The organism is Brevundimonas sp., assembly GCF_030704825.1.
GTDB lineage: Bacteria > Pseudomonadota > Alphaproteobacteria > Caulobacterales > Caulobacteraceae > Brevundimonas.
In genome coordinates this window covers 1-54685 of the sequence record NZ_JAUYNX010000033.1, presented here as the reverse complement: position 1 = coordinate 54685, position 54685 = coordinate 1, and the positions used below count along the sequence as shown (strand labels likewise).

Genomic DNA, 54685 nt, shown 5'->3' with positions numbered 1-54685 from the left:
ACGGTCCTCCAGCGTCTTCTTGCCGAAGTCGGTCAGCAGGTCGTCGCGGGTCCGGTCGAGCTGGAGGGAGCGCACCACGGAGAGATGGGGACGCTGTGACGCATCGCCGCCCGCAACCGGCTGGAATTCCACTGTCTTCAACGCTTCGCCGCCGGCCATAATGCTGTCGCCCTGAACTGGATCGATGCGGAGCCCCACGTCCTGAACCACATCATCTTGTGGCCGGGACGTTCCCCACGCCCACATATGGGGCGCAGATGGCTAACCAACCGTCAACGGGGTTGACGATCACTTTCTGCCCGAATCGCGATCAAGGCGGGGGATGAGCCTGTGGACAGGCCGCGACGCGGGCGTGACAGGAGACTCTCTCCAGGCATCACGAACGCGTGAGCGGAACGTCCCGCAAGCGGGACCGTTGGGGGGCGATGACCGTGAACCAGATCGTCGTCTTTCTTCGCCGCGCGTCGCGCATCGCGCGGTCCGAACTGGCGGCGATCGGCGCCTTGCTGGTGGCGACCGCGGGCGTGATGACCTTCGTCGAGGTCGCCGACGACATGACCGAGGCGGACGGCCGCGCCTTCGACCAGGCGGTGCTGCTGGCCCTGCGACCGAGCGGTTCGGCCGACGGCTGGGGCCCGCCCTGGCTGGAGACGGCGGCGCTGGATCTGACCGCCCTGGGCGGCATCGCCGTGCTGGGACTGTTCGCCATCGTCGTGGTGCTGTTCCTGGTCCTGCAGCGCAAGCATCTGTCGGCCCTGCTGCTGACCCTGGGTCTCGCGGGCGGCGTGGCCCTGAGCGAGGGGTTGAAGGCCGTGTTCGGGCGCGACCGGCCGCCGGCCGCCTTCCAGGCCGTGGAGACGATCAACGCCAGCTTCCCCTCGGGCCACGCCCTGCTGTCGGCGGTCTTTTATCTGAGCATCGGCGTCATGCTGACCCGGGCGTTTCCGAGGCGGCGGTTCAAGGCCTATGTGCTCGGGGTGGCCGTGGCCCTGACCCTGATCGTGGGCCTGACCCGGGTCTATCTGGCGGCGCACTGGGCCACCGACGTGCTGGCCGGCTGGAGCGTCGGCGCGGCCTGGGCCATGGCGTTGTGGCTGGTGGCCTATGCGGCCCAGCGACGTCAGGCCGTGCACCAGGCCGGCCCGCACGACGAGACCTTGCCCGACGGCCCTGTCGGCGATAAAGACCCGTCCGTCATCGGGGAGTAGCCGCCCGCATCTCTCAGCGGGGTTCGCGTCAACATACTTCCTCTCGCCCGGAGAGGATGGCGCGGAAAGTTCTCGGGGCCTCAAGCAGCGAGCGACCGCGTCGCGAGCGTTAGGCCCCGCTAACATGGCAAGACCGCTGGCTTCGCAGGGCGCTTCCACGCGGGGGCCGGCTGCGGATGCCAATGGTCTGTCCGCCGAACCCCCGCGCATGAAGCAGAGTTGGAAGCCTTCCTGATCTCGACCGGCCTCGTCTCCCTCGCGGAGATCGGGGACAAGACCATGCTGCTGGCCATCCTGCTGGCCGCGGCCTGGAAGCGACCGCTCCCGATCCTGCTGGGCATCCTCGCCGCGACCCTGGCCAATCACGCCTTCGCGGCCCTGGCCGGATCGGTGCTGGCGCGCTTCATGGACGGCGACTGGGTGCGCTGGGGCGTCGGCGTGGCCTTTATCGGCTTCGCCGTCTGGGCCCTGGTCCCGGACCGGTTCGACGAGAAGCCGGACATGACCGAAAAGACCTTCGCCGGCGTGTTCTGGACCACCACGGCGGCCTTCTTCCTGATCGAGATGGGCGACAAGACCCAGGTCGCCACGGCCATGCTGGCGGCCCGGTTCCAGACCCTGCCGCTGGTCGTCGCCGGTTCGACCCTGGGCATGATGCTGGTCAATGGCCCGGCGGTGCTGCTGGGCGAGACGGCGGCGAAACGGCTGCCGCTGACATGGATTCGCCTGGCTGCTGCGGCGGGCTTCGCGGCGACAGGATTTTGGGTCCTCGTCGCGGGCTGATAGGAAGGCCGCCCCCCCGGAAAGTCCTGAACCGCATGCGTCTGTTTCTCCGTTTCGTCGGCGCCGCCCTGATGATCGTTCTTCTGGGCCTGATGCTCGCCCCGGGCGGGACGATCGACGGGGAGGCGGTCATCTGGGACAAGGCGGCGCATTTCATCGCCTTCGGCCTGATCCTGTGGAGCCTCGGCGTGCTGTTCCGTCGCCTGCCCCGCCTCGGGGCGGCCGTGTTCGCCGTGGCGATCGGCGCGGCGGTTGAGGTGGTGCAGGCCTATGTCGGCCGCGACCCCAGCTGGGGCGATCTGCTGGCCGATTCGCTGGGCGTGTCCACGGCCTTGATGATGTGGGCGGTGTGGCGCGGCTTCCGGCCGCGCGAGGCGTTTCAGACCTCGAACACCCGGTAGGGCGTCTCGCCCAGGGTCCGCAGCACCGGCAGGGCGACGTTGTAGACCGGCGTTCCCTTGTTGGTCCGGCCCTCCGGCTGGCCCCGGTGGGCGTGGCCGTGCACCACCAGGCTGATGTTGTCGTAGCGGTCGATGGTCTCGCCCAGGCGCGACGAACCGAGGAAGGCGTGGATTTCCGGCGGCTCGCCCATCACCGTGTCGACCACCGGGGAATAGTGCAGCACCACCACGCTGCGCTCGGTGCGCAGCATGCGGATCGAATTCTCGATGTGGTTGGCGTCCTCGACCGCCTCCTGCACGAAGGCCTTGATCGAGGCCTCGCCGAACGGGCTCAGCATGTAGCGGCCGAAGCCGCCGATGAAGCCCTTGCCGCCCGCGAATCCGACTCCCTCGATCTCGTACGCCTGGCCGGTCAACATTTTCACCCCGGCGTCGCACAGCATCCGGGTCACCTCCTCCGGATGGCCGCATTCGTGCTCGTGGTTGCCCAGCACCCCGACCATCGGGATCTGGCAGCCGCGCAGGTCCTCCAGCAGGATCTCGACCTCGCGGACCTTGCCGAAATTGGTCAGGTCCCCGCACAGCACCAGCACGTCGGCGTCCTCGTGCACCCGGTCGAACAGTTCGCGATGCGGCCGGTCGTGGGTCTCGCCCACGTGCAGGTCGCCGACGGCGGCCACGCGCAGCTTCTTCGCCGGCCCCGCCTCCATGCCGGGCTGGGGCGTCTGGGGGTCGATGTCGCTCATGAAGCCCCCCCTCCGCGCCGCGAGGATCCGCGAGCCGGGCAGGGGGCCCCATCAATGTATGGGATCATGGCGCTCCTCCAGACCCTTGCCGACGATGTCGCCGAAGCCCCATTCGGTGATGTCGAAGATATAGTCGCGCGGGCTGAACAGCCGGCCCCGGCAGACCCTGACCCGCGGCGCGGGCAGATTGACCTGGGCCTGCAGCCGGCCGGTCAGTTCTGTCATCAGCCAGGCCGGAATGTTGTCGCGCTCGGTCGGATAGGCGAAGCGATAGTTGAGCAGATGGGCCAGCAACACCTCCCAGTACAGGTCCATCTGGTCGAGCAGGAATTTCCAGTCGATGGCGGCGGCCTGTTTCAGGATGACGTGGTTCACGTCGGCCCCGTCGAAACGGTAGCGGTCCTGGATGAACACCTTCGACAGGATCAGGGCCGTCGGCGGGGTGATGGCGACGGTGTGGCCATAGACCTCGATCGTATCGTCGCCGAACCAGCTGTCGGACACGGCGATGGTGCCGTTGGACATGGCGAAGATGACGTCGAAGAAATGCCTTTCGTCCTTCCACACCTTGGCGATCCAGCGCTCGTCCTCGACATCGGTGCGATAGCCGCGGGCCTGGAAGAAGGCGAGGATGCGCGGGTAGTCGCCGGGCTTGCAGAAGACGTCCAGATCCTTGGTCGGCCTCTGGATGCCGGTGTAGGCGGTGACGGCGTAGGTGCCCGACAGCAGAAAGGGGATGCCGCTCTCCTTGAGCAGGCGCAGGCTCTCCTCGTAGAAGGCCACGGCCTCGGGCGGTGGATGGAAGCCGGGATCGGCGACGATGTCTGACATGGTCCGGCTTTCTCCAGGGGCGTCTGGAAACGGCCCCGGTCGGCGCCGGGTTCCTGGGCCGGGCGCCCCGCGGCGGCGATGCGCCCGATTTGTTTACGGATTCCGCCTAACGCTGGCTCATTCAGTTGAACCGGAGGGGACCGGTTGAGGGGTCGTTGGCGTTTGTTCAGGCATGAAGCGGGCCGTGTCGCTGGTCCGCCGGCGTGGGCCTATGTGCTGCTGTTCGCCCTGTCGCAGCTGATCGGCCACTGGAGCGTCGCCACCTACGGCCAGGTCGCCATCTGGCTCTCCAACGGCATCCTGGCCGCGGCCCTGCTGCAGCTTCACCGACGGCCGGCCATCACGGTTCTCACCGCCTGTTTCGCGATCAATATCGGTAGCAACATGATCCGCGGCGACGCGGGTTTCCTGCTCTGGCTGAACGCCCTGATGAACCTCGGCGAGGCGTCGCTGGCCGCCCTGCTGGCCCGGCGCGTATGCGGCGCGGCCCTCGACATGCGCCGGCCCCGGCGGCTGGTCGCCTTCGCCCTGTTCGCCGCGATTCCCGCGGTCCTGGCGACGGCCGCGGTCGGCTACGGCGTGGTCCTGCTGGCGCGGCAGACGCCCCTGAGCCCGACCGTGCTGTTCAACATCTATTCCTTCTTCATCGTCGAACTGCTCGGCCTGCTGCTGGTCACCCCCATCCTTCTGCTGGTGGCGCGGGCGCACCGGTTCGAGGGCATGACCCGGGCGCATCGCCCCGAGGCGATCGGTCTGGTGGCGCTGATGGTCGCGGTCACGGTCGCGGTCTTCTGGCAGGACGGAACCCCGCTGCTGTTCCTGACCTTCCTGCCGATGTTGCTGATCGGCCTGCGCCTGTCCCCCACCATGGCGGCGGCGGCCCTGATCCTGATGGCGGCCCTCAGCGGCGTGGCCACCCTCACCGGGCACGGTCCCATTCATCTGACCCGTCTTCCCGAAGCGGCCGGCCTCGAGGCCGTTCCCCCGATGCTGCGCCGGCTGGGCGTCTACAACCTGTTCCTGCTGGCCATGGTCGGCACGGTGCTGCCGATCTCGACGGTGATGACTGAACGCCGGCGGCTGGAGGCGCGTCTGCGCGCCCGCACCCTCGCCGCCCAGGAGGCCCGCCGCAAGGCCGAGGACGCCGCCGCCGCCCGGTCGCGCTTCCTGGCCATGATGAGCCACGAAATGCGGACCCCGCTGAACGGGGTGGCGGGGTTCGCCGACGCCCTGGCCGGCCGGCCGGGCCTCGACGCCGAGGCCGTGCGCCAGGCGCGCCAGATCCGCGAATCCAGCGACGGCCTGCTGATGCTGGTCGAGGATATCCTCGACTTCGCCCGCGGCGACGACGCCCTGTGTGTCGAGCCGCTGGATCTCGCCGCCGTGGCCCGCGAGGCGGTCACGCCCAGCCGCGCCGCCGCCGACGCGCGCGGCCTGACTCTCAGCATCGACGATCGCCTCCCGCCCCGGGCGCGGTTCACCGGCGACCGCCGCGCCCTGCGTCAGGCCCTGCACCCGCTGATCGCCAACGCCGTCAAATTCACCGACCATGGCGAGATCGTGGTGCGGCTGGACCGCGCTTCCGACGGCGTCTGCATCCGGGTGTCGGACACCGGCTGCGGCATCGATCCGGCCTTCCTGCCGACCCTGTTCGACGCCTTCGCCCAGGCCGACGCCTCGATCGGCCGCCATCACGCGGGCGCCGGCCTCGGCCTCGCGCTCGCGGCGCGCCATGTGCGCCGGCTGGGCGGGCGGATCGAGGTCGACAGCCATGTCGGCGAGGGATCGACCTTCATCCTGCACCTGCCGCTGCCGCGCGCCGCCGATGCCGTCGAGGAAGCAAGGCCGACGCCGGAGGTCGAGCCGGCCCCGTCCGCCGAGCCCGATCGCGCGCCCCGGGTGCTGGTCGTCGACGACCACCCGGTCAATCGCGAGGTCGCCCGCATCATGCTGGAGGCCTTCGGCTGCGACGTGGTGGAGGTCTGCGACGGCCAACAGGCCCTCGACGCGGTGGCGGAGCAGTCGTTCGACCTGGTGCTGATGGACGTGCGCATGCCGACCATGGACGGGCTTGAGGCCACGCGCCGCATCCGCGCCATGCCGGCGCCAGAGCGCGACCTGGCCGTGGTCGCCATGACCGCCGACGCGATGCCCGAGGATGTGGCCCGCTGCCTGGCCGCCGGCATGAACGCCCACATGGCCAAGCCGATCAACCAGGCCGGCCTGCTGGCCACGGTGAACCGCGCCCTGTCCGGGGATCTGCCGGCGGCGCGCACGCCCGCCGAGGCCGAGGCGGCCTGACGGCCTGCGTCAGCTTCCGTACCGGCCCTCGAGCGGGAACCGTTCGGCCCAGAAGGCCGTCAGCTCGGGCAGGACGTCGACGCGCCGCATGACCTCGCCCATCCGCGGCGCGACCTGGTGGAAGCGTTCGCGGTGCGGCGTCCAGCGGCTGGCGACGGCGACATAGAGATCCAGCACGGTCAGCTCGTCGCCCAGAAGGAAGCGGCCCGGCTCGATCTGGCTTTCCATCTTCGCCCAGCAGTCGGCGATGCGTTCGGCGGTGCGGACCCGGATCGTCTTCCGGGCGGCCGGATCGTCGCCGGCCAGCCTCGATGGCTCGTCCCGCACCCAGAACATCGAATAGACGGCCGCCGGCACGAAGGTCATCCAGCGCAGGAACTGCGCCCGCCGTGGATCGCACGGTTCCGGCGCCAGCGCCGCTTCGGGGTGCTGTTCGGCCAGCCAGATCAGGATGGCGGCGCTCTCGGTGATGGTCTCGCCTGCGGGTGTGATCAGGGCCGGGATCTGCCGCATCGGATTGACCGGAGCGACCTTGTCGCGCTCGGCCTCGCCCTCCCAGGTGACGGCCTCGATCACCCTGTAGGGCGCGCCGATCAGGGTCAGGGCCGCCTCGACCGGGACCGAGCCGGAACCGGCGGCGCCGTAGACTGTGTAGGTCATCGGGACTCTCCTTCCATGAACCAGCCTAATCCCGGGCGGCGCCCGTCTCGCCTGAGAGTTCCCGACGCCGCCATAGGGCGGCCTTGGGCTTGTCCCCAGCCGCATCCCCAGTTCCCTGTCCGCGGAACACCACATATAGCGGTCGCGGAAAAAGTGATCGCAATATAGCCGCATTCCGGCTTGGCGCCGGGGCCATCCGACCGCATGGTGAACTCACCCTCGGATTCGCCGACAGAGCCCAGTACCGATGAACGCGCACGTCTCGATCAAGCCCACCACGCCCGGCCTGCTCACCCCGTCGGCGGCCTACAAGCCGTTCCGCTATCCGTGGGCGTTCGACATGTGGAAGAAGCAGCAGCAGGTCCACTGGATGCCCGAGGAGGTGCCGCTGGGCGAGGACTGCAAGGACTGGGCGGCCAATCTGACGCCGTCGGAACGCAACCTTCTGACCCAGATCTTCCGCTTCTTCACCCAGGCCGACATCGAGGTCCAGGACAACTACATGGAGCGCTACGGCCGGGTGTTCAAACCGACCGAGGTCAAGATGATGCTGGCGAGCTTCGCCAACATGGAAACCATCCACATCGCGGCCTACGCCCTGCTGCTCGAGACCATCGGCATGCCCGAGAGCGAGTTCGGGGCCTTCATGGAATACGAGGCCATGAGGGACAAGCATGACTTCATGGGCCGGTTCGGGGTCGAGACCAACGGCGACATCGCCCGCACCCTGGCCATGTTCGGCGGCTTCTCGGAAGGGCTGCAGCTGTTCGCCAGCTTCGCGATGCTGATGAACTTCCCCCGCCAGAACAAGATGAAGGGCATGGGCCAGATCGTCAGCTGGTCGGTCCGCGACGAGAGCCTGCACTGCGAGGGCATCATCAAGCTGTACCATGCCTTCAACAAGGAGACGGGCGCCGTCACCCAGGCCGTGGCGGACGACATCGTCGAATGCTGCCGCACGGTGGTCGAGATGGAGGACCGCTTCATCGACCTGGCCTTCGAGATGGGGCCGGTCAACGGCATGACCCCCGCCGACATCAAGGCCTACATTCGCTTCATCGCCGACTGGCGCCTGCGCCAGCTGCACCTGCCGGAGGTGTTCGGGGTCAAGGAAAACCCCCTGCCGTGGCTGCAGTCGATGCTCTCGGGCGTCGAGCACGCCAACTTCTTCGAGGCCCGCGCCACCGAATATTCCAAGGCCGCCACCACGGGCGCCTGGCACGGCCCCGAGGGCGTCTGGGGCAGTTTCGACGCCATGATGAAGAAGCGGGCGGAGGGGGCGGAGGCGTAATCTGACGCCGCCCGTCCCCATACCCGTCAACGTCGCCCTCGTCGGCTTCGGCTACGCCGGCCGGACCTTCCATGCGCCGCTGATCTCGGCCTGCGCCGGGCTGCGGCTGCATACGGTCGTCACCCGCCAGGACGAGGCCCTCGCGGCGGCCTGGCCCGGGGCGAGGGCGGTCCCGACCCTCGAGTCGGCCCTTTCCGACCCGGCCGTCGGCCTGGTGGTGATCGCCACCCCCAACGCCCTGCACGCCCCGCAGGCCAAGGCGGCGCTCGAGGCGGGCAGGGCGGTCGTCATCGACAAGCCCTTCGCCCTCGATCTCGCCGAAGCCCGGGAGGTCGCGGCGCTGGCGGCGGCCCGCGGCCTGTTGCTCTCGGTCTTCCACAACCGCCGCCGGGACGCCGACTTCCTCGCCCTCGAGGCCGAACTGGCGACCGGGCGACTGGGCGCCATCCACACCTTCGAAAGCCGTTTCGACCGCTTCCGGCCCGAGGTCCGCGACCGTTGGCGGGAGCGCGACGGGCCCGGCTCAGGCGTCTGGAACGACCTCGGCCCGCATCTGATCGACCAGGCCCTGGTCCTGTTCGGCCGGCCGCTGGCCATCGCCTGCGACCTCGCCGTGATGCGTCCGGACGGCCAGGCTGTCGACTGGGCCCATGCGGTGCTGCGCTATGCCGACAAACGGGTGATCCTGCACGCCGACATGACCACCCCGGCGCCGGATATCCGCTTCCGCGTCCATGGCGCGACCGCCAGCTGGCTCAAGTCCGGCCTGGACGTGCAGGAGGAGCAGCTGAAGGCCGGCCTCCCGGTCGGCGGGCCGGGCTGGGGCGTCGATCCCTCGCCCGCCGTCCGCGTCGACGGCGCGACCGGGCGCCGCGAGTCCGTCCCCGGCCCGCCCGGCGACTACCGCGCCTTCTACGACCGCGTCGCCAAGGCCCTGACGGCCGGCGGCCCCAATCCCGTTCCGCCGGACCAGGCCCTGGCGGTCATGGAAGTGCTGGAGGCCGGGACGGAGAGCGCCCGACGGCGGGCGGAGGTCCGGCTGGAACCGGTCGACGGGTAGCGACGCCCGGGCCGGGCGAGGCCCAAGGCGGCGGCGGGGCCTAGGTCCCCGGCTGGATGTAAGGGATGCGCCCGAAGAAGCGCCGCTCGTCCCCGCGCGGGTCGTCCTCCATCCGGGACGGCAGGTCGAACACCATCGTCTCGCGCCGCTCCAGCCCGTAAGGCGTCCAGCGGGGCAGGCCCGGATGGTTCGGATCGCCGGACCGGGCGAAGGCCAGCAAGGCGTCGCTCATCCGGTCGGCCATGGCCTGGGCGTCCGGCCCGGCCGCGCCCGAGCCCTCCGCCCCGACATTGTCCAGCATCAGGGGAATGTCCGAGGTGTGGTACGCCCCGGTGCGCCCGTTGGGCAGGCGCGAGGCCCAGTCGAGCTGGTAGACCCAGGCGGGAGAGCCCTGCGCCGCGCGCATCTCGGCCTCGATCACGGCGGCGCGCCAGCTGCGGGCGGCGGTGGTGGCCCGGATCAGCACCTGGTCGGGGCTCATCTCCGGATGCTCGCGCCGGTACCAGGCCACGACCTCTTCCGGCGCGACGTCGATCCGCATCTGCGAGGGCGTCAGCCGCCCCGGCAGGGTCTCCCAGGTCAGGCCGGCGTTGGCGGGATCATTGCCGAGGAAGGCCAGGGTCTCCTCGCGCGTGTTGCCGATCATCATCGGAATGCTGGCCGACTGCGGCGGGGCGTCGGGCCAGAACGGGTGCCGCGGCAGATTGGTCCCGTCCATCACGGGCCCGAAATACAGCGAACCGCCGAGGATCGGATCGGTCGCCCCGGCCGCCTCGATCAGCCGCTGGACCGGCATCGTCCGCACCTCCCCGATCCGGTCCGGCGTCAGTCCCAGCGCCTCCAGCCAGACCTCGGCCCGGCGGGTGGCGTTCAAGGGTCCCGAGGCCGTGACCTGTTGCCCGCTCATGGTCACGGCGCGGTGGAACAGGCCGACGGCCGCGGGCATGGCCATCAGGGTGGCGATCTTGGCCCCGCCGCCGGACTGACCGACCAGGGTCACGCAACCGGGATCGCCGCCGAAGGCGGTGATATTGTTCCTTACCCACCCGAGCGCCCGCACCAGGTCCAGCTGCCCGAGATTACCGCTCTGCCTGAATGCGCGTGCGAAGCCGGACAGGCGGGCCAGCGACGCATATCCCAGCGGTCCCAGCCGATGATTCAGGGTGACCACGACCACATCGCCCCTCGCGGCGAGGCGGGCGCCGTTGGTCAACGGGCTGGAGCCGGACCCGGTCGAATAGGCGCCGCCGTGAATATAGACGATCACGGGCCGCGACCCCGCATGCACCTCTGGCGTCCACACGTTCAGGCGCAGGCAGTCCTCGGACTGGTTCGGCTCGCCGCCGCGCTGGGGCGAGGCGGGGCCGTAGTCGGTCGTGTCGAGAATGTCTGTCCACCGCTCCGGCGCGGCGGGAGGCAGGAAACGCCGGCCTGCCGTATCCGCGCCATAGGGAACGCCCTTGGCGGACAGCACCGGGCCGTCCGGCGAGAGCCGCACCGGTCCGAACTCGGTCTGTGCGACGGTCAGGCCAGGGTTTCCCGCTCGCGCCGTCCGCGGCGCCAACACGACCGCCCCCGCCGCCAGTCCCAGGCCCCGCCGCGTCAGATTCCCGCGAACCACTCGTACCCCCGATCTTCCCAATAGCCGCCCTTGCCGCCGCCGATATGGGCGAAGCTTTCGACCGCCTCGATGCGCCTGATGTATTTGGCGTGCTTGTAACCCAGCTGCCGCTCGACCCGCAGCCGCAGCGGCGCCCCGTGCGGGACCGGCAGGACGTCGCCGTTCATCGCCCAGGCGAGAATGGTCTGCGGGTGTCGCGCGTCGACCAGGTCTATGCTCTCATAATAGCGTTCGCCGTCCTCGCGCTGATCCAGGGCGTCGAAGCAATGGAAGACGATGTATCGGGCCTCGGGCTTCAGTCCGGCCTCGTCGAGCAGGGTCTCCAGCCGCACCCCGGTCCATTCGCCGATCGAGGTCCAGCCCTCGACGCAGTCGTGCTTGGTGATCTGGGTCCGGGCAGGACGGGCGCGAAGGTCGGCGAGGCTCAGCGACAACGGCCGTTCCACCAGCCCATCCATGATCAGGCGATAATCGGCGAACCCGTTGGCCTTGAGCGCGCGATAGTCCGACGCCGCCGGATCGACCGAGCCGTTGGGCCGGAAGTCCGGCGATATCTCGGCGCGGCTGTAGGTCGGGGCGAGGGCGTCGCGGGGAATCAGCAGCCGCTGGGTCCGGCGGGTCAGGCCCTCGCCCATGCGCCGGGCCTGTTCGGCCAGCCGGGTCCCGGCCTGACCGCAGGCGGACAGCAGGGCGGCGCCGGCGGTGGCCAGGGCGCCGGTCAGCCAGCGGCGGCGATTCATGGCGCGTCTCCCGGATCGGTCGGAGGCCTGCGCCGGAATTTCGGCCCGGCGCTGGAGCCCGGCGGCTCGATCACGAACCAGCCGGTGATCATCGAGCGCATGTTGTTGAACGGGCCCGTCCAGATCACCAGGCCGACATGGATGACGATGAAGCCGACGATCAGCCCCGCCGAGATGAAATGAAGCGTCCGCGCCGACTGCCGCCCGCCCATGAGTTCGAGCAGCACGCCGCCGACGGCGTTGAAGCCCGGCGACATCGACAGGCCGGTGACCAGCATCATCGGCAGGACGATCAGGATCATGGCCAGATAGGTCAGCTTCTGGATGACGTTGTAGGCGCGGGCGTGATCGTCGGTCGGAAAGCGGAAACGGGCGTGCTCGGCCACCGAGGCGCCGAAGCCCTTCAGGTCGGTCCGGGTCGGCCACAGCCGGCGGCCGAAGCGGCGGGTGAACAGGCCCAGCAGCAGGTAGGCGAGGCCGTTCAGGACGAAGACCCAGGCGAACAGGAAATGCCAGTTGCGCGCCTCGGCCAGGTTGCGGCCCTGCGGAATCAGCAGCCAGTCCGGCAAGGGCGGAATGTCGATCCATGGCGACGCGAAGGTCGAGCGGACGCCCCAGTACAGGTGCGGATGGGCCAGAAGGATGTTCAATCCGCTCATGATCAACGCCACCACGGCCACGACGTTGAGCCAGTGGGCCACCCGCACCCACGTCGGATGCCGCCAGGTGTCGGTACGGCCGTCGGACAGGGGCCGATCCGCGCGGGGGTCGGGAGGCTCGGTCGGAAGCGCGGCGATCTCGGTCATGGTTTCCCCGGCGCGCGCCCGTCCTGCCCGACGGTCTCATGGCCGACGCGGGGACGCAACGCTTCGGCGGGCGTCCGGCAGGCGACGGCGAGCCGGTCCGCGATGCTTTCAGTATTTGGGCGCGGCGGTCAGGCAGGGCCGGCCCGAGCGCTGGCAGGCTGCGACCTCGGCCTCCCAGGCGGCCCGCTCGCGTTCGTAGCGAAGCCGCGCGGCCTCGGCGGCGGCGGCGTCGGCCTCCCACTGCGCGCGCTGGGTCTCGAGACGGGCGGTCTCGGCGCGCCAGCGGGCGTTCTCGGCCTCCCAGGCCGCGGTTCCCTCGATCTCCGCGCGCTCGGCCGCATCGTTGCGGGCGACGATCTCGGCGTTGAGCCTGATGGTGGCGGCGACCTCGGCGGGATCCTGCTCGGAGTCCGGGGCGGCGCTGTAGCTCTCCCCGCGCAGGCGCAGCCATTCCTGGGAACCGGGCGCCGGATCCGCCGCCGGCGTCTGGACCTTGGGCGCCTGGGGCGGGGTCGTCTGGGCCAGCACGGGCGCCGCGGCCAGCAGGAGGGCTGTTGCGGCGGCGAAAATCAAACGGGTCATTGCGGGTCTCCGGACCAAGGGGCGTGTGCGACGCTGGGCGGGTTCGTCGCGTTCCGCCAGACATAACGCCGGTCGCGCGATTTGGCGCCCGATCAGAGAGGCAGGCGCAGGGCGAAGGTCGTGCCCCTCGGCCCGGTCTCGACCAGGGTCAGGCTTCCCCCGTGGTTGGCCGCCAGTTCGCGCGAGATGGCCAGACCCAGGCCGGCGCCGTCGGACGCGCGGCCGCTGACGAAGGGTTCGAACAGATTGCCGGACAGGCGGGGCGGAATGCCGGGGCCGTCGTCGGCGATCATGATGACGCCGTCGCCGTCCTCCGCCGCGGCGGAGACGCGGACGACCCCCTTGCCGCCGGGCGGCCGGGTGGGATCGCCCTCGATGGCCTGACGGGCGTTGCGCATCAGATTGACCAGGATGCGGTGCAACTGATCGGGATCGGCATGGACGCAGAAGCGGGGCGGGATGGACCGGACCAGGCGCACGCCGTCGCTCGCGAGGCCCGCGTCCTCCGCGGCGGCGGCGACGGCGGCGGCCAGCGGAATGCGGAGCCGCTGGGGCGGGGGCTCCTCGCTCTTGCCGTACTCCAGCACATTGCGCGACAGGGCCGCGGCGCGGCCCAGGGCCCGTTCCAGCCGGGGCAGGACCCTGGCCACCTCCGGATCGGGGGAATCGGCCAGCCGCTCGGAGGCCATCTGGGCCGAGGTCAGCATGTTGCGCAGGTCGTGATTGATCTTGGCCACGGCCTCGCCCAGGGCCACCAGACGGGCGCGGGAGCGCAGGGAGACGCGGACCTCCTCCTGCATCCGGGCCAGTTCGCGCTCGACCCGGCCGATCTCGTCGTGACGGTCGCTGGGAGGATCGCCCTCGCTCTCGGGATCGACGGCGAAATGCTCGATCGAACGGGTCACGCGACGCAGGGGCTGCAGCACCAGGAAGGCCAGGCCGCCATACAGCAGGCCGCCGGCGACCAGCGAGACCAGCAAGGACGTCAGCAGGCTGTTCAGCAGGAAGGCGCGCAGCTCGGTTTTCAGCGGTTGGGCCGGGGCGAGAATCTCGATGAAGTCGCCCGACCGGTAGCGAGGGCGGGCCTGGACGCGGATGGAGCGGTCGGGGTGCCCGGACAGGGTCCGCCAGGGGTCGAGGATGCGGGCCACGGGACGGCGCGCCCGCAGGTCGATCAGATCGGGCGTGCGCGGCAGGTTGGGGGCCTGGAGCAGCAGACGGCGGACGCCCTGGTCGCCGACCACCACGGCCTGCACCCCTCCGATGGCCAGCAGCTGTTCGGCCACGTCGTCCTCGACCGCGGAATAGGGCAGGGCCTCCACCCCGACCGAGGCCAGTTCGGCCGACTGCAGACGGTCCAGAAGCCAGCGTTCGTGGAAGCTGGCGGCGCTGGGGGCGATGATCAGGATCTCGACCACCACCGTGAAGACGAAGGTCAGCAGCAACAGCCGCCAGGCCAGGGCGTCGGGCGCGTGGAAGCGCAGCCGTTCGCGCCAGTCGGCCGGCACGCGCAGTCCCTTCCGGACGCTGCTCAGCAAGGGACGAAGGCGCTTCATGCGCGGCTTAACGCAAAGCTCGGGCCAAAAGCTGCGCCGTTCATATCGCTCTCCGGCGCGCCAGGGCGGTCTGAAGGGTCTTCAGGCCGAGCGGCAGGATCACCGCGAGGACGAAGACGCCCGCCATCGGGGCCCAGAACTGGCCGAACAGGGCCTGGAAATCCGGGTCGGGGTCGGTCGCCAGCAGGGTGTTCAGGCGCGCGCCGATCCAGCAGTAGATGATGTGGGCGGGCAGCAGGCCGATGACGGTGGCGACGGTGTAGGGAGTCAGCCGCACGGCCATGACGCCGGCGGCGATGTTGATCATGTGGAAGGGCACCACCACGGCCAGGCGCGAGGCCAGCACATACCAGAAGGTGTCGCGGTCTATGGCCGCGCAGACGCGCTGCATCAGGCCGGCGTCGCGTTCGGCCTTGCGGCGCAGGGCCTCGCCGAGGGCCGATCGGGCGACGGCGTAGACGATCAGGGCGCCCGTCGTGGCGGCGATCGAGGTCGAGACGCCGCCGACCCAGGGACCGAACAGATAGCCGGCTGTGATGGTGACGAAGAAGACGCCCGGCACGACGCTGGCCGTCAGCACGGCGAACAGGGCCATCAGGATCAGCAGGCTGACGATATAGTGGTCGGCGGTGAAGGCCCGGAAGTCCTGGCCATGCACGCGGATGGTGTCCAGCGACAGATAGCGGTTCCAGCCCATGGCGAAGATCAGGGCGACGACGCCGGCCAGCAGAATCAGGGGCAGGAAGCGTTTGAACCGGTCCATTGTCTCTCCGCGGAGGGGCCGTCGGCGTTGACACCGCGGGCCCCGCCGCTTATACGCCCGCCCTTCCCGCGACGGACGCCTTCCGCCGCCTTTTTGTATTCAGTCCCAGGAGCCGACCGTGAAGCGGACCTATCAGCCGTCGCGACTCGTGCGCAAGCGCCGTCACGGCTTCCGTTCGCGGATGGCCACCAAGAACGGACAGAAGATCGTCGCGCGGCGTCGCGCCAAGGGCCGCAAGCGCCTGACGGCCTGATCGTCCGGCGCCCGGGTCCGGGCGCATGAGCGACCCTTTCAAAATCGAACGTCTGACTTCGCGGCCCCAGTTCCTGGCGGCCGCGAAGGGCGTTTCTGAGGCCCGCGGCGCCGTGGTCGTGCAGCGGCTGGACCGGCGGGACGGCGTCGCCGCGGTCCGGCTGGGTTTCACCGCCACGCGCAAGGTCGGCAACGCCGTCATCCGCAACCGCGCCAAGCGCCGTCTCAGGGAGGCGGCCAGGGCCCTGGCCCCCGTTCTGGCGGTCCCGGGCAGCGACTATGTCTTCATCGCCCGCATGGGCACGGCGGACCGCCCGTGGGACCGTTTGCTTGACGATGTGAAATCGGCGCTTACAAGGCTCGCGACCCCGCGGCCGGCGCCCAAGTCTGCGCCCACGACGCCCGCAACCGCCGGCCAGGATTCCTGATCTCCATGCCTCCTCAAGACAACAGCCGAAACACGATCATCTTCGTCGTGATCGCCGGCCTCATGTTGCTCGCCTACACCTTCTTCGTGATGGAGCCGCAGGCGGAACGCCGCAAGGCCGCCCAGCAGGCCGCCGCCGAAAGCACCGAGGAAGGACCGGCGACCTCATCCTCGTCCAGCCCTCCGGTCTTCACCACGGACCGTCGCACGGCGCTCGGCGCCGGCGGGACCCTGCGGGTGCCGATCGAGACGCCGACGCTCAGAGGGTCGCTGTCGCTGACCGGAGCCCGGATCGACGACCTGTTCCTGACCCGCTATCGCGAAACCCTCGACGATGACTCCCCGCCGGTTGAACTGTTCCGTCCCGCGGGCATGCGTCACGCCTACTACGCCCAGTTCGGCTGGAGCGGCCCCAATGTGACGGGCGGGGTGCCCGGGGCCGACACGCCCTGGCGCCTGACAGAAGGCTCCACCCTGACGCCGACGACTCCCGTGACCCTGACCTGGGACAACGGCGCCGGCCTGCGCTTCACCCGCCGCATCTCGATCGACGACCAGTATCTGTTCACCGTCGCCGACACCGTCGCCAATTTCGGAGCCCAGCCCGTGACCATCGCGCCGGGCGCCAAGGTCGAACGCCAGGGCGTCCCCGACGACCTCGGCCGCAACCAGATTCTGCACGAGGGCGGCATCGGCACCTTCGGCGCCGACGGCTCCTATTCGACCGAGCAGCTCAAATACAGCGCCTGGGCCAAGAAGCCGGTGCAGGAGCATGAGTCGACTGGCGGCTGGATGGGCATCACCGACAAATACTGGCTGGCCGCGCTGATTCCGCCGCAGGACGAGAAGATCGAGGCGGTTTTCCGGGTCACCGACGCCACGCATGGGGACGTTCACTCGGCCACCATGATCGGCGAGGCCCGCACCATCGCTCCGGGCCGCCAGATCACCGAGACCCAGCGTCTGTTCGCCGGGGCCAAGCGCAACGAGATCCTGGCCGGCTATGAGCGGTCGCTCGACCTGCCGCGCTTCATCTATGCGATCGACTGGGGCTTCCTGTTCTTCCTGACCCGGCCGATCTTCCTGGTCATCGAATTCTTCTACGGCATCCTGGGCAATTTCGGCCTCGCCATCCTGGCCCTGACCCTGACCGTCCGCCTGATCATGTTCCCGCTCGCCAACAAGAGCTACGAGAGCATGTCGAAGATGCGGACCCTCCAGCCCAAGATGGAGGAGATCAAGAAGAAATTCCCCGACGACGCGCCCAAACAGCAGCAGGAGCTGATGGCGCTGTACCAGAAGGAAAAGATCAATCCTCTGGCGGGCTGCCTGCCGCTGCTGCTGCAGATCCCGGTCTTCTACGCCGTCTACAAGATGCTGTCGGTCACCATCGAGATGCGGCACCAGCCCTTCTTCGGCTGGCTGCAGGACCTGTCGGCGCCGGACCCGACCAACATCTGGACCCTGTTCGGCCTGATCCCGTGGGACCCGGCCTCGGCGCCCCTGATCGGCGGCTTCCTCGCCGGCGGCGCGGGCGGATTCACGCTAGGCCTCAGCGTGCTGGCCATCATCTACGGCCTCACCATGTGGCTGCAGATGGCGATGAGCCCGCCGGCCCCGGATCCGATGCAGCGCCGCATCTTCCAGTTCATGCCGGTGATCTTCACCTTCATCATGGCCGGGTTCCCGGCCGGCCTGCTGATCTACTGGGGCTGGTCGAACGTGCTGACCATCTTCCAGCAGTACATCATCATGCACCGCTTCAAGGCCGAGAACCCGATCGACACCTTCATCGCGCGGCTGAAGAAGGTGAAGGCCTGAGTTGGACGATTTCACCGAGGAAGAACTGGAGCAGGCCCGCATCCTGTTCGCGCGCCCGGCGACCTTCGTCATGGGCTGCGCGAAGATCGAGCAGCTGCCTGATCCGGATCTCCCCGAGGTCGCCTTCGCGGGCCGGTCGAACGTGGGCAAGTCCAGCCTGATCAACGGCCTGGTCGGCATGCACAAGCTGGCCCGGGCCTCGAACGAGCCGGGCCGGACGCGCGAGGTCAATTTCTTCGACCTGGACGGCAGGATGCGGCTGGTCGACCTGCCCGGCTACGGCTGGGCCAAGGCCTCGAAATCGACCGTGAAGAAATTCCAGGACCTGGGCCGCGACTATCTGCGCGGGCGCGTCACCCTGAAGCGCGTCTATCTGCTGATTGACGCCCGCCACGGCCTGAAGAAGGTCGACGACGAGGCCCTGGACGCGCTCGACCTGGCCGCCGTCAGCTACCAGATCATCCTGACCAAGGCCGACAAGCTCAAGAAGGGCGAGGCGGAGAAGGTCCAGGCCGAGACGCTCAAGGGCGTGTCCAAGCGCGGCGCCGCCTATCCGGCCGTGATCGTCACCTCGGCCGAAAAGGGCGACGGCATGCCCGAGCTCCGCGCCGAGATCATGCGCACCACGGGCGTGACGCTTTAGGGCGCTTGCCAACCATCCGTCCCGGTGGTCCCCTCCCGGATCGGGAGGGGCGCGGATGCGGTTCCACATTCTGATCCTGGCGCTCGCCGCGAGCCTCGTGGCCGGTTGCGCGACCGAGCAGGAGGATGACGGCGTTCCGCCTCTGGGCCGGCGCCTGCCCCTGTCAGCCCGGACGATGCAGGCGCTGGGCGGGGCGGAGGTGGCCCGCCTCCTGCTGGGCCCGGACACGCGCGACCTGGCCGTCGACCGGATGCGGCTGAACGGCGACCGCCGCCACGGCCCCGGATGGGTCACCTTTCCGGAACGCCGCGCCCGACCGCTCATCGATGGACGTCTGTATGAAGGCCTGTGCTCGGTTCGCCTGCGGCGGCTGGTGATGACGCAGGACGGACGCGACATCGAGGACATCGAGAGGCCGCCGGGACGGATCGTTCTGGGCGACGTCCGGGTCGTGGAGGGATCGGACCCCGCGTTCGACCGACGGGTCGCCGACAGCCGCGCGGCCTGCGCGAACTGGTCTCGATCCCACCCGCAAGCGTGGTTCGTACAGGAGGACCAGGCCGTCGATCTGGTCCCCGTCGTCCAGGGACTCGCCGACCTTCCTGCAGCGATCGCCGCCGGGCGGATCGACTGCGGCGAGACCTGCGGTCGGCTTTCGACCGTCGTCGCGAACCGTGAACTGACGGGCGCCGCCAACTGCAATCCCATCCCCGGAGACGGCGCGGACGAGCTCTGCGTCATCGCGCTCTTCGACAGCGGAGAGGGGGGCTATACATGGGACGAGGCGCGGATGACCGGTCCGGCGCCGGCTCCCGACCAGCCGTTCCGCCCGACCCGCGCCGGCGTCGAGACGCTGATCCTGATGGTCAATTGATCGCCATGCAGTCGCGCCACATTCAGACAGACGGCCTGGCCCAGCACATCCTCGAGGCCGGAACCGGCCCGCTGGTCCTGCTGATCCACGGCTTCCCCGAACTCGGGATCAGCTGGCGGTCCCAGGTGCAGGCCCTGGCCGACTCAGGCTTCCACGCCGTCGCCCCGGACATGCGCGGCTATGGCGGGACCGACAAGCCGGGCGACGCCGCGGACTATTCCATCCTGCATCTGGTCGGCGACATGGTCGATCTGGTCCGGGCCCTGGGCGAAACGTCCTGCGTGGTGGTCGGGCATGACTGGGGCGCGCCGGTGGCCTGGCATTGCGCCCTGACCCGGCCGGACGTCTTCCGCGCCGTCTTCGGCCTGTCGGTGCCGTTCCAGCCACGCCGGCCCAAGGGGCCGCCGACGGCGGCCATGGCGGCGATCTCGAAACGGCTGGGGCTGGGCGACCTCTACATCAGCCGCTTCCAGGCCGGCGACGCCCACGACGTCTTCGACGCCGATCCCGCTATGGCCCTGCGCAAGATGTTCTACGCCTACGACGGCGCCACGCCGGACGGCCGCCAGTCGACCGGCTTCATCCCCGAGGGCCAGAGCTTCATCTCGACCGTGCCGGACGACGCGACCCTGCCGCCATGGATGAGCCCCGAACATTTCGGGGAGTACGTCGAGGCTTTTGCGGCCGGCGGCTTCAAGGGACCGCTCGACTGGTACCGCAACCTCGACCGCAACTGGTCGCTGACCGCCCACCTTCAGGACGCCCGCATCCGGGTCCCCGCCGCCTTCGTGGTCGGCGAGCGCGATCCGGTCCGGCACTATTCGGGTCAGCATGAGGCGGGGCTGAAGGACCAGGCGCCCGATCTGAGGATGCAGGTCGTGGTTCGGGGCGCCGGCCACTGGATTCAGCAGGAGCGGGCGGACGAGGTGAACCGGCTGCTGCTGGAGTTTCTGAAGGGCACGCATGCCGACGCCACAAGCGGGGGGGGCTTGCCGAACTCACGTTATTGACTTCATGGTTGTGCAAATGTATGAAGCAACCATAGGTAATCGGCCGGAGAGGGGCGATGAAGAAGCTGGCGGCAACATTCACCGCGGTTGCTCTATCGTGTGCTATCGGACTCTCGAGCTGGGCCAGTTTGCCATGCAGTGGCGCGCTGGCAGCCACCGCCACCCAGTGCGTCGGAGAATGCCCAGCTCCGGCGTTTGATGAGATTGGACGCTGCAAGGATGCTTGCCTGAGAAGTTACTACCTCCAAACCGTATTCTGCAATGTCATCCCTGACCCGATAGGAAGAGCCCTTTGCTGGGCAGCGTTGTCGGATGATCTGGCCGGCTGCATAAATGACTTCTATGGATAGTGCCTCTATCGAATACTCTCTATTAATCACGCCGATTGCGGGTGGCGAGCCAAGAAACATCTCTGTTGTAATATTTCCGCCGAGAGTCGTGGATGGCAATGCGTACGAGTGTCGATACCAGATATGTGGAATAGATAGAGACCCTGTATCGATATTTGGATCGACTCCAATTCAGGCTGTCCAACTGGCCTTGAAAATAGTGTCTGTTGAGTTGATCGGCGTATTGAAGTCGTACCACATTGTGGATGCCAGCACAGGCGCTGCAATAAGTCGTGACCTGATCCAGCTTGGAACATAGACTGGTGATCGGACCCTGGATTTGGCCCGGGGTGGCCTAGAGGCCCGCGATCGCCTCGGCCGTGATCTCGAGGCTGCGGATGCGGTCGTCGATGTGGAACACCATGCCGGTGACCATGACCTCGTCTACCCCGGTTTGATCGACGAAGGCGGCCAGTTTCTCACGCACGGTCTCGCGTCCGCCGATGGCCGCCCAGGCCAGCCGGCTCCGCACCGCCGCCAGCTGGCGCGCGTCCAGCACGGCCGTGATGTCGTCGACCGGCGGCTTCACCCGCCCCGGCTTGCCGGTCACCACGGCGGCGAAGGCCTGCTGCATGGAGGTCGACAGCCGCTCCGCCGCCGCATCGCTCTCCGCGGCGAACACATTGATCGCGGCCATCGCATACGGCTCGGCCAGCGCCTTCGAAGGCCGGAATCCGGCGCGATACGTCTGCAGCGCCTGCATCAGCAGTTCCGGCGCGAAGTGGCTGGCGAAGGCGAAGGGCAGGCCCAGCTGCGCCGCCAGCTCGGCGCTGAACAGGCTGGAGCCCAGCAGCCAGATCGGGACCTTCGCCCCCGCCCCGGGCCAGGCCGTGACGCGCTGGCCCGGGACCGGGTCGTCGAGGAAGGCCTGGAGCTCCAGCACGTCGCGCGGGAATTGGTCGGCGGCGTCGAAATAGCGGCGCAGGGCGCGGGCCGTCTCGCCGTCCGTACCCGGCGCACGGCCGAGGCCCAGGTCGATGCGGCCCGGATACAGGGCCTCCAGGGTGCCGAACTGCTCGGCGATCACCAGCGGCGGGTGGTTGGGCAGCATAACCCCGCCCGAGCCGACGCGGATGCGCTGCGTCGCCCCGGCGATCTGGCCGATCACCACCGCCGTCGCGGCGCTGGCGATGCCGGGCATGTTGTGATGTTCCGCGACCCAGAACCGCCTGAACCCCAGCCGGTCGGCGGCCTGGGCGAAGGCGGTGGTCTCCAGCAGGGCGCGTCGGGCGTCGCCGCCCTCGACGATGGGCGACAGGTCGAGAACGGAGAAGGCGGTCATGGGCTGAAGATCGGCTCTGGCGCGCCGCGTTCAAGGGCATGCCGGCGACCGCCGGCTCTGGACGTGGCCGGGCGGCTCCGATCTAGTCGAGCCGCAGCCGCAGGAGTTGAACGACATGGTCCCCACCGCCGCCAACCCCGGAACCGACGCCACGACCAGGCTTGACCGCCGCGTCTTGCTGACGGGCGCCGCTGCGCTCGGAGCCGCCGGCTTCGTCTTCCGGCCCGGCCCGGCCCTGGCGCGGTCAGGCGACCTGGCCGCGATCACGGCGGCCGTGGCGGAGGGCAAGGCCGCCTCGATCGCCCGCATCCAGGAATGGATTCGCCGGCCGGCCATCGCGGCCGAGAATCGCGACATGGAGGCCGGCGCCGACTACATGATGGCCCTGGCGCGCGACGCCGGCTTCACCGGCGTTGAAAAGGTCCCGACCGACGGCCACCCTGGCGTCTTCGGCGTCATGGACGTGGGCGCGCCACGCACCTTGGGCGTCTACTTCATGTACGACGTCAAACAGTTCGACCCGGCTGAATGGTCCTCGCCTCCGCTCGAGGCGGCCCTGGTCGACAAGCCCGGCTTCGGCCGCGTCATCGTCGGGCGCGGGGCGATCAACCAGAAAGGGCCGGAAGCCAATTTCCTCGCCGCCCTGCATGCGCTGCGCGCCGCTGGAAAGACGCCGCCGGTCAATCTGGTGCTGGTCTGCGAAGGGGAGGAGGAGATCGGCTCGCCCCACTTCCGTCAGGTCGTCACCAGACCCCATGTCCTGGCCGCGCTGAGACGCTGCGAGGGCGTCTTCATCCCGACGGCCTGGCAGTCGCCGACCACCGGCGCGGTCCAGATCAACCTGGGAGCCAAGGGCATTATCGAGTGCGAACTCGTGGTGTCCGGCGAGCGGTGGGGACGCGGTCCCGCCGGGGACATTCACTCCAGCCAGAAGGCCAATGTCGATTCCCCGGCCTGGCGGCTGGTCGCCGCCCTGTCGACGCTAGTGACGGCGGACGGGAACACCGCGGCCATCGACGGCTGGTTCGAGCATGTGCGCGACTTGACGCCTCGCCAGCGCGAACTGATCGCCGCTTCCGCCGCCGCGGGCAACGAGGCCGACGCCATGCGCGCCCTGGGGGTCAAGGCGTGGATCGACGACCTCCCGTGGGAGGAGTCGCTGGTGCGGCTGGCGTCGCAGCCCACGGTCAATATCGAGGGACTGGTTTCCGGCTATACTGGGCCCGGCGGCAAGACGGTTCTGCCCGGGCGCGGCGTCGCCAAGCTGGATTTCCGCCTCGTGCCAGACCAGACGGTCGAGGACTGCCTGGCCAAGTTGCGGGCCCATCTCGACTCCAGGGGGTTCCCGGACGTCGAGATCAATTTCACCGGCGGCTACAACCCGACCGAAACGGCCGGGGACGCCCGGATCATCCGGGCCCAGCAGGCGGTCTATGACCGCGCCGGCATCCACAACACCCTGTACCCGCGCCTCGCTGGCTCATGGCCCGGCTGCGTCTTCACCGACGCGCCCGTCAGTCTGCCGGCCGGCCAGTTCGGACTGGGTCACGGCAGCGGCGCCCATGCGCCCAATGAGTATCTGGTCGTGGATTCGACCAATCCGGCGGTGGCCGGCATCGAGGCGGCCACTCTGGGCTTCGTCGACTTCATGTACGAGATGGCCGCGGTGTCCTGACGCTCGCCCTGGATGGCGAAATCCGTCCGCGACCCGTCCTAGACCGGATGGGTCGGCTCCGGTCTGACCGCGGCCGGGGCCGGCTCCGGCGTCGAGGGCACGTCGGGCAGAGGGATGAATTCGACCGAGTCCTCGCTGGGCAGGCTCATACGTCCCGCCTTCCAGTCAGCCTTGGCCTGATCGATCCGCTCCTGTTTGGAGTGGACGAAATTCCACCAGATGATGCGCGGCCCGACCGGCTCGCCGCCCAGCACCATGACCGTCGACGGCTTCAGCGCCTTGATGGTCGGCTCGGCCGTGGGCTCCAGCACGATCATCTGGCCTTCGTGGAAGACGCGGTCGCCGACCTCGATCTCGCCCTTCGCCACATACAGGGCGCGTTCGGAATAGCCGCCGGCCCCCTTGCCCGGCGGGGGCGCGGTGCGCACCCCCTCGGCCAGCTCCCAGTGGACGTAGAACAGCGGCGACGACACCGGCACGGCCGCTTTCGCGCCATAGGCCTCGCCCGCCACCAGCCGCGCGAACAGGCCGCCGTTCTCATAGGCGGGCTGATCCGCCTCGCCATGGTGATGGAAGCGGGGATCGGCCTCCTCGGCCTCTTCCGGCAGGGCGATCCACGCCTGCATGCCGTGCATGGGGCCGCCCGCGGCCCTCTTCAGCGGATCGGTGCGCTCGGAATGGACGATGCCCTTGCCGGCCGTCATCCAGTTGACCTCGCCCGGACGGATGGCCTGGGTCGCGCCGGTGTTGTCCCGGTGCATGATCTCGCCCTCGAACAGATAGGTCAGGGTCGACAGGCCGATATGCGGATGCGGCCGCACGTTGATCGCCTCGGATCCCGGGGCGAACCCGGCCGGACCCATCTGGTCCAGGAAGATGAAGGGGCCGACCATGCGACGGGCGTGGAAGGGCAGGACGCGCCCGACCTCGAACCCGCCCAGGTCCTTGCGGCGGGCGTCGATCACCATCTCGATCATGGCAGGGGCTCCGGAGAGAGGGACAGGCGGCTGACGACGGCCGGGGCCGGCGTCGCCGTGGTCGGTCGGCCGTCGGGGCCGAAGTCGGTCCACTGGCTGCGCGAAACGAAGACGAGGCTGTCGCCCTCGACGAAGCCGGTAGTGGGTTCTTCCAGCGGGGGGCCCTCGATCACGGGGTCCCGCGCCGTCACGGCGGACCAGTCGGCGTTCAGCGTCAGGCGCAGGACGCGATGGGTGCGGGTGCCGTTCTGGATGGCGATGATGTGGTCGCCGTGCCGGGCCAGTCCGTCGATGCCGCGCAGCTCGGCGCCCTCGGGACCGGGCAGGGCGGGCGGCGGCGCGGCGGTGAAGTCGCGGGCCGCATAGCCTTCGGACAGGTCGATGCGATGCAGGCCGCTGCGGTAGTCGGCGAACACCAGCCAGCGGCCGTCGGCCGACACGGCCATCCCCTGCGGCGATCCCTGGCCGGACAGGAGCGCGAGCGGCTCGGGGTTCGCCGCGCCGGGCCGCAGCGCCAGAATCCGCCGCCCCTTCGAGTCGGCGACGAAGACCGTCCCGTCGGGCCCGACGGCGACGTCGCCATAGGCGTGTTCGAGCCCATCCGCCGCATGGGCGGCCCGGACGGCGCCGGTGGCCGCGTCGATCCGGATCAGTTCGGCGGGCCCGTCGGTCCGTTCGTCGGCCGGCGAGGGCGAGGACGCGACCCACAGGTCGCCCCGGGCCGGATCGGCGGCGAGGCCGAACATCGCCTGCCGGTCCTCGGGGCCGAACGGGGTCAGGGCCCCGTCCGCGCCGACGCGCATCAGCCGGGCCTTGTGGATCGAGGACAGGATCAGGCCGCCGTCCGCGCCTCGCGCCACGCTCTCGATCAGCAGCGGCTCGGACGGCGTCGTGACGAGGGTTTCAGGCGACTGCGCGGCCGCGGCTCCGGCGCCGAACGCCAGAACCAGCCCCGCCGCGGTCGCCGCCCATCCCCCCATGCCGTTCCTCCTCGCCGCCCCGACTATCCGACGTGGGGGGTGACGATGCCAAGGGGCAGGGTGGTCACATTCTTCACCCCGCGGGTGACGATGTGGCTCTCGCAGTCCGAGACGATGCCCAGGCTGAGCAGCTTGTGGCGCAGGAACTGGTCGAAGGCGTGCATGTCCGAGGTGATGATGCGCAGCACATAGTCCTCGCGGCCGGTGATGGTGGCGCACTGCACCACCTCGGGCCAGCCGGCCACGGCGGCCTCGAACACGTCGAGGTTCTCGGTCGAGGGCAGGCTCAGCTTGACGATGGCGTAGACCTCGAAATCCAGGCCCAGCTTGGTCGCGTCCAGCAGGGTCACCCGCTTGCGGATGAAGCCCGTATCCTCCAGTCTCTTGATGCGTCGCCAGCATGGCGAGGCCGACAGGCCGACACGGTCCGCCACCTCGGCCACCGACAGTCCGGCGTCCTGTTGCAGGATATCCAGAATTCGGGCGTCGACGGGATCCAGATCGTCAGCCAAGGCGTTTCTCCTGATCTTGTTATGGCGCAATAAAATACCGCCAAACCGGCTAAGGCAAGGTCAAAATCGAGCGAGCCTTGCCAAACGCCTCGTGCTAATTGCGCAGCAGGAAACGCGGTCGGATCAACCGGACGGCAGGACGGAATGAAGAAGCCCAATAGCCAAGCCTTGTCTTTGCGCGTGCCCGAGCCCTCGGGCCGGCCGGGCGACCCCACGGACTTCAGCCATCTGAAGCTGGATCCGGCCGGCGCCGTGGAACGGCCGGAGGTGTCGACGACGCCGTTCGACATGCGCGACCACGCTTTCCGGCTGGTCCGGGTGCTGGACGACGACGGCCAGGCCGTGGGCCCGTGGAACCCGAAGCTGGACGCCGACACCCTGCGCCGCGGCCTCAGGGCCATGATCCTGACCCGCGCCTTCGACGACCGGATGCATCGCGCCCACCGCCAGGGCAAGACCAGCTTCTACATGAAGTGCACGGGGGAAGAGGCCATCGCCGTGGCCCAGGGGATGATCCTCAGCCGCGAGGACATGGGCTTCCCCACCTATCGCCAGCAGGGCCTGCTGATCGCGCGCGGCTATCCGCTCGCGACCATGATGAACCAGATCTATTCGAACGCCTCGGACCCCATCAAGGGCCGCCAGCTGCCGATCATGTATTCGGCCCGGGACTACGGCTTCTTCACCATCAGCGGCAATCTGGGCACCCAGGTGCCCCAGGCCGTCGGCTGGGCCATGGCCAGCGCCTACAAGGGCGACGACAAGATCGCCATCACCTGGATCGGCGACGGAGCCACGGCCGAGGGCGACTTCCACAACGCCCTGACCTTCGCCAGCGTCTACCGCGCCCCGGTGATCCTCAACATCGTCAACAACCAGTGGGCCATCTCGTCCTTCCAGGGCATCGCCGGCGGGCTGGAGACCACCTTCGCCTCCAAGGCCATCGGCTACGGCCTCCCGGCCCTGCGCGTCGACGGCAACGACTTCCTCGCCGTCTGGGCGGCGACCCAGTGGGCCGAGGAACGCGCCCGCTCCAACCAGGGCGCGACGGTGATCGAGCTGTTCACCTACCGCGGCGCCCCGCACTCGACCTCGGACGACCCCAGCCGCTACCGGCCCGCCGACGAGCACGACAAATGGCCGCTCGGCGATCCCATCGCCCGCCTCAAGCAACACCTGATCGCCCTGGGCGAATGGTCGGACGCGCAGCAGACGGCCGCCGAGGCCGACGCCGTCGACCAGGTCCGCGCCGCCGGCAAGGAGTCCGAGGCCATCGGCACCCTGGGCCAGTCGCGCCCCTCGGTGAAGACCATGTTTGAGGAGGTCTATGCGACCGAGGACTGGCGCCTCGTCGAACAGCGCCGCGAGGTGGGGGTCTGATCATGAGCGAGCAAACCACCTTCACCGAATCCGACCGCCGCGACGGCGTCGAGCCCGACATGGTCGACCAGAACCACGCCCCGAAATCGGAGGCGCCGGCCAACGGCGTCCAGCCGATGAACATGATCCAGGCGCTGAACTCGGCCCTGCACGTCAAGATGGCCGAGGACCCCAACGTCCTCAGCTTCGGCGAGGACGCGGGCTATTTCGGCGGCGTCTTCCGCGTCACCGACCAGCTGCAGCAGAAGCACGGCCTGACCCGCAGCTTCGACGCCCCGATCAGCGAATGCGGCATCGTCGCAGCCGCCATCGGCATGGGCGCCTACGGCCTGCGCCCGGTCGTCGAGATCCAGTTCGCCGACTACATCTACCCGGCCTATGACCAGATCGTCTCGGAAGCCGCCAAGCTGCGCTATCGCTCGGCCGGCCAGTTCACCAGCCCGATCACGGTGCGCAGCCCCTATGGCGGCGGCATCTTCGGCGGCCAGACCCACAGCCAGTCGCCCGAGAGCCTGTTCACCCACATCGCCGGCCTCAAGGTCGTCATCCCGTCCAACCCCTATGACGCCAAGGGCCTGCTGACCGCGGCGATCGAGGACGACGATCCGGTCATCTTCTTCGAGCCCAAGCGGCTCTACAACGGTCCCTTCGACGGCTGGCACCAGAAGCCGGTCAGCCCGTGGAAGGCCCAGGACCTGGCCCAGGTCCCGACCGGCAAATATGTCGAGCCGATCGGCAAGGCCCGCGTCGTGCGCGAGGGCAATGACGTCACCATCCTCTGCTACGGCACCATGGTCTGGGTTTCGCTGGCGGGGGCCGAGCACGCCGGCGTCGACGCCGAGGTCATCGACCTCCGCACCCTCGTGCCGCTGGACATCGAGACCATCGAGGCCAGCGTGAAGAAGACCGGCCGTTGCGTGATCGTCCACGAGGCCCCGAAAACGTCCGGGTTTGGAGGAGAGCTGTCGGCCTTGGTGCAGGAGCGCTGCTTCTATCATCTGGAGGCGCCGATCGCGCGGGTGACCGGCTGGGACACCCCCTATCCGCACGCCTTCGAGTGGGAATATTTCCCGGGACCCGAACGGGTCGCTGTGGCCCTCAAGGCCGTCATGACCGGAGGGCGCTGAGATGGGTCGTTACGTCTTCAAGCTTCCCGACGTCGGCGAGGGCACGGCCGAGGCCGAACTGGTCGGCTGGCACGTCAAGGTCGGCGACATGGTCGCCGAGGACCAGATCATCGCCGACATCATGACTGACAAGGCCACGGTCGAACTGACCAGCCCGGTCGCGGGCAAGGTGCTGGCGGCGCACGGCGAACCCGGCCAGCAACTGGCCGTGGGGTCTCCGCTGGTCGAGTTCGAGGTCGAGGGCGCGGGGAACGCCGCTGAGGCGCCGCCCCCCTCGAACCCTGCTTCGCAGGCGTCTGTCCCCCTGACAGGGGGACAGACGGAGCCCGCCGTCTCCTCCCCACGCAGTGGGGAGGGGGACCATCCGAAGCCGCAGGCGATGGATGGTGGAGGGGCGCCCGCCACCGCACAGGCCGGCAATTTCGTCTTCAAACTGCCCGACGTCGGCGAAGGCACCGCCGAGGCCGAACTGGTCGGCTGGCACATCAAGGTCGGCGACGTGGTCGCCGAGGACCAGATCGTCGCCGACATCATGACCGACAAGGCCACGGTCGAACTGACCAGCCCCGTCGCAGGGACTGTCGTCGCCTTGCACGGCGAAGCCGGGCAGCAACTCGCCGTCGGCGGGCCGCTGGTCAGCTTCCAGGTCGAGGGCAAGGGCAATCAGGCGGCGGCTCCCGCTTCCACGGCTCCGGCCCCCGCGCCCAAGGCCGAAACCGCTCCGGCTCCGGTCGCCAGGGCAGCGGCGCCCGCACCCGCCAAGGCTCCGGCCAAGGCTGTCGCCGAAGCCTTCACCACCCGCGCCGCCGGCCAGCGCCCGCTCGCCTCGCCCGCCGTGCGCCAGCGCGCCCGCGATCTCGGGATCGAGCTCCAGTTCGTTCCCGGCTCCGGCCCGGCCGGCCGCATCGAACATGGCGACCTCGACGCCTACGTTGCTTCCGGCGGCCGCGGATCGTCCGCACCCGGAACATCGGCCGGCTCGACCTATGCGAAAGCCGAAGGAACCACCGAAACCCGCATCATCGGCGTCCGCCGCAAGATCGCGGAGAAGATGGCCGAGAGCGTCCGCCGCATCCCCCACATCACCTATGTGGAGGAGATCGACGTCACCGCGCTCGAGGAGCTCCGCGCCCACCTCAATGCCCAGAACAAAGGCAAGGACCGGCCCAGGCTGAACGTCCTGCCCTTCATCGCCCGCGCCATGGTCGTGGCCCTGCGGGACCAGCCGACCATCAACTCCCACTACGATGACGAGGCCGGCGTCCTGACCACCCACGCCGCCGTCCACATCGGCATCGCCGCCCAGACGCCGAACGGCCTGATGGTGCCGGTGGTCCGCCACGCCGAATCCCTCGATCCCTGGGCCACGGCGCTGGAGATCGCCCGCGTCTCGGGCGCGGCCAAGGACGGCTCGGCCAGGCGCGACGACCTGACCGGGTCGACCATCACCATCACCTCGCTGGGGACGCTGGGCGGGGTCATCCACACCCCGATCATCAACCACCCCGAGGTCGCCATCGTCGGCCCCAACAAGATCGCCGAGCGCGTGGTGGTCAAGGACGGCCAGATGGTCGTGCGCAAGATGATGAACCTGTCCTCGAGCTTCGATCACCGCATCGTCGACGGCCACGACGCGGCCGTCTTCGTCCAGCGCATCAAGGGGCTTCTGGAGCATCCCGCGACGTTGTGGATGGGGTGAGCGGTCTTGGGATCCCTGCCACCCCACCCTCCGCTCATCCCCGCGAACGCGGGGACCCAGTGCTTTGGGTGATGGATCGGGGAAGGTGATCACGGCTCGATGTCCTGAAACGCCTGTGTCAGGCTGGACAGGACCGGGTCGCCGCGTTCGCGCGGATGAGCGGAGGAGAGGATGGCCTTCTTCACCTACATCATGGCCAGCCAGCGCAACGGGACGCTCTACACCGGTTCGACGGACGATCTTGTCGGCCGATCCCTGCAGCACAAGGCCAAGCGGTTCGCGGGTTTCACATCGAAATACGGCGTGGACCGGCTGGTCTGGTATGAGGTGTTCGAAAGCCGGTCAGGGGCGTTCAAACGCGAGCGCCAGATCAAGAAATGGAACCGGCAGTGGAAGCTGGACCTGATCGAGAAAACCAATCCCGGCTGGGATGATCTGACCGATCGGCTTCGGCTCGGGGATGATCTTGTGGATGCGAAGGACTGGGTGCCTCCTCCCGAGGAAGACTGAAACGCCGGCGTCAAGCTGGACAGAACTGGGTCCCCGCGTTCGCGGGGATGAGCGGAAAAGAAAATGCAGCAGATCACCACCAAAGTCCTCATCATCGGCGCCGGCACGGGCGGCTATGTCGCCGGCATCCGCTGCGGCCAGCTGGGGCTCGACACCGTGCTGGTCGACGGGGGCGACGGGCTGGGCGGGACCTGCCTCAACGTCGGCTGCATCCCCTCCAAGGCCATCATCCACGCTGCGTCGAAGTTCGAGACGGTGTCGAAAGCCGCCGACGGCGGCACGCTCGGCATCACCGCCGCCAAACCCGCCATCGACCTGTCGCAGACGGTGGCGTGGAAGGACGGCGTCGTCCGCAAGCTGAACGCCGGCGTGGCGGGCCTGCTGAAGAAGGCGAAGGTCAAGGTCATCAACGGCTGGGCCGAGTTCTCGGACGCCAAGACCTGCACCGTGAAGACCGCCGACGGCGACATCGTCATCAGCGCCGAACACGTCATCCTCGCCACCGGCTCAGAGCCCGTCGAACTGCCGTTCCTCAAGTTCGGCGGCGACGTCATCTCCTCGACCGAGGCCCTGTCGCTGGACAAAGTGCCCGGCAAGCTGGTCGTGGTCGGCGGCGGCTATATCGGGCTGGAGCTCGGCATCGCCTTCCGCAAGCTGGGGGCCGAGGTCGCCATCGTCGAAATGGCCGACCGCCTGCTGCCGCTCTACGACAAGGCTCTGACTGACCCGGTCCAGAAATGGCTGGAGACGCACGGCGTCGAACTTCACCTCGGCGCCAAGGCCGGCGCCTTTGAAAACGGTCAGCTCAACATCACGACCCGGGATGGCGCCGCGCTCAAGCTCAAGGCCGACAAGGTCCTCGTCACCGTCGGTCGCCGTCCGCGCACCAAGGGCTGGGGCCTCGAGAACATGGGCGTGGCCATGACCGGGCCGTTCGTGACGATCGACGACCGCTGCGCTGCCTCGATGAAGAACGTCTGGGCGGTCGGCGACCTGACCGGCGAACCCATGCTGGCCCACAAGGGCTCGGCCCAGGGCGAGATCGTCGCCGAGATCATCGCCGGCCACGACAAGCGTTTCGACCCGGTGACCATCGCCGCCGTCTGCTTCACCGAGCCCGAGATCGTCTCCGCCGGCCTGACGCCCCTCGATGTCGAGGGCCGCGACGATGTCATCACCGCCGTCTTCCCGCTTATGGCCATCGGCCGCGCCCTGGCGCTGGAGGCCGGCGACGACGGCGGCTTCGTCCGGGTGCTGGCGTCGAAGACCGATCACCGCCTGCTGGGGCTCCAGGCCGTCGGCCAGCATGTCTCCGAACTGTCCAACAGCTTCGCCCAGATGCTGGAAATGGGCGCCGTGCTCGAGGATGTGGCCGGGACCATCCACGTCCACCCGACCATGGGCGAGGCCTTCCACGAGGCCAGCCTGCGGGCGCTCGGGCACGCGATCCACATCTGATCCGACCGATTTTGACGTAGCGCGGCCGTAGACTCCCCTCGGTGTGGAAGGGGAGGACGCCATGTTGGTGAACAGTCGAAGCGGACTCAGTGAACGCTTCGGACGCTTCGGACGGTGTTTTCGGCGAACGGTCCGCCGACGACCCGCACGCAGTGGACGCTTCGGACGCTTCGGACGGTGTTTTTCAAGGCGGGGGACGTCGCCGAACCGTCACACCAGCGTCAGCCCCTCCGTCACAAACCTGTGGTCCAAGCGGCTCAAACTGGCTTGATCCGGAGACTGATGATGACCCGCACCCTTCTCGCCGCCGCCTCGGCGATCGCCCTGCTCGCCCTCGGCGCCTGCGGCAACGACCAGTCCGCCGGCCAGCAGACCGCCCGGGCCGGCATCTGGGCCGCCGGCTCCTCCACCGTCTTCCCCTTCGCCACCCGGGTGGCCGAGAACTACAACCGCACGGCCGGCGGCGCCGCGCCGCGCGTCGAATCGCTGGGGACCGGCGGCGGCATCCAGGCCTTCTGCCAGGGCGTCGGCCCGAACACGCCGGACATCGCCAACGCCTCGCGCCGGATGAAGGCGTCCGAGTTCGAGCTGTGCCGGACCAACGGCGTCACCGACATCGTCGAGATCAAGATCGGCTTCGACGGCCTGGTCATCGCCACGGCCCGCAACGCGCCCGACTACGGCTTCCAGGGCGACGACCTCTACCTCGCCCTGGCCAAACAGGTCCCGGGCCCCGGCGGGACCTTCGTCGCCAATCCGAACACCACCTGGAGCCAGGTCAATCCCGGCCTGCCCGCGACCCGCATCCAGGTCTACGGTCCGCCGCCGACCTCGGGCACGCGCGACTCCTGGCTGGAACTGGCCATGGCCCCCTCGGCCGAGACCATCCCCGCCATGGCGGCCCTGGCCGAGAGCGACGAGGACCGCTTCGAGACCCTTGCCCACACCCTGCGCGAGGATGGCGCCTGGGTCGATTCCGGCGAGAACGACAACGCCATCGTCCAGACCCTGACCCGCACCCCCGGCTCGACCGGCGTGTTCGGCTACTCCTTCCTCGAGCAGAACAGCGACACGGTGAAGGCGCACAGCGTCAACGGAGTCATGCCGACGCTGGAGACCATCGCCTCGGGCCAGTATCCGATCTCCCGCTCGATGTTCATCTACGTCAAGAAGCAGCACGTGGGCGTGACGCCGGGGCTGGAGCAGTTCGTGATGGAGTTCATGTCCGAGGCCGCCGCCGGCCGCGGCGGCTACCTCCAGGACCGCGGCCTGGTGCCGCTGCCGGCCGAAGAACTGGCCGCCCAGCGCGCCATCGCCACGGCCATGACGGTGATGACCGCGCCGACGAAGTAGAACGCCGTCTAGGCCGCCGCCTTGCGCCTCAACCGCGCGATGCGGCGGAGCCGGCGCCAGAAGCGGCCGCGCTCGGGCTCGGGGTAGGGCTGCAGGTTCTGCACGAACTCCTCGGCGGAGGCGCGCCAGCTGAATTTTTCGGCATAGGTCCGGACGGCGACCCGATCGCATTTCAGGGCCTCGAGACAGGCGGCGCGCAGGTCCTTGTCGATCGCGCCGGCGTTGGAACCGGGGATGATGTCGATCGGCCCGTGCGCCGGATAGGCCGCCACCGGCGTGCCCGTGGCCATGGCCTCCAGGATCACCAGGCCGAAGGTGTCGGTCCAGCTGGGGAAGACGAAGACATCCGCATCGCGGAAACAGCGCGCCAGCTCCTCGCCGAACCGGGCCCCGAGGAATTTGGCCTCCGGATATTTCTCTTCCAGCTCGGCCCGCGCGGGACCATCGCCGACGACGATCTTCGTCCCCGGCAGGTCGGTCTCGAGGAAGGCCTCGATGTTCTTCTCGACCGCCACCCGGCCGACGTTGAGGAAGAAGGGCCGGGGCCAGTCCTTGCCGCCCAGCTCGTCATAGATGCGCGGCAGGTCCGGGCTGAACTGCTCGGTGTCCACCCCCCGCGTCCACGGCGAGACGTTCTTGAACCCGTGCGCCACCAGCTCGTCGCGCAGCGTCGGCGTGGCCACCATCAGCCGGCCCGACGGCTTGTGGAACCATTTCATATAGGCGTAGCCGACCTGCACCGGGATCGGGAACCGGGCCGAGACATATTCCGGGAATTTGGTGTGGTAGCTGGTCGTGAACGGCAGCTTCCATTCGACGCAGATGCGCCGCGTGGCGATGCCGATCGGACCCTCGGTGGCGATGTGGACCGCCTCCGGCTCGAAGGCGCGCAGGCGCTCGCGGATCTCTTCCTCCGCGCCCAGCGCCAGCCGGATTTCCGGATAGGTGGGGCAGGGGATGGTCTTGAACTGGCTGGGCTCGATGACGTCGACCTCATGGCCCATGCCCCGGCATTCCGCCACGGTGCGGGTCAGGGTGCGGACGACGCCATTGACCTGGGGCTCCCAGGCGTCGGTGGCCAGAACGATGCGCATATGGGCCGGGTGGCTCCGCCGTTGATCGGGGAAACGGTCTAGCGGTTCCGGCAGGCCTTGGCGAGATGCCGCGCCCCCTCCCGTTCCCGCTCAAAAGCGTTTAGGACGCCCGCCATGCACGCACACGTCTCGCCGCCGGTCGCCCTCTCCCAGGACTGGGATACGCTGGATCAGGGCAAGTTCGCCGACGAGACCGCCGCGGTCCGGGGACTGCTGGCGCGGATGCCGCTGGACGGGGCCGAGCGCGCCGCCGTGCTCTCCAGCGCCGTCGGCCTGGTCGAGCACGCCCGCGCCAGCGTCAAGAAGCAGGGCGTGGTCGAGAGCTTCCTGCAGGAGTTCTCGCTCGGCACCCGCGAAGGCCTGGCCCTGATGTGCCTCGCCGAGGCCCTGCTACGCACCCCCGATGAGGACACCCGTGACCGGCTGATCGCCGAGAAGATCGGCTCGGCGGACTGGAGTTCGCATCTGGGTCAATCCGATAGCCTGTTCGTCAACGCCTCGACCTGGGGGCTGATGCTGACCGGCAAGCTGGTCGACGTCGACGAGGAGGCGAAGACCGATCTCCCCGGCTTCCTCAAGCGCATCGTCGGCCGTCTCGGCGAGCCCGTGATCCGCGAGGCCGTCGCCGCCGCCGTCCGCATCATGGGCGAACAGTTCGTGGTCGGCCGCACCATCGAGGCGGCGCTGAAGCGCGCCAATCGCGAAGGCTGGCTGTGCAGCTTCGACATGCTGGGCGAGGGCGCCCGCACCGCCCACGACGCCGAGCGCTATGAAAAGATCTACGCCGACGCCATCGAGGCCGTCGGCAAAACCGCAAAGGGGCAGGGGCCCGAGGCCGGCCACGGCGTCTCGGTCAAGCTGTCGGCCCTGTCCCCCCGCTACGAGGCCACGCACGAGGCCCGCGTCTGGGATGAGCTCTATCCGCGCATCCTGCGCCTCGCCCGGATCGCGGCGAAGCACGACATCAACTTCACCATGGACGCGGAAGAGGCCGACCGCCTCGCCCTGTCGCTGAAGCTGCTCGACCGTCTGGCGCGCGAGCCCGACCTCGGCGGCTGGACCGGCCTCGGCCTCGCCGTTCAGGCCTATCAGAAGCGCTGTCCCGAGGTGATCCGCCGCGTCGCCGAACTGGCGAAGACCTCGGGCCGCCGACTGATGGTCCGTCTGGTCAAGGGCGCCTACTGGGACACCGAGATCAAGCGCGCCCAGCAGTTCGGCCGCACCGACTATCCGGTCTTCACCACCAAGGCCGCGACCGACCTCAACTATCTCGTCTGCGCCAAACTGATGATCGAGGCGGCGCCCCACATCTACAGCCAGTTCGCCACCCACAACGCCCACTCCCTCGCCGCCGTCCACAAGATGGCGTCCGAGCGGAAGGTGAAGATCGAATTCCAGCGCCTGCACGGCATGGGCGAGGCCCTGTACGACGCCGCCCGCGACGACTTCGGCCCGGTGACCGTCCGCGCCTACGCCCCCGTCGGCGGGCATGAGGACCTGCTGCCCTATCTGGTGCGCCGCCTGCTCGAGAACGGCGCCAACTCCTCCTTCGTCCACGCCCTGCTGGACGAGCGGGTGCCTGCCGCCGCCGTCGCCGCCGACCCCATCTCCGCCGTCGAAGCTCACCCCGACCGCCACGCGAAAATTCCGACCCCCAAGGACATGTACATGGACCGCCAGAACTCGCTCGGCCGCGACTATTCGCAAGCCGCCGACCGCGACCGGCACGCCGCCGCCCTGGCGAAGGTCGACGCCGAAAAACTGACCTCGGGCCCCATCATCGGCGGCAAGCTGAAGGCCGGGACCAACCCGCAGGCCGTGACCAACCCCTTCGACACGACCCAGGTCCTCGGCCACGTCTCGGAGGCCAGCACGGCCGACATCGACGCCGCCGTTGACGCCGCCGCCCGGGCCCAGGTCGCCTGGGACCGCAAGGGCGGCGCGGGCCGCGCGCCCGTCCTGCGCGCCATGGCCGACGCCCTCGAGGCCGACATGGACCGTCTGGTCGCCCTGCTCTCGCGCGAGGCCGGCAAGACCCTGAACGACGCTGTCGCCGAAATCCGCGAGGCGGCCGACTTCTGCCGCTACTACGCCATGCTGGCCGAGCGCGACTTCGGCGGCCCGACGGAGCTGAAGGGCCCCGTTGGCGAGATCAATCAGCTGGTCCTGCACGGCCGGGGCGTCTTCGCCTGCATCAGCCCGTGGAACTTCCCCCTGGCCATCTTCACCGGCCAGATCGTCGCCGCCCTGGCCGCCGGCAACGCCGTGCTGGCCAAGCCCGCCGAACAGACGCCCCTGATCGCCGCCGAGGCCGTGCGCCTCTACGTCAAGGCCGGCCTTGACCCCAACCTGCTGGCACTCGTCCCCGGACGCGGCGAGACGGTCGGCGCGGCCCTCGTCAGCCACCCCGGCATAGACGGCGTCGCCTTCACCGGCGGCACCGACACGGCGACCATGATCAACAAGGCGCTGGCCGCCCGTCCGGGCGCCATCATCCCCTTCATCGCCGAGACGGGCGGGCTGAACGGCATGTTCGTCGACACCACGGCGCTGAAGGAACAGGTCATCGACGACGTCATCCTGTCGGCCTTCGGCTCGTCGGGCCAGCGCTGCTCGGCCCTGCGTCTGCTCTACGTGCCGCATGACGCCGCCGACGCCCTGATCGAGGGCCTCAAGGGGGCCCTGGCCGCCCAGGTCGTGGGCGACCCCTCCGACCCCGCCACCGACATCGGCCCGGTCATCGACGCCGACGCCAAGGCTATGCTCGACGCCCACCTCGAACGCCTCGGCGGCGACGCGAAGATCGTCGCCCGCGCCGAACTCCCCGCCGGCGCGGACAAGGGCCACCTGTTCGCCCCGACCATCGCCGAGATCCCGACCCCCGACTATCTGGAGCGCGAGGTCTTCGGCCCCATCCTCCACGTCTGCCGCTACGAGCCCTCGAAGCTGAAGGAAACCGCGTCCAAACTGGCGCAGCGCGGCTACGGCCTGACCCTCGGCGTGCACAGCCGCATCGAGGCCTTCGCCGAGGAGGTCACGCGTCTGGTCCCGGCCGGCAACGTCTACATCAACCGCTCGATCATCGGCGCGGTGGTTGGCGTCCAGCCCTTCGGCGGCGAGGGCCTGTCGGGCACCGGTCCCAAGGCCGGCGGTCCCTACAGCCTGATCCGCTACGCCTCGGAAAAGGCCATCAGCAACAACATCTCCGCCCAGGGCGGCGACCCGGCGCTGCTGAACCTGTAGCCTCGGCCGTCGGTCGCCGAATTCGGTCGCCCGAATTGAACCGTTTCGCCGTGCCGGCGCACCTGTAATCCGATGACGGAGAGGGGCGGCGAGATGAGGGTGAGCACCGGTCGCGTTCTGGACGAATACCTCGTCGTGGCCGCGGCGGCCGGCGACCGTCGTGCGTTCGAGGATCTGGCCCGGCGTTGGCATCGCAAGCTGGTCGCCCACGCCTGGCGGCTGACCGGCGACGGCGAGGCCGCGCGCGACGCCGCCCAGGCCGGCTGGGTCGAAATCGCCCGCGGCATCGGCGGCCTGCGCGACGAACGCGCCTTTCCGGCCTGGGCCTACCGCATCGTCTCGCGCCGCTGCGCCGGCCTGATCGCCGGCAATCAGCAGGATCGGGCCCTGGCCCGGGCCGTCGCCGCCCAGCCCGAACCGGCCCCCGACGCGCCGGACTGGCAGGCGGAGCATCGGCCGGAGATCGAGCGCCTCCACGCCGCCATCCGCGATCTGCCGCCGGCCCAGCGCGCGGCGATCGCCCTGTTCCATTTCGAGGAGATGACCGTCGCCGAGACGGCCGTCGCCCTCGATGTCCCGGCGGGCACGATCAAGACCCGCCTCATGCATGCACGCCGCACCCTGCGGGCCGTGCTCGAAGGAGACGACGATGCGTGACATAGACCAGGCCCTGAACGACGCCCTCGCCGCCGAGGAGCGCGACCTGCTGCGCCGGATCGACGAGGAGCCCGGCCATGTCGAACAGGTGATGTCCCTGTTTGGCGGCCGCACCGGCTGGGTCAGCGCCGTGCTGATGGCGGTCCAGTCCGTGCTGTTCGTGGCCGGCGTCTGGGCGGCGTGGAAATTCTTCGGCGCAAGTGACGCCCTGTCCGCCCTGCACTGGGGCCTGCCCGCCGCCGTGCTGCTGATCATGTCGCTGATGATCAAGCTGGCCCTTTGGCCGGTCATGCAGGCCAACCGGCTGCGGTTGTCGCTAAAGCGGCTTGAACTGCTTGTGGTTCGGTCACATCCCGGCTGAGCCTGCACGGATCGCCAACGGCGCGATTTCCGCCGATCCGACGTAACCTCCAACATGACGAAAGCCGGCTCCACTCGCGTGGAACCGGCTCCCGTCATCCCTTGACGCACACCACCTGACGCAGGGTGTGCACGACCTCGATCAGGTCGGCCTGGGCCGCGATGACCGCGTCGATGTCCTTGTAGGCCATCGGCGTTTCGTCGATCACATCGGCGTCCTTGCGGCACTCGACGCCCTCGGTGGCGCGGACGTGGTCCTCCACCGTGAAGCGCCGCTTCGCCTCGGTCCGGCTCATCGCCCGACCGGCGCCGTGCGAGCAGGTGCAGAACGAGTCCGCATTGCCCTTGCCGCGCACGATGAAGGATTTCGCCCCCATCGAGCCGGGGATGATCCCCAGCTCGCCGTCCTTCGCGGACACCGCGCCCTTCCGGGTCAGGAACACGTCCTTGCCGAAATGGCGCTCCTTCGAGACGTAGTTGTGGTGGCAGTTCACCGCCTCCTGCGTCGTCTCCAGATCGGGCCAGAAGGTGCGCAGCACGTTCAGGACGCTGTCCATCATCACCTCGCGGTTGGCGCGGGCGTATTTCTGCGCCCAGGACACCGCCTTGACGTAGTCGTTGAAGCCCTCCGACCCCTCAGGGAAGTAGGCCAGGTCCTGATCCGGCAGGTTCAGGAACCAGCGCCGCGCCTCGTGCTTGGCCCGTTCGATGAAGTAGCTCCCGAACCGGTTGCCCACCCCGCGCGAACCCGAGTGCAGCATCACCCACACGTCCCCCGCCTCGTCGAGGCAGAGCTCGATGAAGTGGTTGCCCGTGCCCAGCGTGCCCAGGTGGCCGTAACCACGCGGGTGCGCCGCCTTGGGGTGCTTCTCCACCACGGCGTCATAGCCCGTCTTCAGCGCCTCCCACCGGGAGGCCGCCGAGGCCGGCGGTTCGGACGCCCATGCCCCCTTGTCGTTGCGCCCGCCGTTGTCGGTGCGGCCGTGCGGAACGGCCGCCTCGATGGCGGAACGGATGCCCGACAGGTCGTCCGGCAGGTGTTCGGCGCGGATCGAGGTCCGCACCGCCATCATGCCGCAGCCGATGTCCACGCCCACAGCGGCCGGGATGATGGCCCCCACGGTCGGGATCACCGAGCCCACGGTCGCGCCCTTGCCCCAGTGCACGTCGGGCATGACCGCGACGTGGGAGTGGATGAACGGGAGCGAGGCCACGTTCTTCAGCTGAATCAGCGCCGCATCCTCGATGGGCACCCCCCGGGTCCACGCCTTGATCGGCGCGCCCGGGCTTTCGATCACGTCATAGCCACGCATGGCGGACGTCTCCTTCTCTGTCTGATCCTCCCGGACCGGCGCGGCGGAGTCTCGCGGATACAAGAAACCCCTCCGGCCGGTGGCGGGAGGGGTTACTGGAAAACCGAAATCGATCCGACCGGCTGTTCTCCTACGTCCTCTCCGCGCGCGCGTCCTTGCCCTCGACCGGCTGGCGGTCGAGCGACATGGGCAGGCTCGGATTGGCGTAACAGGCGAACATGGGTCGTCTCGTTTTCGGGAGGGCGCTGATATGCGAAATCAAACGGCGACGCCAGCCCCTTTCTTCCCGGCGAGGCGGGGGAGAGGACAGCCGCCCGGAGAGCGGCGCGTAGCGGGTAAGGCGGCGAGGGCGCAGCCAGTCCCGAAGCAATGTCCCGGTTGTCGCGCTTGTAGGGAATATATCGGGCGCGATGTCTCGCTTGTCGCGCCTGAATTGTATCGGTCGGTCAGGTCCTCTTCAGCCATCCCCCCGCCCGGCTCAGGGCGCTCCGGGTCGGGCGGCCAATCTTCTCGCCGATCCATCGGGCGGTTTCGATCAGGGCGTCGAGGTCGTAGCCGGTGTCGAAACCCGCCCGCTCGAGCATGTAGACCAGATCCTCCGTCGCGATATTGCCGGTCGCCCCCGGCGCGAACGGACAGCCGCCGATGCCGCCGACCGACGCGTCCAGCACATCAACGCCCGCCTCGACTCCCGCATAGGCGTTCGCCAGACCGGTGTTGCGCGTATCGTGAAAATGCAGGCGCAGCACGGCGTCGGGCGCCGCCTGGCGGGCGGCTTGGACCTTGCGTGTGACGGCCCAGGGATCGCCCGCGCCGATGGTGTCGGCCAGGGCGATTTCCTTTACCCCCAGATCAGCGATGCGGCCGACCAGATCGGCCACCTGGTCCGCCGAAACCTCCCCGTCGAACGGACAGCCCCAGACGCACGACAGGGTGGCGGACAACGACGGGCCCGCGCCCGGCCCCCCCGCCGAATTGGCCCGCCCGGTCATGATGTCCGACAGCATGGAAACCTGCTGGTCGACGCCCATGCCCTGGTTCTTCAGCCCGAAGCCGTCGGTGATGGACATGGCCACATTGACCTCGTCCACCGCCGTGCCGAGGGCGCGGTCATAGCCCTTGCCGTTCAGCACCAGACCGATGCGGCTGCGGCCGGCCTCATGCGGCAGGGCGGCCATGACCTCTTCGGCCCCGGCCATCTGGGGCACATATTTCGGATGGACGAAGCTGACCGCCTCGATACGGCGCGCGCCGGCGGCTTCGAGCCTGCGCACGAGATCGGCGCGGACGGCCGGTTCGAGAACGGCCTTCTCGTTCTGGAGGCCGTCGCGGGGGCCGACCTCGACGATCGTGATGCGACGGCTCACCGGACGGGACCCGGTGCGGCGGGCGCGGCGCCCGGCGGCGCGTAGATGGTCAGGCTGACGTCATCGCCTTTCGAATAGTTGTGGCCCTCCACCACGCCGACGGCGCGGCCGGTGACCCCCAGTTGCGCGGCCGCGGCCCGGAAGGCGTCGGCGTCGCCCTCCTCGACGATGGCCGGGCGCCCCTCGGCCAGTGCCCGGGCGGCGCCTGCGGCGTCGGCCAGTTCGGTGTCCCGCCCGGTCAGGAAGACGAAACTGGGTTCGTGGAAGCCGGTGATGGCGACCGGACCGGCGCGACCCTGTCGCGGATGCAGGTCGGCGGCCAGCAGGGCCTTCTCCAGCTGGGGGGCGACGGACAGGGGGCGGAGCTGGCGCAATGTGCCGGCCAGGGCGCCGTGGGCGACGACGCCCAGGGCGATCGAGGCGACCACGGCCGTCGCCGCCGCCCGGTGAAGCATCAGGAAGGCGCCGATCAGGGCGGCGAGAATGGCGAAGACGATGGTCAGGGTGGCCCAGGTCTGGGCCGTCGACTTGCCGTACTCGGTCAACAGCCAGACCGAGCCGATGGCCAGCAGGCCGCCGACGAAGATCGTCAATCCGACCCCGACATAGCGCGACGCCTTGCCGATCGGCCGGCTCACGGCGGCGGCGGCCAGCAGTGCCAGGGCCCCGAAGGTCGGCAGGGTATAGTGGGCCAGTTTGGTCGGGGTCAGTTCGAAGATCAGCCAGGCCGGAACCAGCCAGCAGACCAGGAAGCGGATCGCCGGCTCGGCCCGCCTGTGCCAGCCGGTCGAAAGGGCGGCGGGCAGCAACAACGTCGCCGGGAAGAACAGCAGGGGCGTGATCAGCAGATAGAAACCGGGCAGAACCCCGTGACCTTCATCGCCGCCCGCGACCTTGGGGGCCAGGTCCCCGCCGATGGCCTCGCGCCAGAAGCCGCCGTCGGTGGCGATGGTGATGGCGAGGGCCCACGGGCCGACGATCAGGGCCACCAGCGGCAAGCCCCAGCCCCAGCCGAGGCGTTTGAGCCACGAGACGTCGCGGTCCCATACCGACAGGGCGATCATGGCCGGCGCGATGACGATCAGCCCGATCGGCCCCTTGATGAGGATCGACAGCCCCAGCCCCAGCCAGAACATCAGCTTGTGCGGCCGGACCGGCGCTTCTCCCGCCCGCGCCGCCAGATAGATCCGGGCCAGCCCGGCCATGGCCAGGGTCACGGCGCCGCACAGCATGGCGTCGGTCTTGGCGATGCCCGCCTCGGTGGAAAGCAGGAAGCTGGCGCCGAGGATGGCTCCCGCCAGGAAGCCGGCTCTCTGGCCGAACATGGCCGCCCCGGCCCAGGCGCAGGCGGCGGCGGCCAGCATGGCGCCGAGGATGGACGGAATGCGGTAGGGGGCGATGTCGCGGTTCTCGACGCTGGATGTCGCGGCCACGGCCGCGGCCTGCATCCAGTAGATGCCGATGGGCTTCTTCCAGCGCGGCTCGTCCTGGAAGCGGATGTCGATGTAGTCGCCGCTTTCCAGCATCTGCGACGTCGCCTGGGCATAGCGGCTCTCGTCGCGGTCCAGGGGCGGCAGCAGCATCAGCACCGGCAGGCCCGCCAACAGGGCCACCAGGGCCGCGAGCAGGGGGCCGCGCCAGCCGGCGATGTATCGATCCAGGTCGGGGCGCATCATGTTCATCTTCCTATCACGGCCTTTCGAGCCGCGACACGGCCCGAACGCCGGACCATCTCCCGCCCGGCCGCGAAACCCGCTAGACAGCCCCGATGAGCGAAGCCATCCCCGACATCTCCGTCGTCGTTCCGGTCCATGACGAAGAGGGCGCGGCCGGCCCGCTGGCGCGCGAGATCGCCGCCGCTTTCGAAGGGCGGTCGTATGAGATGGTGTTCGTGGACGACGCCTCGCGCGACGGGACGCTGGCGGAGTTGCGCGGGCTGATGGCCGAGCTGCCGGCCCTGCGCGTCCTCAGCCACGGCTCCAACGCGGGCCAGAGCCGGGCGGTGCGCACAGGGGTGCTGGCGGCGCGCGGCCCGATCGTGGTGACGTTGGACGGCGATGGCCAGAACCCGCCCGCCGATGCGCCGAGACTGGTCGACCTGCTGGCCGCTTCCCCGTCTTCCGTCGCCCTGGTCGGCGGTCGCCGCGCGAAGCGACAGGATTCCGAGGCCAAGCGCCAGGCTTCGATCTGGGCCAATCGCATCCGCAGGAAACTGCTGGGCGATGACGCCGACGACACCGGTTGCGGCCTCAAGGCCTTCCGGCGCGACGCCTTCCTGCGCCTCCCGTATTTCGATCACCTGCACCGCTACCTCCCGGCCCTGATGATCCGCGAGGGCTACCAGAACCTCTATCTGGACGTCGATCACCGTCACCGCGAGACAGGCCGGTCGAAATACACCAACTGGGGGCGGCTGATGGCCTCCCTGTCGGATCTGCTCGGCGTGATGTGGCTGAAGTCGCGATCCCGTCGGCCCGGTCCGATCAGCGAATTCTGACTTTCCCCTGCCGCGCGAGCGGGCGTAGCCGTATGGAGCGAACCGGGGTAAGCATCGTTAACAAGCGCGGCCGTTCGGCCCGCCCCGATGGAGCCCAGCCATGCTGATCGCCCTGCCGTTGCTCGTGATCCCGGTGGTTCTGTACAATATCGTGGTGTTGACCGGCCTGATGGGCGGCGGAGGATCGGTGGCGGCCGACGCGACCCTGCGCGAGGCGATGTTCTCCATACCGATGGCTTCGGGCAGCAGCTGGAACGTGGGCGTGGGCGACCTGATCCTGTTCCTGTCGCTGATCCTGCTGTTCTTCGAACTTCTGAAATCGACATCGAGCCAGAAGGTGGCGATCGTCAATCACGCCCTGTCGATGATCCTGTTCGTGGTCTGCCTTGTCGAATTCCTGCTGATCAAGGGATTCGCCACCTCGACCTTCTTCCTGATCGTGGTGATGGTCATGCTGGACGTGCTGGCCGGCTTCATCGTCACCATCATCTCGGCCCGCAAGGACCTGGAGTTCGGGGCCGGCTGACCCCCGCTCAGGAGAATCCGACGAAGATCAGCGCCACCACGGTGACGTCGACGGCGCGGGCGATGAGGGTCAGCATGGCGGGAATCCCGGACGAGGCTTGAGACGCCTTCGCTCAGCAAGGACCGTGCCGGTGGGTCAGACGTCGGTGTCCGTGGCCTTGCCGGGCCGGGGACGGCGCTCGGAAGCGCCGGAATGTTCAGCCCCCAGATAGGCCGAGCGGGCGGCGTCCAGCACCGGCGGGCCGCCCTTCAGGCCGCGGCGCTGGCCGGACTGTCCCATCACCTGGGCGGCGAAGGCCGCGGGGCCGGCATCGGCGGGGGACGCGGGGGCAGGTCTTGCCGGGGGCTCGGCAGCCTCGGCCGGGAACGCCACGGGAACGAGGGCCCGCGAGGCCGAGGCGGCCCGGCGCTCGGCGGCGCGGCGGTCGGTCGCGCGACGCTGGACGGGCGCGACGGGGCGAACCTCGTCGGCCATCAGCCGCCCTTCGACAGCTTGTCGATCTGGCCGCGCATCTCCTCCATCTGGCGGCGCATCTCGGCCAGGGGGTCGACGGCCGGCGTCTCGGGCGGGACCGGAGCCGCCGGACGGGCCCCCGGGGTCAGGGCGCCGAAGCCGGGCCACATCTTCATGGCCTCGGTGAACAGGGCCATGTTGCGCTTGACCGCCTCGTCGAGGATGCCCGCGCCGGGCGCGGCCCCGAAAGCCTTGGAGAACTGGCCGCGCATCTGCTCCTGCTGGCGGCTGAAGCTGTCCAGCGACATCTCCAGATAGCTGGGCAGGACGCCCTGCATCTGGCCGCCGTAGAAGCCGATCAGCTGGCGCAGGAACTGCACCGGCAGCAGGGCCTCGCCGCGGCTCTCTTCCTCGAAGATGATCTGGGTCAGGATCTGGCGGGTCAGATCGTCGTTGGTCTTGGCGTCATAGACCACGAAGTCGTGGCCCTCGCGGACCATCTTCGCCAGGTCCTCAAGGGTGACATAGGCGCTGGTGGCGGTGTTGTAGAGCCGCCGGTTGGCGTATTTCTTGATGACGATGGTTTCGCCTTCTACGGCCTTCTTGTCCGCCACGCCCCACTCCCGACCTGTTGCACCGCCGCACTATCCCGCAGCGCGAAGCCGCATGCAAATCAGCCCATGGCGGCGGGGGCCAGGACCACTCCCACGAGGACGGCGGCCCAGTGGACCGTGGCGCCTGTGACGACGAAGCCGTGCCAGATGGCGCGGCGGAATTTCACCGTCGGGCTGATGAAGACGAAGACGCCCGCCGTATAGATCAGGCCGCCCAGCACCAGCAGGCCGAGGGCCACGGGATGGACGGTGTCGATCATCGGCTTGAGCGCCAGCACGGCCAGCCAGCCGAAGCCGATATAGACGGCGCTCCAGAAGGCGTCGGAGATGCGCGGGGCCACCAGTTTGACGAACACCCCGGCCAGGGCCACGCCCCAGACCAGCAGGGTGAAGCCGATCGCCCAGGCGCCTTCGAATCGCTGGGTGGTGAAGGGAGTGTAACTACCGGCGATCATCAGGAAGATGGCCGCCTCATCCATGCGCCGCAGGATGGGGCGGGCCGCGCAGGGGCGGGTCTGGTTGTAGATAGTCGAGACGGTCAGCATGGCCACCAGGCACAGGGCGTAAGTCGCCGTGGCGGCCACGGCGCCAATGCCGACGTACATCGCCGCCAGCACCGCCAGCACGATCCCGCCCACGGCGGCCAGGGTCAGGCCGACCACGTGCACGATCAGGTCGGCGGTCTTCTCCGCCGGGGTCCGGTAGTGCTCGATCATGTCCAGCTCGTCGGGGACGCAGACCTGGACGAACACCTTCTTCAGTCTCTTGAGCATGGCCCCATCAAGCCTTTCTCGCTCCAGTTTGTTCCCGCAGAATGGGGCCGCGCCCATGACCATCCGCTGAACGGGACGGTCATGGGTGACGAAGGCGTCGGGATGCGGCAGAAACGCCACGATTTGTTTCGCGCGACCTAACGCCCTGCCGGGGCGTAGAGGTTTCGTTTCCCATGGTCCGGGCGCTCCCTCGCCCGCGGCCGGCGTCAGAGGTTCGTCCATGTCCATCGAAGTCGTCATCGTTTCCGCCGCGCGCACGCCCGTCGGCTCCTTCCTCGGCGGCCTGTCCAGCCTGCCGGCGTCGAAACTGGGCGAGATCGCCATCCGGGCGGCGCTGGAGCGGGCGGGGGTCGGGCCGCAGGAGGTGGACGAGGTGATCCTGGGCCATGTGCTGCAGGCGGCGGCGGGGCAGGGACCGGCGCGGCAGGCGGCGATGGGCGCGGGGATACCGAAGGAGGTCCCGGCCTGGAGCCTGAACCAGATCTGCGGCTCCGGCCTGCGCGCCGTGGCCGTGGCGGCCCAGCAGATCGCCCTGGGCGACGCCCGCATCGTGGTCGCGGGCGGGCAGGAGAGCATGAGCCAGGCGCCCCACGCCCAGCAGCTGCGGTCCGGGCACAAGATGGGCGACCTGGGCCTGGTCGACACCATGATCCGCGACGGCCTGTGGGACGCCTTCAACGGGTACCACATGGGGCAGACGGCCGAGAATGTGGCCGGGCAGTTCCAGATCAGCCGGGGCGACCAGGACGCCTTCGCGGTGGCCAGCCAGAACAAGGCGGAGGCGGCCCAGAAGGCGGGGCGGTTCGACGACGAGATCGTGCCGGTGACCATCAAGGGCCGCAAAGGCGACACGGTGGTCGACAAGGACGAATTCATCCGCCACGGGGCCACGCTGGAGGCCATGCAGGGCTTGAAGCCGGCCTTCGCGAAGGAGGGCAGCGTCACCGCCGCCAACGCCTCGGGGCTCAACGACGGGGCCGCGGCCCTGGTGCTGATGAGCGCGGCCGACGCCGAAGCCCGGGGCCTGATCCCGCTGGCCCGGATCGCCGCCTCGGCCACGGCGGGGGTCGATCCGGCCCTGATGGGCACCGGCCCGATCCCGGCGTCGCGCAAGGCGCTGGAGAAGGCGGGCTGGACCGTCGCCGACCTCGACCTGGTCGAGTCCAACGAGGCCTTTGCGGCCCAGAGCCTGTGCGTGCTCCGGGAGCTGGGGCTGGATCCGGCGAAGGTCAACGTCAACGGCGGGGCCATCGCCATCGGCCATCCGATCGGGGCCTCGGGCGCCCGCATCCTGACCACCCTGCTGCACGAGATGAAGCGGCGGGACGCGAAACGCGGCCTGGCCACCCTGTGCATCGGCGGGGGCATGGGCGTGGCCCTGTGCGTGGAGCGGGCCTAGCCGCCGTAGAGGGCCCTCCATCCGAAATCGAGCAGGGGCTTCATGTCGTCGACGAAGCCGGCGAGGGTCTCCGGCAGTTGCGGGCTTGAGACCTCGGCGCCGGTCAGGGGGCGGCGGGCGAACCACTGCAGGCGCTTCAGGGCGGGCTCCAGCGCCGTGCCCTCGTGGGCGTCGAAGCCCTTGGGCATCCGTTTGACGGCCATGCCGGGCGCGAGGCGCAGGCCGCGGGCCGCCAGATGGGCCTCGACGGCCAGCCACGCCTCGGGCCCGGCGGCGATGGCGCGGCGGACCTTGTCGCTGTTCTTGCGGTCGTAAAGGAAGAAGCCGGCCGAGACGTAGGGCCCTCGGCCGTGGGCGTCCTCGAGGTCGGGGATGGCCTCGGCCGGGGCCGTCGGTTCGGGGGCCGCCACGCGCGCGGCCGGGTGGGTCGAGGGGTCGAGCGGGTCGATGCTGTCGTAGTCGAAGCTGTCGGCGGTGACGCGCGAGCCGCCCTCGGGCTCGATATGGATATAGGCCATGCCCGGCGACATCTTCAGCCCGTCGCGGGTCAGGACGGCCGAGAGGTGGGTCTTGTAGGGCAGCTTGCTCTTCGAGAAGCGCACGTCGCGGTGGAGGCGGAACTGGCTCTTGTTCGGGTCGCCGCCCAGCGGCAGGCCGCGCGCGGCGCAGGCGGTCGAGGCGTCGGCGATCAGGGCGCCGAGCGCGGGCCTGAGCCGCTCGTCATAGACGGCGCGGTTGGCCGTGAACCAGTCGCGGTCGTTGTGGACCGCCAGGTCCGACAGGAAGGCCAGGTCGGCGGGGGCGAAGCCGGGGAAGGTCATGGCTCCCGTATAGCCTGCTCCCCCGGCGGAGAAAAAACACCGTCCGAAGCGTCCGAAGCGTCCGTAGCGTCCGCCAGGTTCGGGCCGTAAACACCGTCCGAAGCGTGCGAAGCGTCCAATGCGTCCGGATAGTAGGCGCCGTCCGAAGCGATCGACGGGTCCGGCGCCTCGGCCTCGTCCGGCCGGGGATAGCCGCGCCGGGCCTGCCAGATCGCCTCGTGCTGCTGGACGGCGCGCTGGGACTCGGCGTCCTCGGCCTCCATGACCGCCTGCACGCGCCGCCAGCGCAGGGCCCCCATGGCGTCGCCGCGCAGGATGGCGCGCATCATTCGCCGGAAGGCGACATCGGACAGTTCGCACAGCTCGATCTTGTCGAGGTCGCCGCCGACCCGCGCCTCCAGCTCGACGCCCTCGTCGTTCGGGTCCAGCCGGTTGCGCGGCGCCCAGGGCTGGTCGATGCGCCGCCAGCCCTCGCGCGCCGCCCGGTCGCGCAGGGCGGTGAGGCGCACGCCGTGACGCGCGCAGACCTCGGGCCCAGACATCCCGGCCAGATAGTCCTCGCGCGCCGCCGCCCAGACCGCGTCGGGGGCGGTGCGCCGCCCGCGCCCCTCCTCGCGCCAGGCCTGCAGCGGGGGCGTGATCTCGCCCGCCTCCGCAGAGACGTCGTCGTCGTGGAATTGTGATCCGTCGGCCATGTTCGGTCCTCCCCTCATCCTTGGCGGGTGGGAGGATAGGGGCGGGGTACGTCAAACGGGGACGTAGGGGGCGGCCCTGGGCCGGTTGGTTCATCACAATGGACACGAAGAAGGGCACGAAGGACACGAAGGGGGGCCGGGGGGCGCCCTTCGCGGGCCCTTGCCCGCCATCGCTCTGTTGCGTCTCCCTGCGGGAGCCGCGGGCCCGCCGGCCCCTTCGTGTTCTTCGTGAAACCTTTGTGCCCTTCGTGACGAACCGACGGTCTCGGGGCCGGCTTCGCCGGGTCCCGGGCAGACGGGCCGATTGAGGAACGCCCCGCACTCCGGACCGTTGTCCTGTCCGCAGCAGAGGAGGTTCCTATGCGCACCCGTTTCGCCATCGCCGTCCTGATCTGGCCGATGATCCAGGCGGTGCTGTTCGGCCTCGGCATGATCGGCCTGCTGGCCGCGCCGCTGGAGGCCGCGGAGATGATGACCGCCGTCTGGTGGATGATCGCCGCGACGCTGGCGATCTCGACCCCGATCGCCTGGGGCATGGCCCCGTGGCTGCGCCTGACCGACCGGCCGCACCGGCGGAGCCTGACGCGGCCGGGGGCCTGAGGCGTCAGGCCGTCTCGCGCGCGCCGTCGCCGAACCGGCCGAGGGCCAGCAGGGCGCTCCACAGCAACACGACCAGCAGGACGAGGCGGACGGCGTTGAGCGTGATCCACGTCCGGCCGTGCGAGACGAGGGCCGCCGCGTCCAGCTCGCCCGAGCCCATCCGTCCGAGTTCGGGCACGAACCAGGCCAGGGTGGCCACGAGGATCAGGGCCGTTCCGCCGAGGCTGAACACGGCGGCCTTGCGCCCGGGGCCGCGCCAGCGGAAGGCGACGACGCCGGCGACGAGGGTCGCCAGCAGCAGGGCCATGGTCGTGAAGGGCCAGGGATTGACCATCCCCTCCCACGCCGGGCGCGCGTACCAGGCGACCGGATCGGCCCACCAGGCGAAATGGGTCGACAGGGTGTCGTGGACCCCGGCCCCGGTCCAGACGCCGAGCAGGACGGTGTAGACGCGAAAGGCGTTGAGGCCGAAGGCGCGCATGGTGTGGGTCTCCCTTCCCTCAGGGAAGCTAGCACGGCGAACGGTGAAATCCAGAGGGGGCGGCCGCGGTTGGGCGACGGGCGAAACCGATCCTGGAGCCGGGGCCGGATGGGGCGCCGGATGGTTCATCACAAAGGACACGAAGAAGGGCACGAAGGACACGAAGGGAGCCCGGTTGTTTCGGCCTTTCGCGGGCCCTTGCCCGCCATCAGATGTGTTGCGTCTCCCTGGCGGGAGCCGCGGGCCCGCCGGACCCTTCGTGTCCTTTGTGAATCCTTTGTGGTCTTTGTGATGAACCGACCATCCTGAAGGCCCCAGGAGCCCTTTCCCCATGCCCCGCACCCTGCACATCGACTTCGTCTCCGACATCGTCTGCCCCTGGTGCGTGGTGGGGCTGGGCGGGCTGGAGGCGGCGCTGGACAAGCTGAAGGGCGAGGGGATCGAGGCCGAGGTGCGGTTCCAGCCGTTCGAGCTGAACCCGAACATGCCGCCCGAGGGCGAGAACATCGTCGACCACATCGGCCGCAAATACGGCTCGACCCCCGAACAGTCGGCGGCCAACCGGGCCATGATCACGCAGCGGGCGGCCGAGGCCTGGCCGGGGTTCGACATGCGGATGGGGCCGGACAGCCGGATCTGGAACACCTTCGACGCCCACCGGCTGCTGCACTGGGCGGGGACGGTCGGGGCGGCGGAACAGAGGGCGCTGAAGGCGGCGCTGTTCACGGCCCATTTCACCGACGGCCGGACGATGACCGACGCCGGCGTGCTGGCCGACGCGGCGGCGGCGGCGGGGCTGGACCGGGCGAAGGCGGTCGAGGTGCTGGCCGACGACCTCTACGCCGCCGAGGTGCGGGCGGCGGAGGCGCTGTGGGTCTCGCGCGGGATCAACGGCGTGCCCGCCGTGGTGGTGGAGGGGAAGTGGCTGATCTCGGGCGGGCAGCCGGCGGGGGTGTTTGAAGAGGCGTTGAGGGGGATGGCGGGGGAGGGGTGAATGCTAGCGTCTGCGATGACACTGAACGCTACCCAAAAAAGCGAAGAATGGTCCCATCTGGGTATGTGCCCTTCCGTCGATCAGGCTTCGATTTGATTACTTCAAAGTCTTGGCCTTCGCCATTCACCAAGATCTGCCGCTTGAAGTGGGTTTCTCGGAAGGCCGTCTTGGTGAGAACGAACTCCTCAATTTGGCCGACAGACGCCTGTGCGCCCCGAAAGTTGTCTAGAATCTGCTTCTTGAGCTGACCGAAGTTCGGCTCGTTCGCAAAGATTGTCATCTGATTGGGATCGGTGGCATCCGAAAAACTAAAGGCGCCTCCTTGATCGACCTTCCACATCGCTTCCTTCATCTTCTTTAGGCCTAACAGACTGTTTGTGGCGAAGAACAGGAAGTAGTCGGTGGCATTTGCCTTGTTGCGCATCTCGAAATATCGAACGTAGGAAGCGCTCTCGCCGAGCTTCCGGGCATACAGATCCCGGACGCATTTGTTTCGATCGAGTCCTGACTTCTGAGCGCAGGTTCGCCAGTCGCTACAACCAAACAGCTTGTCGAAATTTCCGATCTGTTCGGGGTGATCGAGGAAGCGATTGATCTCCTCGAACATGAAATTGATGAACACCTCGGTCGACGGACGCCGCAGTAGCTCCTCCACGATCGAGAATGGGAGGCCAGTCCATCCGAAGGGGTCAATGAACGCGAATGTCGGAATCGTTCCCGCAGCTTTGAGGCGTGGGCCAATCTTTGCATACGCTTCTTCAAACGTGCTCTGATGCACTTCGATGTGTGCGTTGCTCGGCTTACCGAGCAGGTTCTGGGTTTCCTCGACAGCGCTCCGAAGGGCTACCGCGCGGTCGGGCACTCGCTCAACGAAATCGAAGTAGCACTGAGCGCGAATTGACGCTTTGTGGTCCAGCATTGCCTTCAATGCGATCACTGGCGAACCATCTTCGCCGCCGGAATAGCTTCCGGGCCCCGAGAATGCATCGATGTATGCGAGCTTCGGAAAACCGCCCTGACTCAGGATGGGAAGCCACGCTGACAAATACCGCGCGAGAATCGCGTGCTTTGCGGCGGTGTGAGGCTCTAGCGCCCAAACGGTCTGCTTAGGCGCGGCCATTCGTTGTCCCGGATTCGCGTTAACGCACGATCTCGCGGCTAACCGACGGTTGTCAATGGAAGCTCATCCCAAGTCTTTCCACGATAAGTCCGCCCTGCCGCCTTCTTGTTCTTGCCGCCCCACTGCTTGAAGAAGAATGCCGTCCCCGCCGCCAAGCAGTTCCGCCGGATTTCATCGACCCATTCCTCTTTCATGGGGCGCGCCCGGGGGCCGGACTCGCCGCCGACGATAGCCCAGTGGATGTCGTCCAGATTGGCCCCGGCAACGGAGCCGATGAGCGGCTCGAAGGAAACGAAACGGACGATCGCGGGCGTCGCTCTCAAATCGTCGAGGCGCGACAGAACGGCGGCGTCCTCAACGCTGGTTCCGAGCCAAACATGCTCCAGCGCGGGCAGGCCCATCGAGATTATGACCTCACGCATCCGCTCCGGCCGCTTGGTCAGGATCTGGTAGGTGTGCTGCGGCGTCCGGTCCATGACGCTCCAGACCTTGGCCACGAAGTCGGCGGGCACGTCGGGGTGGAACAGGTCCGACATGGAGTTGACGAAGACCTTGCGCGGCTTGCGCCATTTCAGAGGCGCTTCCAGCGAGGCCTCGTCCAGCCGGACCTTGCCGGTCCAGACGTATCGCTTGCCGCTCTTGCGGGTGAGGCCTTCGTACTTGGCGACGCCCATGGCCTCCAGGCGCGCCGCCATCCGCATCGCGTAGCAGTTGGTGCAGCCGGGCGTGATCACCAGACACCCAGCGACGGGGTTCCAGGTGACGTCGGTCCACTCGATGGTCGATGTCTGGGCCATGAGAACAAACCATGAACTAATCGGGGTTGAATCGCAACTTTGGCGGCTACCTCGTTAACCAAATGACTCTGGAAGCGATCTGCCGCCTTAGTGGGCGGCGGCGAGGTACAGCGGGGGCTGGGCGTCGCGGACAGATTGGGGGCAGGCATCGTCCCATGGAAATTGGTTGTCGAGGCTGGGCCAGACGATCTGGTACACGGCCAGCGGCTGGGCCTGACCTTCCGGGGCACCGTGGAACCAAATCGCGGAGTTTAGATATTCCGGCGTCACGTTCGAGGGGTGCACCCGGCGGATTTCGCAGTCGTAGTCGTCGAGCAGGCCGGACCAGCGCTGCCCGTCCTCAGGACGCTTTCCGGCCTTGAGTGCGCGGAAGACGTTCCAAAGCACGCCATGCATCAGCTGTCCGGGCAAGCCGAAGATGATGAACTCCGGCTGGCCGAGCGTATGGGTAAATCCGATGCTGTAGGCGAATGCTGGCGCGTCTCCCCGCGGATCGTGGACGGACGTGCACCACCACCCGTGTTCCACGACACCGTCGAGGATCTTCTGTTCGTAAGCGGTTTCGGCCTGCTGCATTGCGAGACTGTCCCTCGGTCAGACCTTCACTTCAATGGCCCCGCCCCCGGCCCTGAATTTCGCGCTCATCTCCGCCATCCCGGCCTCTGCCTCGGCCAGCGAACCGCTCGCATCATTCTGCGCCGCCGCGTCCCTCCGGATGTCCTGGCTGATCTTCATCGAGCAGAATTTCGGGCCGCACATGCTGCAGAAATGGGCGGTCTTGTGGGCCTCCTTGGGCAGGGTGGCGTCGTGGTATTTGCGGGCCGTTTCGGGGTCGAGGCCGAGGTTGAACTGGTCTTCCCAGCGGAATTCGAATCTGGCCTTGGACAGCGCGTTGTCGCGGATCTGCGCGCCGGGGTGGCCCTGGGCCAGGTCGGGGGCATGGGCGGCGATCTTGTAGGTGATGATGCCCACGCGCACGTCTTCCTTCTCCGGCAGGCCCAGGTGTTCCTTGGGCGTGACGTAGCACAGCATGGCGCAGCCGAACCAGCCGATCATGGCAGCGCCGATGCCTGAAGTGATGTGGTCGTAGCCCGGTGCGATGTCGGTCGTCAGCGGCCCCAGCGTGTAGAACGGCGCCTCGCCGCGTTCCTTGAGCTGCTTGT

Annotated in this window: 56 protein-coding genes and 1 riboswitch (1 of these 57 cut by a window edge); of the genes, 28 read left to right on the top strand and 28 right to left on the bottom strand. The window is 68.9% G+C overall.

The window, feature by feature from the left end; all coding sequences use genetic code 11:
- Window positions 1-159: the start of a ribonucleoside-diphosphate reductase subunit alpha gene (locus Q8Q71_RS14890; RefSeq protein WP_305760413.1), read on the bottom strand. Its footprint begins 1725 nt before the window's first position; the window shows 159 of its 1884 coding nt (coding positions 1-159); it begins with the start codon at window positions 157-159; its stop codon lies beyond the left edge, outside the window.
- Window positions 160-425: 266 nt separating this feature from the next.
- Here Q8Q71_RS14890 and Q8Q71_RS14885 point away from each other — a divergent pair, with 266 nt between their 5' ends.
- From Q8Q71_RS14885 to Q8Q71_RS14875, 3 genes are all read left to right on the top strand, one after another.
- A complete protein-coding gene (locus Q8Q71_RS14885) occupies window positions 426-1208 on the top strand; it encodes a phosphatase PAP2 family protein (protein WP_305760383.1) in 783 nt (260 codons plus the stop codon).
- Window positions 1188-1362: riboswitch (yybP-ykoY riboswitch) on the top strand. It overlaps the preceding gene by 21 nt.
- A gap of 65 nt (window positions 1363-1427) precedes the next feature.
- A complete protein-coding gene (locus Q8Q71_RS14880) occupies window positions 1428-1991 on the top strand; it encodes a TMEM165/GDT1 family protein (protein WP_305760382.1) in 564 nt (187 codons plus the stop codon).
- Window positions 1992-2026: 35 nt separating this feature from the next.
- Window positions 2027-2392: a VanZ family protein gene (locus tag Q8Q71_RS14875; protein WP_305760381.1), complete on the top strand. Its 366-nt coding sequence runs from the start codon at window positions 2027-2029 to the stop codon at window positions 2390-2392.
- Here Q8Q71_RS14875 and Q8Q71_RS14870 read toward each other — a convergent pair.
- Entirely contained in the window at window positions 2371-3138 is a 768-nt protein-coding gene (locus Q8Q71_RS14870) for a metallophosphoesterase (protein ID WP_305760380.1), read from the bottom strand. The genes Q8Q71_RS14875 and Q8Q71_RS14870 overlap by 22 nt on opposite strands.
- Before the next feature lie 51 nt (window positions 3139-3189).
- A complete protein-coding gene (locus tag Q8Q71_RS14865) occupies window positions 3190-3969 on the bottom strand; it encodes a hypothetical protein (protein ID WP_305760379.1) in 780 nt (259 codons plus the stop codon).
- A gap of 162 nt (window positions 3970-4131) precedes the next feature.
- Here Q8Q71_RS14865 and Q8Q71_RS14860 point away from each other — a divergent pair, with 162 nt between their 5' ends.
- On the top strand, window positions 4132-6270 hold the full coding sequence (locus Q8Q71_RS14860) for a response regulator (protein ID WP_305760378.1): 2139 nt from the start codon (window positions 4132-4134) through the stop codon (window positions 6268-6270).
- A 9-nt stretch (window positions 6271-6279) separates the two neighbouring features.
- Here the strand turns inward: Q8Q71_RS14860 and Q8Q71_RS14855 are convergent, their stop codons facing one another.
- Window positions 6280-6930 (bottom strand): glutathione S-transferase family protein, encoded by a 651-nt coding sequence (locus tag Q8Q71_RS14855; RefSeq protein WP_305760377.1) that lies wholly within the window; start codon window positions 6928-6930, stop codon window positions 6280-6282.
- Between the two features lie 247 nt (window positions 6931-7177).
- Here Q8Q71_RS14855 and Q8Q71_RS14850 point away from each other — a divergent pair, with 247 nt between their 5' ends.
- Window positions 7178-8221, top strand: a complete 1044-nt coding sequence (locus Q8Q71_RS14850; RefSeq protein ID WP_305760376.1) for a ribonucleotide-diphosphate reductase subunit beta — start codon at window positions 7178-7180, stop codon at window positions 8219-8221.
- Window position 8222: 1 nt separating this feature from the next.
- On the top strand, window positions 8223-9281 hold the full coding sequence (locus Q8Q71_RS14845; RefSeq protein WP_371315972.1) for an oxidoreductase: 1059 nt from the start codon (window positions 8223-8225) through the stop codon (window positions 9279-9281).
- Window positions 9282-9321: 40 nt separating this feature from the next.
- On the opposite strand, the gene Q8Q71_RS14840 is transcribed toward Q8Q71_RS14845, so the two are convergent.
- The 6 genes from Q8Q71_RS14840 to Q8Q71_RS14815 form a co-directional block, all read right to left on the bottom strand.
- Entirely contained in the window at window positions 9322-10902 is a 1581-nt protein-coding gene (locus Q8Q71_RS14840) for a carboxylesterase/lipase family protein (RefSeq protein ID WP_305760375.1), read from the bottom strand.
- Window positions 10884-11642: a molybdopterin-binding protein gene (locus Q8Q71_RS14835; protein WP_305760374.1), complete on the bottom strand. Its 759-nt coding sequence runs from the start codon at window positions 11640-11642 to the stop codon at window positions 10884-10886. The genes Q8Q71_RS14840 and Q8Q71_RS14835 overlap by 19 nt, the downstream gene beginning before the upstream one ends.
- Entirely contained in the window at window positions 11639-12448 is an 810-nt protein-coding gene (locus Q8Q71_RS14830; RefSeq protein ID WP_305760373.1) for a cytochrome b/b6 domain-containing protein, read from the bottom strand. Before Q8Q71_RS14830 ends, Q8Q71_RS14835 begins: the two co-directional genes overlap by 4 nt.
- Window positions 12449-12556: 108 nt before the next feature.
- A complete protein-coding gene (locus Q8Q71_RS14825; protein ID WP_305760372.1) occupies window positions 12557-13030 on the bottom strand; it encodes a cell wall hydrolase in 474 nt (157 codons plus the stop codon).
- Between the two features lie 92 nt (window positions 13031-13122).
- Window positions 13123-14586 (bottom strand): sensor histidine kinase, encoded by a 1464-nt coding sequence (locus Q8Q71_RS14820; protein WP_305760371.1) that lies wholly within the window; start codon window positions 14584-14586, stop codon window positions 13123-13125.
- Between the two features lie 40 nt (window positions 14587-14626).
- Window positions 14627-15349 carry a TVP38/TMEM64 family protein gene (locus Q8Q71_RS14815; RefSeq protein WP_305760370.1) on the bottom strand — a complete coding sequence of 241 codons (723 nt, stop codon included), beginning with the start codon at window positions 15347-15349 and terminating at the stop codon, window positions 14627-14629.
- A gap of 118 nt (window positions 15350-15467) precedes the next feature.
- Between Q8Q71_RS14815 and rpmH the strand changes: the two genes are divergently transcribed.
- The 7 genes from rpmH to Q8Q71_RS17250 all read left to right on the top strand — a co-directional run bounded on the left by rpmH (window position 15468) and on the right by Q8Q71_RS17250 (window position 21024).
- Entirely contained in the window at window positions 15468-15602 is a 135-nt protein-coding gene (rpmH, locus tag Q8Q71_RS14810; protein ID WP_003164000.1) for a 50S ribosomal protein L34, read from the top strand.
- 25 nt (window positions 15603-15627) lie between these two features.
- On the top strand, window positions 15628-16029 hold the full coding sequence (rnpA, locus tag Q8Q71_RS14805; RefSeq protein WP_305760369.1) for a ribonuclease P protein component: 402 nt from the start codon (window positions 15628-15630) through the stop codon (window positions 16027-16029).
- 5 nt (window positions 16030-16034) lie between these two features.
- On the top strand, window positions 16035-17849 hold the full coding sequence (gene yidC / locus Q8Q71_RS14800) for a membrane protein insertase YidC (RefSeq protein WP_305760368.1): 1815 nt from the start codon (window positions 16035-16037) through the stop codon (window positions 17847-17849).
- 1 nt (window position 17850) lies between these two features.
- Window positions 17851-18492 carry a ribosome biogenesis GTP-binding protein YihA/YsxC gene (gene yihA, locus Q8Q71_RS14795; RefSeq protein ID WP_305760367.1) on the top strand — a complete coding sequence of 214 codons (642 nt, stop codon included), beginning with the start codon at window positions 17851-17853 and terminating at the stop codon, window positions 18490-18492.
- 55 nt (window positions 18493-18547) lie between these two features.
- Window positions 18548-19366, top strand: coding sequence for a hypothetical protein (locus Q8Q71_RS14790; RefSeq protein WP_305760366.1), 819 nt, complete (start codon window positions 18548-18550; stop codon window positions 19364-19366).
- 5 nt (window positions 19367-19371) lie between these two features.
- Complete coding sequence (locus Q8Q71_RS14785) at window positions 19372-20376, top strand: alpha/beta fold hydrolase (protein WP_305760365.1); 1005 nt, start codon at window positions 19372-19374, stop codon at window positions 20374-20376.
- 333 nt (window positions 20377-20709) lie between these two features.
- Window positions 20710-21024: a hypothetical protein gene (locus tag Q8Q71_RS17250; RefSeq protein ID WP_371315970.1), complete on the top strand. Its 315-nt coding sequence runs from the start codon at window positions 20710-20712 to the stop codon at window positions 21022-21024.
- A 36-nt stretch (window positions 21025-21060) separates the two neighbouring features.
- Here Q8Q71_RS17250 and Q8Q71_RS14780 read toward each other — a convergent pair whose 3' ends face one another.
- On the bottom strand, window positions 21061-22047 hold the full coding sequence (locus tag Q8Q71_RS14780) for an LLM class flavin-dependent oxidoreductase (protein ID WP_305760364.1): 987 nt from the start codon (window positions 22045-22047) through the stop codon (window positions 21061-21063).
- A gap of 115 nt (window positions 22048-22162) precedes the next feature.
- On the opposite strand from Q8Q71_RS14780, the gene Q8Q71_RS14775 reads away from it, so the two are divergent.
- Window positions 22163-23722 (top strand): M20/M25/M40 family metallo-hydrolase, encoded by a 1560-nt coding sequence (locus Q8Q71_RS14775; RefSeq protein ID WP_305760363.1) that lies wholly within the window; start codon window positions 22163-22165, stop codon window positions 23720-23722.
- A 38-nt stretch (window positions 23723-23760) separates the two neighbouring features.
- On the opposite strand, the gene Q8Q71_RS14770 is transcribed toward Q8Q71_RS14775, so the two are convergent.
- From Q8Q71_RS14770 to Q8Q71_RS14760, 3 genes are read right to left on the bottom strand one after another with little or no spacing between them, the layout of a single operon-like run.
- On the bottom strand, window positions 23761-24699 hold the full coding sequence (locus tag Q8Q71_RS14770) for a pirin family protein (RefSeq protein WP_305760362.1): 939 nt from the start codon (window positions 24697-24699) through the stop codon (window positions 23761-23763).
- A complete protein-coding gene (locus Q8Q71_RS14765; RefSeq protein ID WP_305760361.1) occupies window positions 24696-25679 on the bottom strand; it encodes an SMP-30/gluconolactonase/LRE family protein in 984 nt (327 codons plus the stop codon). Before Q8Q71_RS14765 ends, Q8Q71_RS14770 begins: the two co-directional genes overlap by 4 nt.
- A 23-nt stretch (window positions 25680-25702) precedes the next feature.
- Window positions 25703-26191 carry an Lrp/AsnC family transcriptional regulator gene (locus Q8Q71_RS14760; RefSeq protein WP_305760360.1) on the bottom strand — a complete coding sequence of 163 codons (489 nt, stop codon included), beginning with the start codon at window positions 26189-26191 and terminating at the stop codon, window positions 25703-25705.
- Window positions 26192-26335: 144 nt separating this feature from the next.
- Here Q8Q71_RS14760 and Q8Q71_RS14755 point away from each other — a divergent pair, with 144 nt between their 5' ends.
- The 6 genes from Q8Q71_RS14755 to Q8Q71_RS14730 all read left to right on the top strand — a co-directional run bounded on the left by Q8Q71_RS14755 (window position 26336) and on the right by Q8Q71_RS14730 (window position 33718).
- On the top strand, window positions 26336-27571 hold the full coding sequence (locus Q8Q71_RS14755) for a thiamine pyrophosphate-dependent enzyme (protein WP_305760359.1): 1236 nt from the start codon (window positions 26336-26338) through the stop codon (window positions 27569-27571).
- A 59-nt stretch (window positions 27572-27630) separates the two neighbouring features.
- Complete coding sequence (locus tag Q8Q71_RS14750) at window positions 27631-28698, top strand: alpha-ketoacid dehydrogenase subunit beta (RefSeq protein ID WP_371315971.1); 1068 nt, start codon at window positions 27631-27633, stop codon at window positions 28696-28698.
- Window position 28699: 1 nt separating this feature from the next.
- Window positions 28700-30397 (top strand): 2-oxo acid dehydrogenase subunit E2, encoded by a 1698-nt coding sequence (locus Q8Q71_RS14745; RefSeq protein ID WP_305760357.1) that lies wholly within the window; start codon window positions 28700-28702, stop codon window positions 30395-30397.
- A gap of 171 nt (window positions 30398-30568) precedes the next feature.
- The gene (locus Q8Q71_RS14740) at window positions 30569-30907 is read left to right on the top strand and encodes a GIY-YIG nuclease family protein (RefSeq protein ID WP_305760356.1); all 339 of its coding nucleotides are present in this window, start codon (window positions 30569-30571) and stop codon (window positions 30905-30907) included.
- Window positions 30908-30970: 63 nt separating this feature from the next.
- Window positions 30971-32365 carry a dihydrolipoyl dehydrogenase gene (gene lpdA, locus Q8Q71_RS14735; RefSeq protein WP_305760355.1) on the top strand — a complete coding sequence of 465 codons (1395 nt, stop codon included), beginning with the start codon at window positions 30971-30973 and terminating at the stop codon, window positions 32363-32365.
- Window positions 32366-32650: 285 nt separating this feature from the next.
- Window positions 32651-33718, top strand: a complete 1068-nt coding sequence (locus Q8Q71_RS14730; RefSeq protein ID WP_305760354.1) for a substrate-binding domain-containing protein — start codon at window positions 32651-32653, stop codon at window positions 33716-33718.
- 8 nt (window positions 33719-33726) lie between these two features.
- Here Q8Q71_RS14730 and Q8Q71_RS14725 read toward each other — a convergent pair whose 3' ends face one another.
- The gene (locus tag Q8Q71_RS14725) at window positions 33727-34812 is read right to left on the bottom strand and encodes a glycosyltransferase family 1 protein (RefSeq protein WP_305760353.1); all 1086 of its coding nucleotides are present in this window, start codon (window positions 34810-34812) and stop codon (window positions 33727-33729) included.
- A 114-nt stretch (window positions 34813-34926) separates the two neighbouring features.
- Here Q8Q71_RS14725 and putA point away from each other — a divergent pair, with 114 nt between their 5' ends.
- The 3 genes from putA to Q8Q71_RS14710 all read left to right on the top strand — a co-directional run bounded on the left by putA (window position 34927) and on the right by Q8Q71_RS14710 (window position 39073).
- Window positions 34927-38055, top strand: a complete 3129-nt coding sequence (putA, locus tag Q8Q71_RS14720; RefSeq protein WP_305760352.1) for a bifunctional proline dehydrogenase/L-glutamate gamma-semialdehyde dehydrogenase PutA — start codon at window positions 34927-34929, stop codon at window positions 38053-38055.
- Between the two features lie 93 nt (window positions 38056-38148).
- On the top strand, window positions 38149-38712 hold the full coding sequence (locus tag Q8Q71_RS14715) for an RNA polymerase sigma factor (protein WP_305760351.1): 564 nt from the start codon (window positions 38149-38151) through the stop codon (window positions 38710-38712).
- Window positions 38705-39073: a DUF6768 family protein gene (locus Q8Q71_RS14710; protein ID WP_305760350.1), complete on the top strand. Its 369-nt coding sequence runs from the start codon at window positions 38705-38707 to the stop codon at window positions 39071-39073. The genes Q8Q71_RS14715 and Q8Q71_RS14710 overlap by 8 nt, the downstream gene beginning before the upstream one ends.
- A 94-nt stretch (window positions 39074-39167) precedes the next feature.
- Here Q8Q71_RS14710 and Q8Q71_RS14705 read toward each other — a convergent pair whose 3' ends face one another.
- From Q8Q71_RS14705 to Q8Q71_RS14695, 3 genes are all read right to left on the bottom strand, one after another.
- Window positions 39168-40385 (bottom strand): RtcB family protein, encoded by a 1218-nt coding sequence (locus Q8Q71_RS14705; RefSeq protein ID WP_305760349.1) that lies wholly within the window; start codon window positions 40383-40385, stop codon window positions 39168-39170.
- Window positions 40386-40831: 446 nt separating this feature from the next.
- Complete coding sequence (locus Q8Q71_RS14700; RefSeq protein ID WP_305760348.1) at window positions 40832-41752, bottom strand: hydroxymethylglutaryl-CoA lyase; 921 nt, start codon at window positions 41750-41752, stop codon at window positions 40832-40834.
- The gene (locus Q8Q71_RS14695; protein ID WP_305760347.1) at window positions 41749-43428 is read right to left on the bottom strand and encodes a glycosyltransferase family 39 protein; all 1680 of its coding nucleotides are present in this window, start codon (window positions 43426-43428) and stop codon (window positions 41749-41751) included. Before Q8Q71_RS14695 ends, Q8Q71_RS14700 begins: the two co-directional genes overlap by 4 nt.
- 92 nt (window positions 43429-43520) lie before the next feature.
- Here Q8Q71_RS14695 and Q8Q71_RS14690 point away from each other — a divergent pair, with 92 nt between their 5' ends.
- Both Q8Q71_RS14690 and Q8Q71_RS14685 read left to right on the top strand, forming a co-directional pair.
- Window positions 43521-44249: a glycosyltransferase family 2 protein gene (locus Q8Q71_RS14690; RefSeq protein WP_305760346.1), complete on the top strand. Its 729-nt coding sequence runs from the start codon at window positions 43521-43523 to the stop codon at window positions 44247-44249.
- Between the two features lie 100 nt (window positions 44250-44349).
- Entirely contained in the window at window positions 44350-44775 is a 426-nt protein-coding gene (locus Q8Q71_RS14685; RefSeq protein ID WP_305760345.1) for a hypothetical protein, read from the top strand.
- A 135-nt stretch (window positions 44776-44910) separates the two neighbouring features.
- Here the strand turns inward: Q8Q71_RS14685 and Q8Q71_RS14680 are convergent, their stop codons facing one another.
- The 3 genes from Q8Q71_RS14680 to Q8Q71_RS14670 are packed head-to-tail and all read right to left on the bottom strand — an operon-like array spanning window position 44911 to window position 46615.
- Entirely contained in the window at window positions 44911-45249 is a 339-nt protein-coding gene (locus tag Q8Q71_RS14680) for a hypothetical protein (protein ID WP_305760344.1), read from the bottom strand.
- On the bottom strand, window positions 45249-45842 hold the full coding sequence (gene phaR / locus Q8Q71_RS14675; protein ID WP_305760343.1) for a polyhydroxyalkanoate synthesis repressor PhaR: 594 nt from the start codon (window positions 45840-45842) through the stop codon (window positions 45249-45251). The genes Q8Q71_RS14680 and phaR overlap by 1 nt, the downstream gene beginning before the upstream one ends.
- 59 nt (window positions 45843-45901) lie before the next feature.
- Window positions 45902-46615: a hemolysin III family protein gene (locus Q8Q71_RS14670; protein WP_305760342.1), complete on the bottom strand. Its 714-nt coding sequence runs from the start codon at window positions 46613-46615 to the stop codon at window positions 45902-45904.
- Between the two features lie 220 nt (window positions 46616-46835).
- On the opposite strand from Q8Q71_RS14670, the gene Q8Q71_RS14665 reads away from it, so the two are divergent.
- Window positions 46836-48014 (top strand): acetyl-CoA C-acetyltransferase, encoded by a 1179-nt coding sequence (locus tag Q8Q71_RS14665; protein WP_305760341.1) that lies wholly within the window; start codon window positions 46836-46838, stop codon window positions 48012-48014.
- Here the strand turns inward: Q8Q71_RS14665 and Q8Q71_RS14660 are convergent.
- Window positions 48011-48835: a DUF2461 family protein gene (locus tag Q8Q71_RS14660; protein WP_305760340.1), complete on the bottom strand. Its 825-nt coding sequence runs from the start codon at window positions 48833-48835 to the stop codon at window positions 48011-48013. The genes Q8Q71_RS14665 and Q8Q71_RS14660 overlap by 4 nt on opposite strands.
- Complete coding sequence (locus Q8Q71_RS14655; protein WP_305760339.1) at window positions 48832-49530, bottom strand: hypothetical protein; 699 nt, start codon at window positions 49528-49530, stop codon at window positions 48832-48834. Before Q8Q71_RS14655 ends, Q8Q71_RS14660 begins: the two co-directional genes overlap by 4 nt.
- 360 nt (window positions 49531-49890) lie before the next feature.
- Here Q8Q71_RS14655 and Q8Q71_RS14650 point away from each other — a divergent pair, with 360 nt between their 5' ends.
- Entirely contained in the window at window positions 49891-50130 is a 240-nt protein-coding gene (locus tag Q8Q71_RS14650) for a hypothetical protein (protein ID WP_305760338.1), read from the top strand.
- Between the two features lie 4 nt (window positions 50131-50134).
- Here the strand turns inward: Q8Q71_RS14650 and Q8Q71_RS14645 are convergent, their stop codons facing one another.
- Complete coding sequence (locus Q8Q71_RS14645; RefSeq protein WP_305760337.1) at window positions 50135-50611, bottom strand: hypothetical protein; 477 nt, start codon at window positions 50609-50611, stop codon at window positions 50135-50137.
- Between the two features lie 331 nt (window positions 50612-50942).
- On the opposite strand from Q8Q71_RS14645, the gene Q8Q71_RS14640 reads away from it, so the two are divergent.
- Window positions 50943-51605: a DsbA family oxidoreductase gene (locus Q8Q71_RS14640; RefSeq protein ID WP_305760336.1), complete on the top strand. Its 663-nt coding sequence runs from the start codon at window positions 50943-50945 to the stop codon at window positions 51603-51605.
- 28 nt (window positions 51606-51633) lie between these two features.
- On the opposite strand, the gene Q8Q71_RS14635 is transcribed toward Q8Q71_RS14640, so the two are convergent.
- From Q8Q71_RS14635 to Q8Q71_RS14620, 4 genes are all read right to left on the bottom strand, one after another.
- Window positions 51634-52725 (bottom strand): three-Cys-motif partner protein TcmP, encoded by a 1092-nt coding sequence (locus Q8Q71_RS14635; RefSeq protein WP_305760335.1) that lies wholly within the window; start codon window positions 52723-52725, stop codon window positions 51634-51636.
- Window positions 52726-52763: 38 nt separating this feature from the next.
- Entirely contained in the window at window positions 52764-53522 is a 759-nt protein-coding gene (locus tag Q8Q71_RS14630) for a DUF5131 family protein (RefSeq protein ID WP_305760334.1), read from the bottom strand.
- 87 nt (window positions 53523-53609) lie between these two features.
- Entirely contained in the window at window positions 53610-54098 is a 489-nt protein-coding gene (locus Q8Q71_RS14625; protein WP_305760333.1) for a DUF4262 domain-containing protein, read from the bottom strand.
- A gap of 18 nt (window positions 54099-54116) precedes the next feature.
- A partial coding sequence (locus Q8Q71_RS14620) for a phosphomethylpyrimidine synthase ThiC (RefSeq protein ID WP_305760332.1) occupies window positions 54117-54685 on the bottom strand: 569 nt, incomplete at its 5' end.

What these genes read in the sequence shown, in the direction of transcription:
- Q8Q71_RS14885 (WP_305760383.1), top strand. Translation starts at nt 426, where the DNA reads ATGACCGTGAACCAGATCGTCGTCTTTCTTCGCCGCGCGTCGCGCATC.
- Q8Q71_RS14875 (WP_305760381.1), top strand. Translation starts at nt 2,027, where the DNA reads ATGCGTCTGTTTCTCCGTTTCGTCGGCGCCGCCCTGATGATCGTTCTT.
- Q8Q71_RS14870 (WP_305760380.1), bottom strand. Translation starts at nt 3,138, where the DNA reads ATGAGCGACATCGACCCCCAGACGCCCCAGCCCGGCATGGAGGCGGGG.
- Q8Q71_RS14865 (WP_305760379.1), bottom strand. Translation starts at nt 3,969, where the DNA reads ATGTCAGACATCGTCGCCGATCCCGGCTTCCATCCACCGCCCGAGGCC.
- Q8Q71_RS14855 (WP_305760377.1), bottom strand. Translation starts at nt 6,930, where the DNA reads ATGACCTACACAGTCTACGGCGCCGCCGGTTCCGGCTCGGTCCCGGTC.
- Q8Q71_RS14850 (WP_305760376.1), top strand. Translation starts at nt 7,178, where the DNA reads ATGAACGCGCACGTCTCGATCAAGCCCACCACGCCCGGCCTGCTCACC.
- Q8Q71_RS14835 (WP_305760374.1), bottom strand. Translation starts at nt 11,642, where the DNA reads ATGAATCGCCGCCGCTGGCTGACCGGCGCCCTGGCCACCGCCGGCGCC.
- Q8Q71_RS14830 (WP_305760373.1), bottom strand. Translation starts at nt 12,448, where the DNA reads ATGACCGAGATCGCCGCGCTTCCGACCGAGCCTCCCGACCCCCGCGCG.
- Q8Q71_RS14825 (WP_305760372.1), bottom strand. Translation starts at nt 13,030, where the DNA reads ATGACCCGTTTGATTTTCGCCGCCGCAACAGCCCTCCTGCTGGCCGCG.
- Q8Q71_RS14820 (WP_305760371.1), bottom strand. Translation starts at nt 14,586, where the DNA reads ATGAAGCGCCTTCGTCCCTTGCTGAGCAGCGTCCGGAAGGGACTGCGC.
- Q8Q71_RS14815 (WP_305760370.1), bottom strand. Translation starts at nt 15,349, where the DNA reads ATGGACCGGTTCAAACGCTTCCTGCCCCTGATTCTGCTGGCCGGCGTC.
- rnpA (WP_305760369.1), top strand. Translation starts at nt 15,628, where the DNA reads ATGAGCGACCCTTTCAAAATCGAACGTCTGACTTCGCGGCCCCAGTTC.
- yidC (WP_305760368.1), top strand. Translation starts at nt 16,035, where the DNA reads ATGCCTCCTCAAGACAACAGCCGAAACACGATCATCTTCGTCGTGATC.
- Q8Q71_RS14790 (WP_305760366.1), top strand. Translation starts at nt 18,548, where the DNA reads ATGCGGTTCCACATTCTGATCCTGGCGCTCGCCGCGAGCCTCGTGGCC.
- Q8Q71_RS14785 (WP_305760365.1), top strand. Translation starts at nt 19,372, where the DNA reads ATGCAGTCGCGCCACATTCAGACAGACGGCCTGGCCCAGCACATCCTC.
- Q8Q71_RS17250 (WP_371315970.1), top strand. Translation starts at nt 20,710, where the DNA reads ATGACTTCTATGGATAGTGCCTCTATCGAATACTCTCTATTAATCACG.
- Q8Q71_RS14780 (WP_305760364.1), bottom strand. Translation starts at nt 22,047, where the DNA reads ATGACCGCCTTCTCCGTTCTCGACCTGTCGCCCATCGTCGAGGGCGGC.
- Q8Q71_RS14775 (WP_305760363.1), top strand. Translation starts at nt 22,163, where the DNA reads ATGGTCCCCACCGCCGCCAACCCCGGAACCGACGCCACGACCAGGCTT.
- Q8Q71_RS14770 (WP_305760362.1), bottom strand. Translation starts at nt 24,699, where the DNA reads ATGATCGAGATGGTGATCGACGCCCGCCGCAAGGACCTGGGCGGGTTC.
- Q8Q71_RS14765 (WP_305760361.1), bottom strand. Translation starts at nt 25,679, where the DNA reads ATGGGGGGATGGGCGGCGACCGCGGCGGGGCTGGTTCTGGCGTTCGGC.
- Q8Q71_RS14755 (WP_305760359.1), top strand. Translation starts at nt 26,336, where the DNA reads ATGAAGAAGCCCAATAGCCAAGCCTTGTCTTTGCGCGTGCCCGAGCCC.
- Q8Q71_RS14750 (WP_371315971.1), top strand. Translation starts at nt 27,631, where the DNA reads ATGGTCGACCAGAACCACGCCCCGAAATCGGAGGCGCCGGCCAACGGC.
- Q8Q71_RS14745 (WP_305760357.1), top strand. Translation starts at nt 28,700, where the DNA reads ATGGGTCGTTACGTCTTCAAGCTTCCCGACGTCGGCGAGGGCACGGCC.
- Q8Q71_RS14740 (WP_305760356.1), top strand. Translation starts at nt 30,569, where the DNA reads ATGGCCTTCTTCACCTACATCATGGCCAGCCAGCGCAACGGGACGCTC.
- lpdA (WP_305760355.1), top strand. Translation starts at nt 30,971, where the DNA reads ATGCAGCAGATCACCACCAAAGTCCTCATCATCGGCGCCGGCACGGGC.
- Q8Q71_RS14730 (WP_305760354.1), top strand. Translation starts at nt 32,651, where the DNA reads ATGACCCGCACCCTTCTCGCCGCCGCCTCGGCGATCGCCCTGCTCGCC.
- Q8Q71_RS14725 (WP_305760353.1), bottom strand. Translation starts at nt 34,812, where the DNA reads ATGCGCATCGTTCTGGCCACCGACGCCTGGGAGCCCCAGGTCAATGGC.
- putA (WP_305760352.1), top strand. Translation starts at nt 34,927, where the DNA reads ATGCACGCACACGTCTCGCCGCCGGTCGCCCTCTCCCAGGACTGGGAT.
- Q8Q71_RS14715 (WP_305760351.1), top strand. Translation starts at nt 38,149, where the DNA reads ATGAGGGTGAGCACCGGTCGCGTTCTGGACGAATACCTCGTCGTGGCC.
- Q8Q71_RS14710 (WP_305760350.1), top strand. Translation starts at nt 38,705, where the DNA reads ATGCGTGACATAGACCAGGCCCTGAACGACGCCCTCGCCGCCGAGGAG.
- Q8Q71_RS14705 (WP_305760349.1), bottom strand. Translation starts at nt 40,385, where the DNA reads ATGCGTGGCTATGACGTGATCGAAAGCCCGGGCGCGCCGATCAAGGCG.
- Q8Q71_RS14695 (WP_305760347.1), bottom strand. Translation starts at nt 43,428, where the DNA reads ATGATGCGCCCCGACCTGGATCGATACATCGCCGGCTGGCGCGGCCCC.
- Q8Q71_RS14690 (WP_305760346.1), top strand. Translation starts at nt 43,521, where the DNA reads ATGAGCGAAGCCATCCCCGACATCTCCGTCGTCGTTCCGGTCCATGAC.
- Q8Q71_RS14685 (WP_305760345.1), top strand. Translation starts at nt 44,350, where the DNA reads ATGCTGATCGCCCTGCCGTTGCTCGTGATCCCGGTGGTTCTGTACAAT.
- Q8Q71_RS14680 (WP_305760344.1), bottom strand. Translation starts at nt 45,249, where the DNA reads ATGGCCGACGAGGTTCGCCCCGTCGCGCCCGTCCAGCGTCGCGCGACC.
- Q8Q71_RS14670 (WP_305760342.1), bottom strand. Translation starts at nt 46,615, where the DNA reads ATGCTCAAGAGACTGAAGAAGGTGTTCGTCCAGGTCTGCGTCCCCGAC.
- Q8Q71_RS14665 (WP_305760341.1), top strand. Translation starts at nt 46,836, where the DNA reads ATGTCCATCGAAGTCGTCATCGTTTCCGCCGCGCGCACGCCCGTCGGC.
- Q8Q71_RS14660 (WP_305760340.1), bottom strand. Translation starts at nt 48,835, where the DNA reads ATGACCTTCCCCGGCTTCGCCCCCGCCGACCTGGCCTTCCTGTCGGAC.
- Q8Q71_RS14655 (WP_305760339.1), bottom strand. Translation starts at nt 49,530, where the DNA reads ATGGCCGACGGATCACAATTCCACGACGACGACGTCTCTGCGGAGGCG.
- Q8Q71_RS14650 (WP_305760338.1), top strand. Translation starts at nt 49,891, where the DNA reads ATGCGCACCCGTTTCGCCATCGCCGTCCTGATCTGGCCGATGATCCAG.
- Q8Q71_RS14645 (WP_305760337.1), bottom strand. Translation starts at nt 50,611, where the DNA reads ATGCGCGCCTTCGGCCTCAACGCCTTTCGCGTCTACACCGTCCTGCTC.
- Q8Q71_RS14640 (WP_305760336.1), top strand. Translation starts at nt 50,943, where the DNA reads ATGCCCCGCACCCTGCACATCGACTTCGTCTCCGACATCGTCTGCCCC.
- Q8Q71_RS14635 (WP_305760335.1), bottom strand. Translation starts at nt 52,725, where the DNA reads ATGGCCGCGCCTAAGCAGACCGTTTGGGCGCTAGAGCCTCACACCGCC.
- Q8Q71_RS14630 (WP_305760334.1), bottom strand. Translation starts at nt 53,522, where the DNA reads ATGGCCCAGACATCGACCATCGAGTGGACCGACGTCACCTGGAACCCC.
- Q8Q71_RS14625 (WP_305760333.1), bottom strand. Translation starts at nt 54,098, where the DNA reads ATGCAGCAGGCCGAAACCGCTTACGAACAGAAGATCCTCGACGGTGTC.